We start from the raw sequence: 46,239 nt of genomic DNA, 5'->3' as shown, positions 1-46,239 counted from the left end.
GAATGGATGAAAAGTAATCCGGCATCGCTGCCAATCCCGACACCAGCCAGAGGGCTGGCTGCCACGACCGGTGCTGGGCTGAACGCGCTGGGTTGGGGCTGCAYGCCTTTGACCATCTCGCCGCTTCGCTTGCCGGACGACGAACCTTTCYAGAAGTCCGTTGCATTCAATTTCGGTGCCCTTTGCATATTCTTTAGCGCTGCTTGAAATTCGCTTCCTGGACAAGACGCCTCCACGCTGCGCCTCGTGGGTGGGTGAGGGCGGTGCAGCGGTGGGGCACACAGGCGCTTCGGCACCCGCACCGGCAGCCCCGTTTTGAGAACCAAAGATGTAGGCATCTGGATGACAAGCAGGTGTTGCGCTCCTGACACCCGTTACAGCCGTTTACCGATTCAAGATTTTTTACCGCTCGACACAATTACACACATCGGGTCAGGAGTTGTAAGCAAGTCGCCAACAACCCAGGCCCCCCACACCGAAGGAACACATCATGGACAGCGAACAACTCCTGGCTGAAATCCGCGAAGCCAATCTGACCTACCTGATGCTGGCGCAGAACCTGATCCGCAAGGACCGCGCCGAAGCCCTGTTCCGCCTCGGCCTGACCGAAGAAGCCGCCGACCTGCTGGGCATGCTGTCCACGGCGCAGTTGCTCAAGATCGCTTCCTCCAACATGTTGCTGTGCCGCTTCCGCGTGGACGACGACCTGGTGTGGAACCTGCTGACCAGCCACAACGTGAAGAAGGTGGACAACGCCACCACCACGCAGCTGCACGCCAGCATCCTCATGGCCGGCAAATTTGCGGAGTCAATGGCTGCGCATTGACACCCCCCGCGCCGCCTTCGGCGTCACCCCCCAGGGGGCGACACCTGGGACCGGCGGAGCCGGATCCGCAGTGTCCCTGGATGAAGTCACTTCTATCCTGAATCGTTTTGTTTTCTCTGGAGTTCCTCATGGCCGTCGGCAAAAGCATCCTCAACGAGTCCCGTGACATCGAACGCGCGGTGGCCCTGATTCAGCTCGGTGCGCGCCTGCAGGTGCTGGAGTACGAAACGAGCCTGTCCTATGAGCGCCTGCTGCGCCTGTACAAGGAAGTGGCGGGCAAGAGCCCCTCGAAAGGCCAGTTGCCTTTCTCCACCGACTGGTTCCTCACCTGGCAGCCCAACATCCACGCCTCGTTGTTCCTCAACATCCACGAGTACCTGAGCAAGACCAGCGAACTCGAAGAGATCGACACGGTGATCAAGGCCTTCCGCCTTTACAACGACCAGATGACGGCCAGCGCGATCGAGCCCATCCTCTCCGTCACCCGCGCCTGGCGCCTGGTGAAGTTCGTGGACAACGGCATGCTGACCCTGACCAAGTGCACCTGCTGCGGCGGCAACTTCGTCACCGAGCCCTATGAGAACCGCCACTTCGTGTGTGGTCTGTGCCAGCCACCGGCGCGTGCCGGCAAAGGTGCCGCCTCGGGTGGCTTGCGCTTGCACTGATCAGGCCTTCCTCAAAACTTGAAATGGACCCCGATGCGGGTCCATTTCGCGTTTATGGGTCCCTTCAATCGCACCTAGAGTTGGTCGATAGAAAAGGCATTCCCCAAAGTCACGCGCGCCACATCGGTGCCACGTCCTCTTTCAGGCCCAAGAACATGTTCGTCATCATCGGTTTTGTCGTTTCGATGCTTTGCATCTTCGGCGTGTACATCCTCCACGGCGGCAACATCGGCGTGGTGCTCAAGGCATTGCCGTTCGAGATGACAACCATCCTCGGTGCGGCCCTGGGTGCCTTCATCATCAACAACCAGATGAAGGTCGTCAAAGCGTCGTTCAAAGGTCTGGCCGGCTGCTTCAAGGGCAGCCGCTACACCAAGGCGCGCTACATGGAGCTCATGGCGCTGCAGTTCGACATCCTGCAGAAGGCGCGCAAGGAAGGCCTGATGGCGATCGAACAGGACGTGGAGAATCCGCACGAGTCGGCGGTGTTCAAGAAGTACCCCACCATTGCCGCCGACCACCACGTGGTCGAGTTCATCACCGACTACCTGCGCATGATGGTCTCGGGCAACCTGAATGCGCACGAGATCGAGTCGCTCATGGACAGCGAGATTGAAACGCACCACCAGGAAGCCCACGCACCGGTGGCCGCCATCGCCCGCCTGGCCGGCGGTCTGCCGGCCTTCGGCATCGTGGCCGCTGTGCTGGGTGTGGTGAACACCATGGGCTCGGTGGGCCAGCCGCCCGCCATCCTCGGCGGCATGATCGCTTCCGCCCTGGTGGGCACCTTCCTGGGCATCTTGCTGGCCTACGGCGTGTTCGAACCACTCGGTGGCCTGATGGACCAGAAGGTGGAAGAGGGCAGCAAGGAATTCCAGTGCATCAAGACCACGCTGCTCGCCAGCATGCAGGGCTATGCCCCGGCCACGGCCATCGAGTTCGGTCGCAAGGTGCTGCTCTCCGACGTGCGCCCCACATTCATCGAACTCGAAGCCCACGTGAAGAAAAAATGAAACACCCCCCGCGCCGCTTCGCGTCACCCCCCTGGGAGGGGGGCGGCACCTTGGGCCGGCAGAGCCGGACCCTCGTTGCCCTTGGACTGAACCGTTTCCCGCTCCGGAGGAATTGACATGGCTGGAGATGGAAAAAAACTTCAACCGATCATCATCAAGCGCATCAAGAAGACCGGCCATGCCGCTCATGGTGGTGCGTGGAAGATCGCCTACGCCGACTTTGTGACGGCCATGATGGCGTTCTTCCTGCTCATGTGGTTGCTGGGCTCCACCGCCAAGGGTGAGCTCGACGGCATTGCCAGCTACTTCCAGTCGCCGGTGAAGGTCTCGCTCATGGGCGGCCCGGGCACCGGCAACAGCAGCAGCATCCTGCCCGGTGGTGGCCGTGACCTGAGCAAGTCGTTTGGCCAGATGGACAGCGGCGAGGCCGAGCGCGCGGCCAAGATGATGGGCGCCCAGATGGCCCAGGAAGCCAAGGTCCGCCAGGAAGCCGCCCGGCTGGACGCGCTGGAGAAAAAGATAGCCGAACTGATCAAGAGCAGTCCCAAGCTCGCCGAGTTCGGCAACCAGATCCAGCTGGAGAAAACCACCGATGGTCTGCACATCCAGATCGTGGACCAGCAGAATCGCCCGATGTTCGACACCGGCAGCTCGCTGGTGAAGCCCTACATGCGCGACATCCTGCACGAGATCGGACGGGCCCTGGGCGATGTGGAGAACCGCATTGCGCTCGCTGGCCACACCGACGCCACGCCCTATGGCAGCGGCGAGCGTGGCTACAGCAACTGGGAGCTCTCGGCCGACCGGGCCAACGCCTCGCGCCGCGAGCTGGTTTCGGGCGGTTTGCCCGACGACAAGCTGCGCCGCGTGGAGGGCCTGGCCTCCAGCCGGTTGTTGAGACCCGAGACGCCCACCGATCCGATCAACCGGCGCATCAGCATCGTGGTGATGACGCAGGCGGCCGAAGACCGCATGACGCCAGGCTCGATCCCTGCGGCCGTGGCCCCGCCCGCTGCACCAGCAGCTGTTGAAACATCCATGGCGCCGGCACTTCAGATTCCCGGCGAAGTGACGAAATCAACTTCAGGGAGCGGCGGCTGAACAGCCTCCGTCTCCACCCCATCGACCCACCCGCCCTCGGAGGCATGCATGTCCACCCCGATGAAATTCCTGATCGTTGACGACTTCTCCACCATGCGCCGCATCGTGCGCAACCTGCTGAAAGAGATCGGTCACGCCGATGCGGACGAGGCCGAAGACGGCGCCATTGCGCTGGCCAAACTGCGCAACGGCGTGTTCAACTTCGTGGTCTCCGACATCAACATGCCCAACATGAACGGTTTCGAGCTGCTGGCCGAAATCAAGAAGGACGAGAAGCTCAAGCACCTGCCGGTGCTGATGGTGACGGCCGAGGCGCGCAAGGAAGACATCGTGCTGGCGGCCCAGAGCGGCGCGGCTGGCTACATCGTCAAGCCCTTCACCAAGGCGACGCTGGAAGACAAGCTGGCCAACATCTTCAAGAAGCTCGGCATATAAGGAACGCTGTCATGAACCACGATGACGCAGCAAACCCTGGCGCCCCGCAGATGTTTCAGAAACTGGGCTCCATCACACGCCAGTTGCACGACGCCCTGAAGGAGCTGGGCTACACCGACAAGCTCAAGGGCACGGTCGACCAGTTGCCCGATGCGCAGAGCCGCCTGTCCTATATCGCCCGCCTCACCGGCGAAGCGGCGGAGAAGGTGCTCAACCACGTGGAACTCGGCAAGACCGAGCAGGGCCTGATCGCCGAGCGGGGGCGCCAGCTGGCCGACACGATCTCGCGCGTGCCGGCGCTGGCCAAGGCCATGCCCGAACTGATGGAGTGGACGAACGACATCATCACCACCAGCGAGCAGACCGACGCGCGTTTGACCGACATCATGATGGCGCAGGACTTCCATGACCTGACCGGCCAGGTGATCGCACGCGTGGTGCAGCTCGCCGGCACCATCGAAGAGCAGTTGCTCAGCCTGCTGCTGCAGTCGGCACCCTCCGGCCAGCCTGGCCAGGACCACGCCTACGAACTCGCCGGCCCGGTGGTGGATGGCGATGGCCGCACCGATGTGGTCAACGACCAGAAACAGGTGGACGACCTGTTGGCATCACTCGGTTTCTAACCCCCGCGGCGCTTCGCGCCACCCCCTTTCAGGGGGCAACACCTGCGGCCCGGCAAAGCCGGTTCCGCGGTGTTTCTGGATTGACTCCCCCTCCAACCCCCTCCAACCCCCGCCAGCTCGGGGCGGCTGGGTGTGCTGCGCAGCGAAATCAAGGCGGAGGCGGCACCAGCCGCCGGGGGACATTCGCGGAGCAGCGTGCCCAGTCGCCCCGAGCTCGAAGTGGTGCATTGCAGAAAAGCACCCGTTCACAGCGTCTTATCCCCCTTTAGTTTTTCCAAGCGGATTCCAGAATCGGATTCACCGATCAAGTGAGCCCGCTCCATGGAATCTTCCAGTCAAGACAAGAACCTACCCGCCACCGCGCAGCGCCTGAAGAAGGCCCGCGACGATGGTCAGGTGCCGCGCTCCAAGGACTTGTCCAACCTGTCGGTGCTCGGCGGCGGCTCCGTGCTGCTGCTGGCGCTGGCCCCCACGGGTTTCGAGAAGCTGCGCACCTCCCTGCAAGGGCAACTGCGCTTCGACCACGCCTCCCTGCAGCAACCCGGCCAGATGCTGCAACGCCTGGCGGACGGCTTTTCACAGGGCCTCATGCTCTACCTGCCTCTGGGCCTGTTGGTGCTGGGTCTGGCCATCGCTGTCACGGTGGCTGCCGGCAGCTACGCGCTGAGCACCAAGCCCATCACGCCGGACCTCAGCCGCCTGAACCCGCTCAAGGGCATTGGCCGCTTGTTCTCCAAACAGCAGGTGATCGACACCTTGAGGCTCTCCGGCGTCACGGCCGTGGTGGGCTTCGTTGCCTGGCAATTCATTGCTTCGCATGTGGAGCTGTTCGGAACGTTGGTGACGCAACCGCTGGAATCCGGCCTCGGCCAGCTCGGCGCCTGGATGGTGAAGGGCGTGAGCCTGTTGCTGCTCGTGGTGGCGTTCTTCGCCATCGTTGATTTTCCGATCCAGAAGTTCCTGCACAGCAACCAGCTCAAGATGTCTCACCAGGAGGTGAAGCAGGAGCACAAGGAATCCGAGGGCGATCCGCACGTGAAGGCGCAGCGGCGTGCGCGCCAGCGCGAGATGGCCCAGCGCAACAGCGTGGGCGCCGTGCCCAAGGCCGATCTGGTGGTGATGAACCCCACCCACTACGCGGTGGCGATCCGCTACGACGACACCTCCATGAACGCGCCGCGCGTGGTGGCCAAGGGTGCCGACCTGATCGCCATGAAGATCCGCGACGTGGCCAAGGCGCACAACGTGCCGGTGCTGCAGTCGCCCATGCTGGCCCGTGCGCTCTACGCGCACGCCGAGCTCGACGGTGAGGTGCCTTCGGCCCTGTACACCGCCGTGGCCCAGGTGCTGGCCTACGTGTACCAGGTCAAGGCCGCCCTCAAGGGCCAGGGCGCCATGCCCGCCGAGATGCCCACCCCGCAGGTGCCGCCCGAACTGGATCCGCACTTCAAGAAATCCGCCACCAAGGACACTGAATGAACGCCCTCGCGCCCTTGCAGCAATGGCTCAACCGCAACGCGGCCTGGGCCGGTGGCCTGGCCGCTCCCATGCTGGTGATCACCATCCTCTCGATGATGGTGCTGCCCCTGCCGCCCTGGGTGCTCGACACCTTCTTCACGCTCAACATCGCGCTGGCCCTGGTGGTCATGATGGTGGCGGCCTACATGCGCCGTCCGCTGGACTTCTCGGTGTTCCCCACCGTGCTGCTGCTCACCACGCTGCTGCGCCTCTCGCTCAACGTGGCCTCCACCCGCGTGGTGCTGCTCGAAGGCCACACCGGCCCGGGCGCGGCCGGCGCGGTGATCGAGGCCTTTGGCCATTTCCTGATCGGCGGCAACTTCGCGGTTGGCTTCGTCGTGTTCGTGATCCTGGTGGTGATCAACTTCATCGTGATCACCAAGGGCTCGGAGCGCATTGCCGAGGTGTCGGCCCGTTTCACGCTGGACGCCATGCCCGGCAAGCAGATGGCGATCGACGCCGACCTGAACGCAGGCCTGATCGACGAGAAGCAGGCCAAGAAGCGGCGCCAGGAAGTGGGCGACGAGGCCGAGTTCTTCGGCTCCATGGACGGTGCCTCCAAGTTCGTGCGCGGCGACGCCATCGCCGGCATCCTGATCCTGATCATCAACATCATTGGCGGCTTCGCGGTCGGTGTGCTGCAGCACGGCCTGTCGGCCGGTGAGGCGGCCAGCACCTACATCCTGCTGGCGGTGGGCGACGCGCTGGTGGCGCAGATTCCTTCGCTGCTGATCTCGGTGGCCGCAGCCATGGTGGTTTCGCGCGTGGGCAAGGACGAAGACCTGGGCGCGCAGGTGATGCAGCAGATGTTCATCTCTTCGAAGGTCATGGGCATCGTGGCCGCGGTCATGTTCCTGCTGGGCGTGATCCCGGGCATGCCGCACGTGGTGTTCCTGACCTTCGCCGCGATTTTTGGTGGCCTGGCCTGGTGGCGCACCCGGGTGGACGCGCGCCCCGTGGCCGAGCCCGAAGCACCGGCCGTGCAAGGCGACGGCGAAGCCACTTGGGACGACCTGCAGCCGGTCGACCTGCTCGGCCTGGAGCTGGGCTACCGCCTGATCGCCATGGTCGACAAGACCCGCCAGGGCGACCTGCTCACCCGCATCAAGGGCGTGCGCAAGAAATTTGCACAGGAGGTGGGTTTCCTGCCGCCCGCGGTGCACGTGCGCGACAACCTGGAGCTGCGCCCCAGCGCCTACCGCATCACGCTGCGCGGCGTGGTGGTGGGCGAGGGCGAAGTGTTCCCCGGCATGTTCCTGGCCATCGACCCGGGTGGCCTGGGTACCCCCTTGATCGGCACCCCCACGACCGACCCGGCGTTCGGCCTGCCGGCGCACTGGATCGAAGACAAGCAACGTGAAAACGCGCAGATGGCCGGTTTTACCGTGGTTGATTCCGAGACTGTGCTGGCCACGCATCTTTCACACTTGATGCAAGTCCAGGCAGCCAAGTTGCTGAGCCGGACAGAGACCCAGGACCTGGTTGAACACGTCACCCGACTGGCCCCCAAACTGATCGAAGAAGTCGTGCCCAAGATGATCTCCGTTGCCACCTTCCAGAAAGTGCTGCAGCTGCTGCTGGAAGAGTCGGTGCACGTGCGCGACATCCGCACCATCATCGAATCGATCGCCGAACACGCCACCACCACCACCGACCCGCAGGAGCTGGCCCGCCGCGTGCGCACCGCGCTCTCGCCGGCCATCGTGCAGCAGATCTATGGCCCGGTGAAAGAGCTCGAAGTGATCGCCATCGAGCCCGGTCTCGAGCGTCTGCTGATGCAGGCCCTCAGTGGTGCGGCCAACGGCGCGCTGGACCCCGGTGTGGCCGAGATGCTGAGCAAATCGGCCACCGACATCGCCAACAAGCAGGAAGAAAAAGGCGTACCCGCCTGCCTGCTGGTGCCCGACGCGATCCGCAACGCCATGGCGCGCCTGCTGCGCCGTGCCGCGCCCCGCCTGCAAGTGCTGGCGCACAGCGAAATTCCTGAAACCCACCTGATCCGCATTGGCCCGATTCTTGGAGAACTTGCATCATGAACATCCAGCGCTTCACCGCACCGACCTCCCGCGAAGCCATGGCCAAGGCCCGCAACGCCTTCGGCGACAGCGCCGTCATCCTCTCCACCCGTTCCACCAGCGAAGGGTTTGAGGTGATGGCCGCTGCCGAGGAGAGCCTGGCCTCGCTGGCCGACAACGCCAGCCCCGCACCGATCATCACCCGCCCAGCCGCCGCACCCACCGCCTTTGCCGCCCGCGCCAAGGCCGCTGCCACGCAGGCACAGCCCGAATCGGTGGCAGGTGACACCGAAGCGCTGGCCATGAGCACGCTGTCGTTCCAGGAATATGTGCGCGAACGCATGCTGCGCAAGCGCCGCGAATCGATGCAGGAGTCCTCAGCCGCCGAGGTGCCCGCACCGCAGTACCGCGCGCCGGTGCAAGCCGCGCCGGTACAGCCCGCGCCCACCCCCATGCCCGCCGCCGAGCCGATCGTGGTGCCGGTGCAGCGCTTCAACGAGCCGGTGCAGGCCGCCTTTGGAAGCCGCCTGGGCCAGCAGCCGATCCGCACCCGCGATACGGCCGAACCCGCCTGGGAAGATTCGCAGCCCTCGGTGCGCTTCGCCAGCAACGAAGACACCCGCATGGCGGTGGAGCTCACCGCGTTGAAGGACATGATCGAAGAGCGCTTCAACACGCTGGCCTGGCTCGGTTCCTCCAAGCAGAACCCGATCCAGTCCAACCTCATGCTCAAGCTGATCCGCGCTGGCTACTCGCCCGCCATGGCCCGCGCCGTGCTGGACCGCGTGCCCGCCGATGCCGGTGCACCCGAAGCCTTCCGCTGGCTCATGGACGTGATCACCCGCAACCTCAAGGTGAGCGCGCCCGCCGCCGGCCTGTGCGACGAAGGCGGTGTGGTTTCGCTGATCGGCGCCACCGGCGTGGGCAAGACCACCACCGCCGCCAAGCTCGCGGCCCAATGCGTCAAGCAGTACGGAGCCGGCAGCGTGGGCATGATCACGCTGGACACCTACCGCGTCTCGGGTTACGAACAACTGCGCGCCTACGGCCGCATGCTCGGTGTGGTGGCCCATCTGGCCCACGACCGCGCAGCGCTCAAGGACCTGCTCAACCTGCTCTCGGGCAAACGCCTGGTGATCATCGACACCGCGGGCCTCGGTCAACGCGACCAGCGCATCCAGGACATGCTCGACGTGCTGGACATGCCCACGGTGAAGAAGACGCTGGTGCTCAACGCCGGATCGCAAGGCGACACGCTGGACGAGGTGCTGACCTCGTTCAAGGCCAGCTCGCTGCACGGCGTGGTGCTCTCCAAGGTGGACGAAGCCGTGAAGCTCGGCCCCGCACTGGACGCGCTGATCCGCCACCAGGTGACGCTGCGCGGCGTGGCCAACGGCCAGCGCGTGCCCGAAGACTGGCAGAACCCCGACGCCACGGCACTGGTGCGCATGTCCATGGGCACGTCCGGCAAGTCGGCTTACGACCCGGTGGCCACCGACATGGGCTTCTACTTCGCGCCCACCAACGCACGCGGCGTGAACCTGGGAGCCTCGCATGTTTGAACACGGCTTCGACCAGGCCGCCGGTCTGCGCGGCGAGAGCCGCAGCGGCGGGCCCAGCCTGTTGCCCGTGGCCAGCCCCGCGCAGCCATCGCGTGGCCACGAGTGGCTCTACATGCTTGCCGCCTGCCTCACGAACCAGGGCCGCTCGGTCGTCATCGTCGACGGCACGGCCACCGAATCCAGCGGCGTGCAGCGCGAGCCCGGCAGCCACCTTGGCCTGCTGCGCGCGTTGCAAGACCCCTCCATCGCTCACCTCGAGCAGTCCGCCGACAACGCCGAGTGGCTGGTGATGCCCGGTGCGCGCGGCCTGCAGGCTCTGCAGGAAACCGCGCACGCCGCAGGCGCACCGGCAGCGCTCTCGCGCCTGCTGGCGCCGTTTGCGCCGGGCGTGATCGTGCTGCTGTTCGCACCGGCTTTCGGCCTGGCCGGCGTGTTGCCCGGGCTCAATGCCCGTGCCATGGTGCCCGTGCTCGAACAGCCGCAGGCCGCCATCGACGCCTACGGCTCGGTCAAGGTGTTGCACTCGGCGGGTTTGTCGCCAGTGCTCGCGCCCCTGGCCTCGGGCGGCGCGCAGGTTCTGCAGCCGCTGGTGACCACGGTCACCGACTGCGCGGCACGCCACCTCGGGCTGAAGCTTGAAAGCTGGCCCGCCCACACCTGGGGCCACCGCGCCCAGGCCTGCGCCATCACCACGCAGGCCGAGACCGACACACACGGGTACCACGGCCTGGTCCGTGCTGCCCCGACACCTCTCTGGAGCTGAAGATGTACACCGCCAAAGGCACGCTCAACCGCGACGAGCAGCTGCGCAAATACAGCCCGCTGGTGCGGCGTCTGGCCCACCACATGATCGCCAAGTTGCCCCCGAGCGTGGAGCTTGATGACCTGATCCAGGTCGGCATGATCGGTCTGACCGAAGCCATTGCGCGCTTCGAGCCCACACAGGGTGTGCAGTTCGAAACCTTCGCCAGCCAGCGCATCCGCGGCGCGATGATCGACGAGCTGCGCGAAGGCGACTGGATGTCACGTGGCTCGCGCAAGAGCCAGAAAGACATCGAGCAGGCCGTGAGCCGTCTGCAGCAGAAACTGCAGCGCGTGCCCAAGGAATCCGAGATCGCCGCCGAACTGGGCATGGAACTGGCCGATTACCAGCACCTGCTGGCCAAGGTGCGCGGCACCCAGTTGGTGTATCTGGAAGACATCAGCGGTGGCAGCGACGATGAAGACGGTTTCCTGGATCGCCACATGGGCGACAGCGAAGCCGATCCGTCAGCCAAGCTGCAGGACCACCGCATGCGCACCGCCCTGGTGGCCGCCATCAACGTGCTGCCCGAGCGCGAGCAACAGATCATGAGCATGTACTACGAGCACGACATGAACCTCAAGGAAATCGCCGCCGTGCTCGGCGTGACCGAATCGCGCATCTGCCAACTGCACAGCCAGTCCATAGCGCGCCTGCGCTCGAAACTGCGCGAGCACTGAGATCGGCCGACCGAACACGGGTTTACCCGCGTCAAGTTCGGGCGCCGCAGACCGATCTCATAAGCACGCCGGGCCCACACGGTCCGCGCGGTCACCGCGCCCCAATGCGCGTCTTTCCCGATTCGCTCATCACCATTTTTTTCCACGGAGATACACCATGAAATCCCTGTACCGCCCCCTGCTCGCGCTGTTCGCGTCGCTGGCCTTTGTTTCCGGCGCATTCGCCCAGGACCACGGCACGCGCGATGAAGCCAAGGCCATGAACGAAGCCGCCATCGCCCACCTGAAGAAAGTCGGCAACGACAAGGCCTTCGATGACTTCACCAAGGACAAGACCAACTGGAACAAGAAAGACCTGTACGTCATCCTGATGGACACCGATGGTGCCGTCAAGTCACACGGCGCCAACGACAAGCTGGTGGGCAAGAACCTGCTCAACCTCAAGGACCAGAACGGCAAGGAATTCGTCAAGGAATTCATGACGGTCGCCAACAAGGGCGAGGGCTGGGTCGACTACGACTGGGCGCACCCGGTCAGCAAGAAGGTGGAAGGCAAGGCGACCTTCGTGAAGCGCGTCGCCGGCACCAACCTGGTGATGGCCGTCGGCGTCTACCGCTGATGCACGCCGCGGCGGTGGCGCAACCGTGCCACCGCTGCCGGCAAACGAATTCCGGAGCCGTCCGTCTTGCAGGTGTGGCGGCACCTCTCCTTCGAACACGAGACAAGAACGATGAAGCTGTTTGAAAACGCCCGCATCGGAGTCAAGGTCGCGCTGGCGCCGTTGCTCACCATGTTGTGCCTGGTGATCGTGGCCGGTCTGGGTCTGTGGGCCACGCGCGATCTCTCCAGTTCGCTGCGTGCCATGCAGTCCTCGACCCTGCCCACGCTCGCCACCACCACCGAGCTGCAGCGCCGCATTGGCGCGGCCTATGCCAGCACCAACCAGTCGCTGGCCTGGACCGGTGCCGAGTTCCCCGCCGCGCGCATCGATGCGCTGGACAAGGCGCTCGCTGCCGAACTGGGTGAGATCGAAGCCCTGATCAAGGCGCAGCATGCGCTGCCGATCTGGGACGACGCGGCCCGCGCCCAACTGGTGGTGCTTGAGAAAACGCATGCTGCGTTTCGCCAGACGGCGCTGGACGCGCTCGACATGAAGAGCACCGGTCTGAACACCGCGGGCAGCTTCATCGACATCATGCAGACGGCTTACATCAAGCTCGATGAACAGATTTCCGCGCTGGCGGCCAGCCAGCGAGATGCCGCCAACGCGCGGGTGGACGCGTCCGCGTCCGCCGCCGCTGGCAAGGGCATGGGCATTGCCGTGGGCGCGGCCCTGGCGCTGCTGCTCTCGGCCGTGGTGGGCTGGTGGTGCGTGCGCATGATCGTGGCGCCGCTGCGCGCGGCGCGCGCCCTGGCCGCTGCCGTGGCCGACGGCGACCTGCGCACGCAGAGCCACACCGCCTCGCGTGACGAAACCGGCCAGGTGCTGCAGGCACTCGATCAGGTCTCGGCCCAACTGGGCACGCTGGTCTCGGAAGTGCGCGGCACTGCCGAGCAGGTGGAAGTGGCATCGGGCGAAATTGCGCAGGGCAACGCCGATCTCTCCACCCGCACCGAGCAGCAGGCTTCCTCGCTGCAGGAAACCGCGGCTTCGATGGAACAGCTCGGCTCCACCGTGCGCCAGACCGCCGACAACGCCAGCAAGGCCAACGAGCTGGCGCTGAACGCCTCGAAGGTTGCTATCGAAGGCGGCAGCGTGGTGGGCAAGGTTGTTGAAACCATGAAGGGCATCAACGACAGCTCGCGGCGCATCGCCGACATCATCGGCGTGATCGACGGCATCGCCTTCCAGACCAACATCCTGGCGCTCAATGCCGCGGTGGAAGCCGCGCGCGCTGGCGAACAGGGTCGCGGTTTTGCGGTGGTGGCGGCCGAGGTGCGCAACCTCGCGCAGCGCAGTGCCGAAGCGGCCAAGCAGATCAAGGGTCTGATCGACACCAGCGTGGAGCGCGTCGCCAGCGGCACCGCCCTGGCCGACCAGGCGGGCACCACCATGCAGGGCGTGGTGAGCGCGATCCGGCGCGTGTCCGACCTGGTGGGCGAGATCAGCAGCGCCACCAGCGAACAGAGTTCGGGCGTGGGTCAGGTCGGCGAGGCGATCAGCCAGATGGACAAGGTCACGCAGCAGAACGCCGCGCTGGTGGAAGAAAGCGCCGCTGCCGCCGAATCGCTCAGGTCGCAGTCGCGCCGGCTGGTGCAGTTGCTCGATCGGTTCCAGACCGCATGAGGCGTCAGCCATCCTGGGAACAACCGGCTTCGGCCGGTTTTTTTGTGCCGGCCGAAGGGCATCGTGTGGTGACCTTAAACAAGATCACGCCCGGCGCAATACCGCGTGGGCAGTAGCCGTTGGCGCGTGGCAACGACCACTGGTGCCAGGGCATGGTCTGGCTAGCATTGGCTGCGGTTCCTGACAGCCGCTGCCATCGCGCACACGCGTCGGGCTTCTTTCCACCACGCACGCCCAGCACCATGCCCTCATCCAAACGCACACCTTCACGGGAAGTTCTCAACGAAGACATGGAGGTCTATGTCGGAGGCCTGTTCTGGTACGGATTCCACACGGTCGCCGAGATCCATGCCCTGATCGACAAGGAGGCCGCCACCGACGGCGGGTTCGACCTCGACCTGATCAAGGCATTTGCCGCCAACACGCTCGCGGAGAAACGCGCCGCGGAAGCGCAATGGCCGCAGACCACCGATTGCGACAAGCTCGACCGCGTCTTTGACCAACTCAATCAACAACGCATCTGTGCCCTGCAGTACGTCGGCGACACCCTGGACGATGGCTATGGATCCGTGAGCGACACGATCAATGCAGACGGCGTGCCGCAAGACCGGTACATGGGCTATTGCTTCTATCACCGCCAGGACATGGACCATGCCCTGCAGGGCGACGGCCTGTTGCTGGCCTTTGGCTACCTGGACAGCGACAACCCGAAGGACGCCGTGCCGGTGGGGCAGATGATCTGCGACGCCTTGCGGCAAGAAGGGCTGGAGGTGAAGTGGGACGGGACCCACAAACGCCGCATCGAGCTGCCGGGCCTGCGCTGGCAGCGGCGCACGCCGGGCCTGGCGTCAAGTGACGCCAGGCGGGCCTTTGGTTTGAGCGATCAGCGCGGGTTCAGGGCTTGAGCTGGGCGCGGATCTCGCCGCCCTTGTGCGTGTTGGAGTGCACGTTCACGTACAGCGAACCCATGTTGTAGGCCGCCAGTTGCGCGGGCGTGAGCCTGGCGCCGGCCGGCACCACGTAGGTGTTGTCGCCGGTCTTGGTCAGCGGCACGATGACCGGGCCGTTCTGGCCGGCTGGGCCGATGTGGATGTGGGCCATGGTGCTCACCACGCCAGCCGTGGTCACGCTGCCGCTCACCGAGCCGTCGGCGGTCACCTTGATGTTGGCGGTGCCGCTGGCGGTGGTGGTCACGGGGGGCACTTCTTGCGCGCCGGTGAGTTTTTCGTCGCCGCGCACGGCGCTGGTCACCGAGCCGGTCATCTTGTCAACGGTGGCGCAGCCCATCAGGGTGGTGAGCGCGGCGGCGGCCACGAGGCCGAGCAGGGTCTGGGTGCGAAACAGTGAAGACATGGGAACTCCTTGGATGCGACAACCGAACCGGGCCAGTATGGATTCGCCGCGCGGGCAGGTCATGGGGGTTGTCCCGAGGGTTGCCCGGACGCGTCACCAGCTGCCGCTGTTGGCCATGTCCGCCCAGGGCTGGCTGGGTGGCAGGGCGTCGCCTTTTTGCAGCAGCTCGATGGAGATGTTGTCGGGCGAGCGCACGAAGGCCATGTGGCCGTCGCGGGGCGGGCGCAGGATGGCCACGCCGTGTGCCTGCAGGCGCTCGCAGGTGGCGTAGATGTCGTCCACCTGGTAGGCCAGGTGGCCGAAGTTGCGACCCCCGGTGTAGGTTTCCGGGTCCCAGTTGTGGGTGAGTTCGATCTGCGCGCTGTGGTCGCCGGGGGCGGCGAGGAACGCCAGCGTGAAGCGGCCTTGCGGTACTTCGCGGATGCGCACCACTTCCAGACCGAGCGCATCCCGGTAGAACTTCAACGAGGCTTCGAGGTCGGTCACGCGGACCATGGTGTGCAGGTATTTCATGGGAGCTTTCAGGACGTCGGGGTCGGGAGGGTTGTCGATTGGACCGAAGTTGAAAAACCTTTTCAGGAGCCGGCTTTTCGGGAGCGCAGCAGGTCGTCCACGGTGGGCACCAGCGCGAGCACGGCCAGCATCAGCGCCAGTGGCACCGTGAATCCATAGCCTGCCTGCTTGAATCCATAGGCGCCTGCGATGCCTCCGGTGGTGAAGGCCAGCAGCAGACCGGCCAGCACCGCCATGCGTTTGCGGTCGGCGCGCACCTTCAGGGGGTGGTCGGGGTTGTGGTTCCAGTAAATGAGTTTGCCCAGCTCGATGCCCAGGTCGGTCACGATGCCGGTCATGTGGGTGGTGCGGATCACCGCGTTGGAGAGTTTGGTGGCAATGGCGTTCTGCAACCCCATGATGAAACACAGCAGCACCACAGTGAATGGAATCAGCAGCCCTTCGAAGGTGGAGAGCTGCGCGCCCAGCAGGCCGAAGCACAGGATGAGCGCGGCCTCCAGCAGCAGGGGCAGGGCGTATTCGCTGGAGAGTTGCCGCCGCCGCGCGAAATTGACCATGATGGCGCAGCACATGGCGCCCAGCAGGAAGGACAGCACGCCCACGGCGGTGTCCACCACCAGGCCCATCTGGCCCAGCGCCAGGTTGTCCGCCAGCGAGGACACCAAGCCCGTGACGTGCGAGGTGTATTGCTTCACCGCCAGGAACCCGCCAGCGTTGATGGCGCCGGCCACGAAGGCCAGCACGAAGCCGAGTTCCCGGTTGGACTCGGCGGTGCGCTGGGTGCCGATCAGGTAGCGGGCGTAGTTGGCGGGCATGGTGGGGCCACGTTACATCACAGCTGGCGACGGGCGCTCAGTGCCCCAGCAGGTTGTGTCGCACGTGCAGCAGGTGGTCGAGTGTGCCGGCCTTGGCCCGGGCGGCGTCGCGGTCGCGCAGTGCGTCCACCAGCTGGCGGTGCTCCTGCTGGTAGGCCAGGCGGCGCTCGGGCGTGACGCTCTTCTTCTTCAACTGTCCCCAGTCGCCCTGGGCGCGCACCTGTTTCATGAGCTTGAACACGCTGGAGACGAAGGTGTTGTGCGCCGCGTCGGCAATGGCTTCGTGCAATGCACCGTCCCAGTGCTCGAACTCTTCCAGGCTGGCCGCGCGTTCAGCGCTGGTGCAGCACGACAGCATGCGCGCGAAATCGGCTGCGGTGGCGTTGCGCACCACCAGGTCGATGATGGCCGGCTCCAGCGCCAGGCGCGCCTCCATCAGTTCGGCCGGGCTGGTGTGTTGCGCGGAGTCCTGCTGGATCAGGCGGTCCAGGCCGGAGGAGGCCTGCTGCGCCACGAAGGTGCCGCTGCCCACGGTCTGCTCGATCAGGCCTAGCAGCTTGAGATCGGCCAACGCCTTGCGCACCGTGGTGCGGCTCACGCTGTAGCCCTCGGCGAGTTCGCGCTCGGTGGGCAGGCGGTCGCCGGCCTTCCAGTGCCCGGCCTGCAACTGGGTCAGGATGGTTTCGCGCAGGGAGGTCGAGATGGTCATGGTGCGGCAAATATACCAAAGCAGACCAATGAACAGCGTCTCTCACTGGATCGTTTCTCGTACGTAAAAACCCGATGAAGTCATCGTGGCTTCTGGTCTAACATCGGTTCTTTCTGGTATCTATTGGTACTTATTGGTATTAATTCACAAGGAGCGTCTGTGCGCATTGCCACGTTTGTTCATGAAGGCCAACGCCGTGTTGGTCAGGTTTCCGCCGACGGTCAGAGCGTCACGGCCTTTGCGCTGGGTGCCGCCCAGGCAGCGCGGGGCGCCTTGCCCCTGATCGAAGCCTCGGCGCAGGGTGCGGCTTTGCCGGCGCTGACGGGCCCGGCCATCGCGCTGGCCTCGGTGCGCCTGGAGGCGCCTTTGCCGCTGCCCCGGCGCAACCTCTGGTGCGTGGGCCGCAACTACCACGAGCACGCCAAGGAGCTGCAGACCTCCGTGTTCAAGGACAACAACGCCAACCCGGCCACCTGGCCGATCGTGTTCACCAAGGTGCCCGAGTGCGTGATCGCCACCGGCGACGAGGTGCGGATGCCGGGTGCCGCCGTGTCGGAGCAGATCGACTACGAAGCCGAGCTGGCGGTGATCATCGGCGTGGGTGGCAAGAACATCACGCGCGATGACGCGATGAACCATGTGTACGGCTACACCATCGTCAACGACGTGACCGCGCGCGACGTGCAGATGCGCCACCAGCAGTGGGACATGGGCAAGTCGTTCGACACCTTCTGCCCCATGGGTCCCTGGATCGTCACGGCCGACGAACTGGACGGCCAGCACACCCGCGTGCGCTGCTGGGTCAACGGCGCGCTGCGCCAGGACGGCCGCACCGAAGACCTGATCTTCGACATCCCGACGCTGATCGAAACCATCTCGCGCGGGATCACGCTCCATCCCGGCGACGTGATCGCCACCGGCACGCCCGCTGGTGTGGGCATGGGCCTGAAGCCGCCCGTGTTCCTGCGCGCGGGCGACGTGGTTCGCATCGACATCGACGGCATCGGCACGCTGCAGAACGCCTTCGTCTGACACCTTTCAAACCAACAGGAGACCTCTTGATGAACCGACAACTTCGCAGCCTGTGCCTGGTCGCCGTGACGGTCGCTGCCGCCTGTGCGGCCGTGGCGCAAACCACTTTCCCGACCAAGCCGATCACCATGGTGGTGCCGTTCCCGCCCGGTGGCGTGGCCGACACCGTGGGCCGCCCCGTCGCCGAGGCCATGGGCAAGCACCTCAACCAGACGGTGGTGGTGGTCAACCGCGGTGGCGCGGGTGGCGGCATCGGCATGGCCCAGGTGGCCAAGGCCGCGCCCGACGGCTACACCCTGTTGATGGCGCTGTCGTCGGTGGTGGTGCTGCCCGAAGCCGACAAGATCTTGAAGCGCGCGCCGATGTACGAGCTGGACCAGCTGGTGCCGATCGCCCGCATCACGGCCGACCCGACCGTGCTGGTGGTGCGCGCCGACAGCCCGTGGAAGACCTATGCCGAGTTCATCGCCTACGTCAAGGCCAACCCGAGTCGCGTGACGTTCGGCTCATCGGGCAACTACGGCACCATGCACGTGCCGATGGAGCAGCTCAAGGCGGCCACGTCCAGTTTCATGCTGCACGTGCCCTACACCGGCGCCGGTCCAGCGCTGCTGGGCTTGCTCAGCGGCCAGATCGAAGCCGTGGCCAGTGGCCCGGCCAGCGTGGCGGGCCAGATCAAGGCGGGCAAGCTGCGCGCGCTGGCGCACTGGGGTGAGGGCCGCCTGGCCCTGCTGCCCGATGTGCCGAGCTTCAAGGAGCTGGGCGTTCCGATCAGCTATTCGCAGTGGTCGGGCATCTTCGTGCCGGCCGGCACGCCGCCCGACGTGGTGGCCAAGTTGCGCGAGGCCGCTCGCGCAGCCACCAGGGACGAGCGCACCATCCAGATCATGACCACGGCCGGCACGTCCTTCCAGCACCAGGACGCACCGGAGTTCGATCGCTTCGTCAAGGAAGACGCCAACACCATGCTCAAGGTCGTTCAGCAGATCGGACGCGTCAACTGAAGCCTTGTGTTCGTGCTTGTAAAGGCGGCGCAACAGGGTGAATTCCCTAGGTTGAGAAGTTCGTAAGTTCGCTAACAATCGTGCCATTGCAAAAGGCCGGTTGTCGGCGCGCGGCAGGCCGACAACACAAGACACAGGAGCACGGATTTCCAGCAGCCCCGCCGGCCGAAAGGCCTGCGGGTTTCTTGATGGGAATCGACATTCATGAGCAACGAATACATTCTCGAGACGCAGGACCTCACCCGCGATTTCAAGGGATTTGTCGCGGTTGACAAGGTCAACCTCAGGGTCAGGCGTGGCTCCATCCACGCGCTGATCGGCCCCAACGGTGCCGGCAAGACCACCATGTTCAACCTGCTCACCAAGTTCCTGCCCGTGACCTCGGGCAAGATCTTCTACAAGGGTGAGGACATCACCAGCCACAAGGCGGCCGAGGTGGCGCGCACCGGCATGGTGCGATCGTTCCAGATCTCGGCCGTGTTCCCCCACCTCACCGTGCTGGAGAACGTGCGCATCGGTCTGCAGCGCAAGCTGGGCACCAGCTTTCATTTCTGGAAACCCGAGTCCAGCCTGTACGCACTCAACGACGAAGCCATGGCGCTGCTGGAGCAGGTCGATCTGGGCAGCTTCGCGCAGACCCAGACGGCGGAGCTGCCCTATGGGCGCAAGCGGGCGCTTGAAATCGCCACCACGCTGGCGCTCGACCCCGAGCTGATGCTGCTGGACGAGCCCACGCAGGGCATGGGCCATGAAGACGTGGGCCGTGTGGTGGAGCTCATCCGCAAGGTGGCGGCCAACCGCACTGTGCTCATGGTGGAGCACAACATGAACGTGATTGCCAACCTCTCCGACACCATCACGGTGCTCGCGCGCGGCTCGGTGCTGGCCGAAGGCCCGTACGAGACGGTGTCCAAAGACCCGCGCGTGCTCGAAGCCTATGTCGGCACCGTCGAGGAAGTCGAATGAGCAAGGTACTTCTCAAGGTATCGGACCTCAACACCTGGTACGGCGAATCGCATGTGCTGCACGGCATCAACTTCGAGATCCGCGAAGGTGAACTGGTCACGCTGCTGGGGCGCAACGGCGCCGGGCGCACCACCACCGTCAAGTCCATCCTCGGCCTGGTGGGCAAGCGCACCGGCTCGATCCAGATCGACGGGGTGGAAACCATCCACATGCCGACCAACAAGATTGCCAGGTTGGGCCTGGGCTATTGCCCCGAAGAGCGCGGCATCTTCTCGTCGCTGAGCTGCGAGGAAAACCTCATGCTGCCGCCCAAGGTGGGTGAGGGCGGCATGAGCGTGGAAGACATCTACGCCATGTTCCCCAACCTCAAGGAACGCCGCAACAGCCAGGGCACGCGCCTCTCCGGCGGCGAACAGCAGATGCTGGCGATGGCGCGCATCCTGCGCTCAGGCGCGCGCATTTTGTTGCTCGACGAGATCACCGAAGGCCTCGCACCCGTGATCGTGCAGACGCTGGGTCGTGTGATCCGCGCGCTCAAGGCCAAGGGCCTGACCATCGTGATGGTCGAACAGAACTTCCGGTTTGCCGCGCCGCTGGCCGACCGCCACTACGTGATCGAACACGGCCAGATCGTGGCCACGGTCAACAAGAACGAACTCGAGAGCAAATCCGACATGCTCAATGAGTATCTGGGCGTCTGACGCCCTTCCACCAAGAGGAGACTTACCGATGAAACGCAAACTGATTTCGACCGCAGTGACCACCGCCATCGCAACCGTGCTGGCGGGTGGCGCTTCCTTTGCCGTGGCCCAGCAAGGCAAGCTGACCGGTGACGCCGTGAAGATCGGCGTGCTCACCGACATGTCGGGCGTGTACGCCGACTACGGCGGCCCCGGTGCCGTGGCAGCGGCCCGCATGGCCGTGGCCGACTTCGGCGGCACCATGTTCGGCAAGCCGATCGAGGTGATCAGCGCCGACCACCAGAACAAGCCCGACATCGCCAAGAACGTGGCCCAGGGCTGGTTCGACCGCGACGGCGTGGACATTTCGGTGGAAAACCTGAACTCCGCCGTGGCCCTGGCCGTGCAGGCCCTGGGCAAGGAAAAGAACAAGATCACCATCACCACCGGTGCCGCCTCGGCCCGCCTGACCAACGCCGATTGCGCACCCACCACCGGCATCCACTACCTGATGGACACCATTGCCCTGTCCAATGTGGTGGGCAAGGCCATCGTGAAAGACGGCGGCGACAGCTGGTACTTCCTGACGGCCGACTACGCCTTCGGTCACTCGCTGGAGAAAGACACCGGCGACGTGGTGAAGGCCGCCGGCGGCAAGGTGCTGGGCGCTGTGCGCCACCCGCTGTCCACCGGTGACTTCTCGTCCTTCCTGCTGCAGGCACAAACCTCCGGCGCCAAGGTGGTCGGTCTGGCCAACGCCGGTGGCGACACGGTGAGCAGCGTGAAGGCCGCGGCCGAGTTCGGTTTGACCAAAAAACAGAACCTGGCCGCGCTGCTGATGCTGCTGACCGACGTGCACGCCATCGGCCTGCCCACGGCACAAGGCCTGTACCTCACCGAAGCCTGGTACTGGGACTTGAATCCCGAGTCGCGCGCCTGGGCCGACAAGTACAGCAAGGTCATGAACGGCCGCAAGCCCAACTCCAATCACGCTTCGGTCTACTCGTCGACCATGCATTACCTCAACGCCGTGAAGGCCGCCGGCACCGACGACACCGCGGCTGTGATGGCGAAGATGAAGGCCACGCCGATCAACGACATGTTCGCCAAGGGCGGCAAGATCCGCGAAGACGGCCGCATGGTGCACGACATGTACCTGTTCCAGGTCAAGAAGCCTTCGGAGTCCAAGGGCGCGTGGGACTACTACAACCTCAAGGGCACCATCAAGGGCGATGACGCATTCCAATCGCTGGCACTGAGCCAGTGCCCTGGCATCAAGAAGTGATCCCGGGCTGAATTGAACTGAGCCGACCGGGCGGGCCGTGATTCACGGCCCGTCCCCTTTCACCGGACTGCAATGACTGAACTATTTGGTGTGCCGATCGCGGCCTTCATGGGGCAACTCATGCTGGGGCTGGTCAACGGCTCTTTCTACGCGATCCTGTCGCTGGGCCTGGCCGTGATCTTCGGCATGCTCAACATCGTCAACTTCGCGCACGGTGCCCTGTACATGGTGGGCGCCTTTTTTGCGTGGATGTTGCTCAATTACGCGGGCGTGAACTATTGGTTCGCGCTGCTGCTCGCGCCCATTGGCGTGGGCGCCATTGGTGCCCTGATCGAAATGACCATGCTGCGCCGCCTGCAGCAGCTCGACCACCTCTACGGGCTGCTGCTCACCTTCGGCCTGGCGCTGATCTTCGAGGGCGCGTTCCGCGAGTTCTACGGCTCATCGGGCCAGCCCTACGAGTTGCCCGACATCTTCCGCGGCGTCTTCGACCTGGGCTTCATGATGCTGCCCAAGTACCGCGCCTGGGTGGTGTTCGTCTCCATCTTCCTGTGCCTGTTCACCTGGTACGTGATCGAGAAGACCAAGCTGGGCGCCTACCTGCGCGCCGGCACCGAAAATCCCAGCATGGTCCGCGCCTTCGGCATCAACGTGCCGCTGATGGTGACGCTCACCTACGCCTTTGGCGTGGGACTGGCCGGTCTGGCCGGGGTGATGGCCGCGCCCATCTACCAGGTGAGCCCGCTCATGGGCTCCAACATCATCATCGTGGTGTTCGCCGTGGTCGTCATCGGTGGCATGGGCTCCATTCTGGGCTCCATCCTCACCGGCCTGGCGCTCGGTCTCATCGAAGGCCTGACCAAGGTGTTCTATGCGGAACTCTCGTCCACCGTGGTCTTCATCATCATGGTCATCGTCCTGATGATCCGTCCGGCAGGTCTGTTCGGCCGGGAGAAATAATGTCCAAAGCCACCCGCAACGTATTCGTGGTGCTGTTCCTGGCACTGCTGGCGGCCCCCTTCGTGGGCTACCCCATTTTTCTCATGAAGGTGCTGTGTTTCGCGCTGTTCGCCTCCGCCTTCAACCTGCTGATCGGCTTCACCGGCCTGCTCTCGTTCGGCCACGCCATGTTCTTCGGCTTCTCGGCCTACGTGGCCGGCCACGCCGCCAAGGTGTGGGGCCTCACGCCCGAGCTGGCCATCCTGGCTGGCACGCTGAGCGCGACCTTCATCGGGCTGGTCACCGGCTGGCTGGCGGTGCGCCGCCAGGGCATTTACTTCGCCATGGTGACGCTGGCACTGGCGCAGATGATCTACTTCATCTGCGTGCAGGCGCCCTTCACCTACGCCGAAGACGGCATCCAGAGCATCCCGCGCGGCCAGCTGTTCGGCCTGATCGACCTGACCAACGACACGGTGATGTACTACGTGGTGGCGGCCATCTTCGCGGCGGCCTTCGCGCTCATCTACCGCATCATCCATTCGCCGTTCGGGCAGGTGCTCAAGTCGGTGCGCGAGAACGAACCCCGCGCGCTCTCGCTGGGCTACAACGTCGACCGCTACAAGCTGGTGGCGTTCGTGCTCTCGGGCACCATCGCGGGCCTGGCCGGCGCGACCAAGTCGATCGCCTTCGGTATCGCCACCCTCACCGACGTGGGCTGGCAGATGTCGGGTGAAGTGGTGCTGATGACGCTGCTCGGCGGCATGGGCACCATCCTCGGCCCCACCGTGGGCGCGGCCGTGATCGTCACCATGCAGAACTACCTCTCGGGCCTGGGCTCCATGGTCTCGATCATCATGGGAGCGACCTTCGTGGTCTGCGTGCTCATGTTCCGCCGCGGCATCGTGGGTGAGATCGAGCACCGCTTTGGGGCAAAAAAGGGCTGACGCCTCGCCCCGGAGCCTGCGCCCGGACAACAAAAAACCGGCCTCGGCCGGTTTTTTGTTGTCTGGCGCCGTCTGTCTCAGGCGGTCGCTGTCTGGAGCGATGCAGCTTCGCGTGAAATGTGCGCCACGGTCTGTTGGGGTGAACATTCCGTCCACAGCGCGCGGGCGCAACCTTCACACTGGCCGCACTGCGTGGCCACGCCCAGCTCGAGCTGGATGTCGTCAAACCCCATGCCCGAGCGGGCGCAGTGGGCAATGGTCTTGTCGCTGATGCGGCGGCAGATGCAGACAATCATGGTGCTGGATGGGTCTCGTGAATCTGAGCGAATGATAATGAATCGCATTCAGATCCGCAAGACCGCTCAGCGGACAAACCCGGCCGGCAAAAAGGTCAGCTGACGGAGCCCATCTGGCTTTGCAGGTAGTTCTGCAGACCCACCTTGTCAATCAGTTCGATCTGGGTTTCCAGGAAGTCGATGTGCTCTTCGGTGTCGTCCAGGATGCCCTGCAGCAGATCGCGCGAGACGTAGTCGCGCACCGTTTCGCAGTGAGCGATGCCAGCCTTGATGGTGTGCTGTGCGCCGGTTTCCAGCGCCAGATCGCTCTTGAGGATCTCGGGCACGTCCTCGCCAATGCCCAGTTTGCCCAGGTCCTGCAGGTTGGGCAGGCCGTCGAGGGTGAAGATGCGGTCCATGAGCTTGTCGGCATGCTTCATTTCACCAATGGACTCTTCGTATTCCTTGGCCGCCAGCTTGTCCAGGCCCCAGTGCTTGAGCATGCGGTAGTGGACGAAATACTGGTTGATCGCGGTCAGCTCGTTCTTGAGCTGCGCCTGCAGATGCGCGATGGCCTGGGGATCGCCTTTCATGGGAATACTCCTTGTGCTTGGTGTCGTCGAAGGCGTTGATTGTCACCCGCGTGGTGCGATGCGGGAAGTGCGGCCCGGGCACTGCGCAGGCCATCCAGGGATGGCAGGAGTTTCAGGCACAAAAAAACCGGCCGAAGCCGGTTTTTCCCATGTCCGGGCGGTCGGCTTCAGGCCGAGAGGAAGCCCCGTCCGGCGCCGCCCACGGAGGCTGCGCCGACCTGGCGGCCATAGGTGGGTTGCTGGGCGTGCTGGGGCAGCAAGCTGGTCACGGCGCGCTGGCTCTGGGCGTTGGCGCGCAGCACGGCCTGGCGCAGGCGGGCAAAACGTTCGGCTGCCGTCAGCAGGGCTTGTTGCTGTTCGCTGCCCGGCTCACCCAGGGCGATGGTGGGCGGCGCCTGTTGCAGCACCTTCTGCATGGCCGCACTGGCCAGCGCCACCGCAGGCGCATCGCCACGCAGCAAAGCGGCTTCCAGGGCATCGAGTTCCACCTGCAACGCGCCGATCCAGGGGTGGTAGTTGGTCGAGGAGGTGCTCATGACTGGCCCGGATGGTGGTTGGGGAGAAATCAGGTGCGCGGGCCGAGCATTTCGGCTGCATTGGCCAGCATCTTGTCGGCAATGGCTTCGGCGTTGACCTGGAAGCTGCCGTTGGCGATGGCCGCCTTCATGGAGGCCACCTTGTCGGCGTTGAACACGTCGCCACCCGAGACCGAACGGGCCTCGGTGGTGGACGACGAGAGGGTCACGGTCACGCCGGTCTGGGACTTGGCCGCGCTGGCGGTCGATGCCGCGGCGCTGGCTTCGGCCGCCGCGGGCGCGGTGGCCTTCTGGGGACCGCCGGCCACAGAACCAATGTACGAATCCGGTGATGAATCGACTTTCATGTCACGCTCCAAACCCCGAAGTCAGGGCCTTGTCCTGACTGTATCGACCCTGATTTCCAGAACTTTAATCAAACGCTCGTGCTGTTCGTCACGATTTTTTGGCCATCCGAACGGGTCTGAACAAAAATGACCTCAATCACAGGGCCAGTTCGACCGTCTGGGCGTCACGCACCACCCCGGTCACCACCCGTCCGCCCGGCAGTTTGACGCGGGCGGATTCGCCCACCATGCCCGCCGTGAGTGCCCGCCCGGTGGCTGAAACGCTGAAACCGCCGCCTTCACCGCTCACGCGCACCTGAGCGCCCGGGGCAAAGGCCTGGGGGGCGCGCACCATGTTCTCGCGCAGCGCCAGGCCGGCGGTCAATGGAAAGGCCGCCAGCTGACCCACCCAGCGCTCGGGCACGGCCAGCACGCCGGAACGCTGCTCCGCCCAATCGATTTCGGCGATTTCAGCGTCTTCTTGAGTGAGGGTGTCGCCCGCGGCCACCGGGCGCTTGAGCACCCAGGCCGGTCCCCAGGCTTTCACGGTGACCGGTACAAACACGTTCCAGCGCGTGGGACCGTCCACGCAGCGCAGGCCGATACGGCTGCGGCCCCACAGCCGGGAGCCCTTGGGCAGGTGGGGCTCGACCCGGTTGCAGGGCGCCAGCTTCAGGCGCGCGTCGAGCGAGCCCATCACCACCTCGGCGCGCAGCGGCATGGCGGCGTCCTTGGGCAAGGCGGTGGCCAGGGCGGGTGTGAGGAAGTCGTGGGCCATTTTCTCCAGCACGGCCGGCTCGTTCGCCAGGGCGTTCCCGCCGCTCAGCGTCAGTGCGGCCAACGCCATGAGACGGGCTGTCAGGGACGAGAAGAGGGCGGGCAACGGCTTGGGCATGGCCTGCACTGTAGGCCGCCGCTGGTTGTGGGAAAGCCGGGAAAAGGCCGTCTTAGGTGTCTTTGTTCCGGCCATTGAAGACCCTCAAGATTTCCATAATTCGTCCAACGCCCCGGTGTCCGTGCCCTCTGAGGAAGGCCAGTCGCCCGCCCCGCAACCCGTGCCATGAGGTGAACATGCTTGAACAGATGACCGCCCGGCTGGACTTCCATGCCAACGCCCTGCTGCTGCGCTCACAGCGCCAGCAGGTCATAGCGAGCAACATCGCCAACGCCGACACCCCCGGCTACGTGGCGCGCGACTTCGACTTTGCCGCCGCGCTCAAGAACGTCTCGGGCATGCAGGGTGGCGCTGGCGTGAGCCTCACCAGCGCGGGCCACATGCAGCTGGGCACCAGCAGCGCTCAAGACCCCAGGCTGGCCTACACCGTGCAGACCCAGGCCAGCCAGGACGGCAACTCGGTCGACCTGGACCGCGAGCGCGCCAGCTTCGTGGACAACAGCGTGCGCTACGAATCGACGCTGCGTTTCATCAACTCCCACGTCAAGACCATGCTCAGCGCCATCCAGGGCCAATGAGCTGAAAGGAATCGATCATGTCGATGTTTTCCATCTTCGGTGTTTCGGGCAGTGCGGTCAGCGCGCAGTCCCAGCGCCTCAACGTGGTGGCCAGCAACCTGGCCAATGCCGATGCCGTGGCCGGGCCCGATGGCAAGGCCTACAAGGCACGGCACATCCAGTTCCAGACCATGCCCATGGGCGGTGCGGGCAACGCCGGCGTGAAGGTGAAAGACATCACCGAGAGCCAGGAGCCGGGCCGTCGCGTGCACAACCCCACGCATCCCAGCGCCGACGCCGAAGGCTATGTGAACCACTCCAACGTGAACCCGGTGGAAGAGATGGTCAACATGATTTCGGCCTCGCGTTCGTACCAGAACAACGTCGAGGTCATGAACACGGCGAAGTCGCTGTTGCTCAAGACCCTCCAGATGGGCCAGTGAGCCCCTTGATTCACAGGAACTGACCCATGTTCATCCAGCCCATCGACACCACGAGCCTCGGCAACACCGTGGGCAGCACCACCGGCACCGCGGCCAAGAACAACATGGACCCGGCGGCCTCGCAGGACCGGTTCCTCAAGCTCCTGGTCGCGCAGCTCAACAACCAGGATCCGCTGAATCCGATGGACAACGCGCAGATGACGACCCAGATGGCGCAGATCAACACGGTCAGCGGCATCCAGGAACTCAACGCCACGCTCAAGGGCATGGCGGCGCAGTTCTCGTCCACCTCCGCGCTGCAAGCCACTTCGCTGATCGGTCGCGAGGCCTTGTTGCCTGGCGAAACGCTGGCGTTCAAGAACGGCCAGGGCAAGGCGGCGTTCTCGCTCGAAGGCGCGGCCACCGACGTCAAGGTCGACATCATGGGCACCAACGGCGAGGTCATCAAGACGATCGAGATGGGCGCGCTCAACGGCGGCCTGCACGGTTTCAACTGGGACGCCGAGGGCGTTGATCCCGCCACGGTCAAGGGCTTCAAGGTGCGCGCGATGAGCGGCAACGAACGCGTCGACTCCGTGTCGCTGCAGCGCCTCTCGGTCGATTCGGTGAGCTTCTCCGGCGGCTCCATCTACATGCTGCTGCAGGACGGCAGCACCCGCGCCTACAACGACGTGCTCGCGTTCATGTGAACCGCTGACGCGCCACTCACTTTTCACACCACTTCCCCCACCCCAAGGACATCACCATGGCATTCCAGCAAGGACTCTCCGGCCTGAACAGCGCCAGCCGCAACCTCGACGTGATCGGCCACAACATCGCCAACGCCAACACGGTGGGCATGAAGAGCTCGCGCGCCGAATTCGCCGAGTTGTACGCGAGCTCGGTCAACGCGGCGGGTGGCGCCAACAAGGGCATCGGCGTGACCGTGGCCACGGTGTCGCAGCTCTTCACGCAGGGCAACATCACGGTGACCGGCAATGATCTGGACCTGGCCATCAACGGCAACGGCTTCTTTGAAGTCAGCCAGCCCAACGGCACCATGGCCTACACCCGCGCCGGCATGTTCAAGCTCGACCGCGAAGGCAACATCGTCAACCAGCAGGGCGGCCAGCTCATGGGCTACCCCACCGACACCGAGGGCAACCGCCTGAGCTTCGACAGCCAGCCCTTGTCGTTGCCCACCAGCGCCCCGATCCCCGCGCGCCAGACCAGCGGCATCGTGGCCCAGTTCAACCTGGATGCCCGCGCGCCCGTGGCCGCCAGCGTCACGCCGCCCACGCCGCTGACGACCTACGGCACCTCGGTGGTGGCCTACGACCCGCAAGGCATGGAAGTGCCGGTGGCCCTGGCCTTCACCAAGACCGGCAACAACACCTGGGAGGTGTACAGCAGCGTCAACGGCAGTGCACCCGCCGCGTTCGCGCCGCCGCTGTTGCTCAACTTCAACGCCGACGGCTCGCTCGATCCGGCCTCGATCACGCCCGCACCCACGCTCACGCTGGCCTCGCCCAACGACCCCACCGTCACCTTCCCGGTCACGCTGGACATGACCGCAGCCAGCCAGTTCGGCACCGACTTCGCGGTGTTCGACCTCGACCAGGACGGTTACTTCCCGGGCGAATTCGTGGGCCTGAGCATCGACGAAGCCGGTGTGGTCACCGGCCGCTACTCCAACGGCGAGACGCGCGCCGCCGGCCAGGTAGCGCTGGTGAACTTCCGCAACTCGCAAGGTCTGTCGCCGTCGAGCGGCGGCAACTGGGGCGCCACCTTCGCTTCGGGCGAGCCGGTGCGCGGCGAGCCCGGCTCGGGCAACTTCGGCGGCATTCGCTCAGGTGCGCTGGAAGACTCCAACGTCGACCTCACCGCCGAGCTGGTCAACATGATGACCGCGCAGCGCGCCTACCAGGCCAACGCCCAGACCATCAAGACGCAAGACCAGGTCCTCAGCACCTTGCTGAACATGCGCTGATCAAGCGCTGAACCGAACCAAGGAGCCCGCCCATGGACCGCATGATCTACACCGCGATGACCGGCGCCAACGCCGCGCAGCATCGTCAGCAGGTGCTGGCCAACAACCTGGCCAACGTGTCCACGCCGGGCTTTCGCGCCGAGCTCTCCACCTTTCGCGCCGTGCCCGTGCGCGGCGACGGTGCGAGCACGCGCGTGTTCGCACTCGAGGCCACCGCCGGCCACTCCAACACGCCGGGTGCGATCACGTCCACCGGGCGCAACCTGGACGTGGCCGCGCGCGACAACGCCTATTTCGCGGTGCAGGGGCTGGACGGCACCGAGGCCTACACCCGTGCCGGCGCGCTCGAGGTCAACCAGGACGGCTCGCTCGTCAACGCGCAGGGCCTGCCCATGCTGGGTGATGGCGGCCCGATCGTGATCCCCGAAGGCGCCCGTGTGGACATCGCCTCCGACGGCACCGTCAGCACGCGCGTGGGCAACCAGCCTTCACAGCAGGTCGGCAAGCTCAAGATGGTCGTGCCCGACGAGGACAACCGCTTGAAGCGCGGCGAAGACGGCCTGTTTCGTGGCGTGCAGGGCGACCCGCTACCCGCCAGTGACGTGGCCCGCCTGCAGGACGGCGCGCTCGAAGGCTCCAACGTGAACCCGATGGAAGCCATGGTCGGAATGATCGCCGTGGCCCGCCAGTTCGAGGTGCAGATGCGCATGCTGCAGAACGGCGAAACCAACGACAAGACCGCCAGCCAGTTGCTGAGCATGAATGGCTAAACCCAGGAAGAAACACCATGATCAATTCGCTGATGATTTCCAAGACCGGCATGCAGGCACAGCAGATGCAGCTGGACGTGATTTCGAACAACCTGGCCAACGTGTCCACCAACGGCTTCAAGCGCGCCAACGCGGTGTTCGAAGACCTGATGTACCAGAACCTGCGCCAGGTCGGCGCCAACACGGCCGAGCAGGCCGAACTGCCCACCGGCCTGCAGGTCGGCCTGGGTGTGCGCACCGTCGCCACCTCGCGCAACTTCTCGCAGGGCAGCATGCAGCAGTCGGACAACCCGCTGGACCTGGCGGTCAACGGCAACGGCTTCTTCCAGGTGGAACTGCCCGACGGCACCACCGGCTACACGCGCGACGGCAGCTTCAAGCCCGACGCGCAGGGCCGCATCGTCACCTCCAGCGGTTACCCGCTCACCGCCGGCATCACCGTGCCGGCCGAGGCGCAGAGCATCACCGTGTCCGCCGATGGCGTGGTTACCGTGAAGCTGCCGGGCAACCCCGCGCCGCAGCAGGTGGGCAACATCGAACTGGCCACCTTCATCAACCCGGCCGGCCTGGAGCCCATGGGTCAGAACCTCTACACCGAGAGCCTGGCCTCGGGCGCCCCGATCAACGCCGCGCCCGGCACCGCCGGCACCGGCACCGTGATGCAGGGCTTCGTGGAAACCTCCAACGTCAACGTGGTGCAGGAGCTGGTCACCATGATCCAGACCCAGCGCGCCTACGAGATGAACTCCAAGGCGATCCAGACGTCCGACCAGATGCTGCAGCGCCTGAGCCAGCTGTGATCGTGAACGGAGAAACCACCATGTTCCGTCTTGCCGTCGCGCTGACCCTGGCCGTGCTCGCCACCGGTTGCGAAACCATGAGCTCCAAGGTCGATCTGGAGCCGGTGAAGCCCGTGACCTACGCCCAGATGGCGCCCACCGCCAACCCGGTGAACACCATGAGCACCGTGCCCAGCGGCAGCCTGTTCCGGGCCGCCAACTACCGGCCCGCGTTTGAAGATCCACGCGCGCGCATGCCCGGCGACACACTCACGGTGCAGATCACCGAACGGCTCAACGCCAGCCAGACCTCGTCGGCCTCGATCGACCGCAGTGGCGAGATCTCGGGCGGCGTCTCGGCCTTCCCGTTCCTCAAGACCCCGCTGCTGGACAAGCTCAACCTGGGCGCCCAGTCGGACAACAGCTTCTCCGGCGACGGCAAGAACCAGAACAACAACAACTTCTCGGGCTCGATCACCACCACCGTGCAGGAAGTTCTGCCCAACGGCCACTTGGTGGTGGTGGGCGAGAAGCAGATCGGCGTGAACCAGAACGTGGACGTGTTGCGCTTCTCCGGCACGGTGGACCCCAAGCAGATCCGCGCCGGCAACACCGTGGCGTCGACCCAGATGGCCAACGTGCGCGTGGAGTCGCGTGGGCGAGGCGCGCAGGGCGAAGCGATGGCAATTGGCTGGTTGGCACGGTTCTTTTTGAGCGTTATCCCCTTCTGACCCACGCCCACAATGGGTCTCGTTCTGCCCACTGAGGAATTTGCGGTGAAGTCATCCCTTTCTCCCCTGCGTCTGCTGGCCCTGGTCCTGGTTTCACTGACCATGGCTCTGCCCGCCACCGCCCAGTCGATCCGCATCAAGGAAATCGCGGCGGTGCAGGGCGTGCGCAGCAACCAGCTCACCGGCTACGGCCTGGTGGTGGGCCTGGACGGCACGGGCGACCAGACCACGCAGATGCCCTACACCGCGCAGAGCATGAACAACTACCTGCAGCAGCTCGGTCTCTCGCTGCCGCCCGGTGCCAACATGCAGCTGAAAAACGTGGCGGCCGTGCTGGTCACCGCGCAGCTGCCCGCCTTTGCCCAGCCCGGCCAGACCATCGACGTGACCGTGTCCTCCATCGGCAACTCCAAGTCGCTGCGCGGCGGCACGCTGATCACTACGCCGCTCAAGGGCGCCGACGGTGAAATTTACGCACTCGCCCAGGGCAACCTGCTGGTGGGTGGCGCTGGCGCGTCGGCCGGTGGCAGCAAGGTGCAGATCAACCACCTGAGCGCGGGCCGCGTGCCCGGTGGCGCGCAGGTGGAGCGTGCGGTGGCCACGCCTTTTGCCCTGGGCGAAACCATCGACCTCGGCTTGAATTCGAGCGACTTTCAGACCGCCAGCCGCGTGACCGACGCGATCAACCGCGTCATGGGCGCCGGTGTGGCCAGCGCGGTCGACGGCCGCGTGGTGCGCTTGCGCGCACCGGCTAACCCAGGCGAGCGCGTGGGCTTCCTGGCCAAGGTGGAAGAGATCCGCCTGGATGCCGCGATCCCGATGGCACGCGTGATCATCAACTCGCGCACCGGCTCCATCGTGATGAACCAGGCCGTGAGCCTGGGGGCTTGCGCCGTCTCGCACGGCAACCTCTCGGTGAGCATCAGCTCCACACCCGTCATCAGCCAGCCCAACCCGCTGTCTGTGGGCGGCCAGACCGTGGTGGCCGAGCAGGCCAACATCCAGATCAGCCAGGACAAGGGTTCGCTCATCAAGCTGGACACCGCGCCGCAACTTGCCGACGTGGTGCGCGCCCTCAATTCGCTGGGCGCCACGCCGCAGGACCTGCTGGCCATTCTTCAAGCCATCAAGGCTTCGGGCGCGATGAACGCGGAACTGGAGGTGATCTGATGTTGTACGGAGCACTCGTTCAGACGCGCCACCGCACGGGCGGGGGCTTCGACAGGCTCAGCCCGAACGGGATGGGTGTCGGGGCGGGTCTCATCCGCGTGCTCACATTTCGGTTCGGCCTGAGCTCCCCTCCGTTCGGGCTGAGCCTGTCGAAGCCCTCGCGCGGTGCTGCCCAGCCATGAACCCGACCAGCGCCCTCTCCAACGGCGGCCTTGCAGCCGACCCCACAGCGCTCAACGCGCTGCGGTACGGCGCGGGCAAGGGCGGCAACGACAAGGCCGCGCTCAAGGAAGCGGCCAAGCAGTTTGAATCGCTCTTCATGCGCGAGCTCATCAAGAGCATGCGCGAGGCCACGCAGAAGTCGGGTCTCATGGAAGGCGAGGGCGCCGACCTGGGCACCGACCTGCTCGACCAGCAGTTCGCCGTGCAGCTCTCGGGCCTGCCCGGCGGATTGTCCGAAGCCATCGAGCGCCAGCTCGGCAAACAGATGCAGAACAACGCTGCAGAGAAGGCTGGTGCTGCGGATGCGCTGCCGGCAGGCAGCGACGCGAGCACCGTGGGCCGCGCCAGCGCAGGCCCGCGCCAGGCCGGTTTTGTGGACCAGCACAGCGAGGCCGCGGCCACTGTTGCGCGCGAGTCCGGCATACCGGCGAGCTACATGATCGGCCAGGCTGGCCACGAGACCGGCTGGGGCAAGAGCGAGATCCGCCACGCCGACGGCACGCCGTCGCACAACCTCTTCGGCATCAAGGCCACCGGCGCCTGGAAGGGCAAGGTCGCCGAGATCACCACCACCGAATACATCAACGGCGAGCCGCGCAAGGTCACGGCGAAGTTCCGTGCCTACGACTCCTACGCCGACTCGTTTCGCGACTACGCCAAGCTCATCGGCAACAGCCCGCGCTACGACAACGTGATGGACCAGATCGGCTCGGTGCAGGGCTTTGCCGCGGGCCTGCAGAAGGCCGGCTACGCCACCGATCCGCAGTACGCCGCCAAGCTCAGCCGCGCCATCAACACCACACTGAGCCTGCAACGCGCTCAGGGCTGAGGACCACACCACCATGTCATCGCTGAACATCGGCGCCCGCGCCCTCAACGCCAACCTCGCTGCCCTGCAAGTCATCGGCAACAACATTGCCAACGTCAACACGCCCGGCTATTCGCGCCAGAACGTGCTGCAGCAGACGTCGGGTTACCAGCAGATGGGCAACGGCTTCTTCGGCAAGGGCATGGAGATCGCCACGGTGGAGCGCTCGCACAGCGCCTACCTCACGCGCGAAGCCCAGATGGCCGGCTCCGTGGCCGCGGCCGACGCACTGCGCTACTCGCGCCTGCAGGCACTCGAGAGCGCCTTTCCCCTGGGCACCGGTGGCCTGGGCGCGGCGCTCAACGACACCCTCAACGCCTGGGCCGACGTCTCTTCGTCGCCCAGCAACCTCACCGCCCGCGTGGTCGTGATCGCCAAGGGCGAGGAGTTCGCCAGCCGCCTGCGCAACACCGCCAGCCAGCTGGATGCGCTGTCCAAGAGCACACAGCAGCAGGTGAAGGGCTCGGTCGACGTGGTCAACGGCCTGGCGCAGGACCTGGCCAAGGTGAACCAGAAGATCATCGAGACGGCGGGTGATTCGCACACCCCCAACGACCTGTACGACCAGCGCGACCAGTTGCTCGGCGAACTCAGCAAGCACATCCAGACCAGCTCGGTCGCCAACAAGGACGGCTCGGTGAGCGTGTTCGTGGCCGGCAGCCAACCGCTGGTGCTGGGCCAGAGCGCCAACCAGCTGGCCGTCACACCCGACCCCACCGACAACTCGCGCATTGCCCTGGCCTTCGTGCAGGGCGGCGTGTCGACGCCGCTGCCCGACGCCACGCTGGGCGGCGGTGAACTCTCGGGCTTGATGAACTTCCTGAACAAGGACCTGGCAGCGGTGCAGAACCAGCTGGGCCGCATGGCGCTGGCCTCGGCCACCACGGTGAACAACCAGCACACGCTGGGCATCGACATGCAGGGCAATCCGGGTCAGAACTTCTTCATCCCCCCTGCTGCCGCCATCGGCAAAGCCAACCCGGCCAACACGGGTGACGCCGTGGTGAGCTCCAACGTGAGCGACCCGGCCGCCTTGATGGCGTCGGACTACGAATTGCGCTTCACGGGCACCGATGTGACCGTCGTGCGTTTGTCCGATGGCGACAGCACCACCATGCCCATCGCCTCCGCCCCGTTCGTCAAGGACGGCCTCACCTTCAACATCGACTCCGGCACGGCCGCCGCCGGCGACCGCATTCTGGTGCGCCCGTTCGAGGCCGCCGCGCGCAACCTGCAAGTGGCCATCGGCTCGCCCGACCGGCTGGCCGCCGCCAGCCCGGTGATGGTGACACCCGGCGTGACCAACGCGGGAGGCCTCAGCGTGGAGACCCTCTACGCCGTCTCCAACTCGGCCAACCTCACCGACCCGGTGAGCCTGACCTTCCAGGCCGATGGCACCTTTGTCGCCACCGGACTGGGTCCCGGCAACCCGCCACCCGACAACGTGGGCCCGCCCGCCACCTACAACTTCAAGCCTGGTGAGCCCATCGTGCTCAACGGCTGGAGCCTGACCTTGCGCGGCAGCCCGTCCCCCGGAGATCAGTTCAACATCGACCCGGCGCCAGCCGGCTCCACCGCGCAGAACGCCGGCAACGCCAGCGCCGTGCTCGCCCTGCGCGACCGCCCGACCTTTGAAGGCGTGGCCCTGGCCGACGGTTATGTGAGCCTGTTCTCCGACGTCGGCACCCGCGTGCAGGGCGCGAAATTCGCCACCGAGTTCTCGGCCCAGATCGCCACCACCGCCGAGACCGCGCGCAGCAATGTGTCGGGTGTGAACCTGGACGAAGAAGCCGCGCGCCTGCTGCAGTACCAGCAGGCCTACCAGGCCTCGGCGAAATTTCTGCAGATCGCCCAAAGCACCTTCGACAGCCTGCTGGCGACCGTGGGCCGCTGAAGCCCCCGCACACCGGCCTGACAGGAACACCCCATGCGAATTTCCACCGCGAACAGCTACGACAACACCGTGAGCCTGCTGGCTCGCCGCCAGGCCGAACTGGCTCGGATGCAGGAAAACCTTGCCACCGGCAAGCGGGTGCAAAAACCCAGCGACGACCCGGTGGCCGCCACGCTGGCCGAAACCGCGCAGAACCGCCTCTCGCGCACGCAGGCCGATCTGCGCTCGCTGGACACGGCGCGCACCGGTTTGCAACAGGCCGAAAGCGGTCTGGCGGAATCGGGCGAGATCATCCAGAAGGTGCGCGACCTGCTGGTCAGCGCGGGCAACGCCACCCATGGCCCGAGCGAGCGCGAAGACATTGCGCGCCAGCTCGAAGGTCTGCGCGAACAACTCATTGGCGTGGCCAACCTCAAGGACAACGCCGGGCGCACGCTCTTTGGCGGCCTCGGCGGCGCGGCCACCCCGTTTGTGGACACCTACGCGCCGCCCGGCGGAGGGGTGATTTTTGGTGGTCAGCGCGGCCAGGCCGCCGCCGGCAACACCTCGGTGCCGCAGGCGCTTGACGGCAACGCCATCTGGATGAGCGTGCCCGAAGGCAACGGCCGTTTCACCCTGAGCCTGCCCAACACCAACACCGGCAACGTGAGCACCAGCATGGGTGAAGTCGACAACGGCGTGACGGCGATCGACGACTACCGGATCGACTTCAACGAAGTGGCCGGCGTGATGCAGTTCACCGTGACCAACGTGACCAACCCCGCCGCCAACCCCATGCCCGGTGTCACCGGCGTGCCGTATGAAGCGGGCAAGACCGTGTCGTTTGGTGGCGTGTCGCTCCAGATGAACGGCGTGCCCGCCACCGGTGACCAGATCGTGCTGGAGCAGGCCCAGCAGACCGATATTTTCAGCGTCGTGAGAAACGCCGTGGACGCACTGCGCTACACCGGCGCCAACGACAGCGCCCACCGCACTCAGGAACTCGCGCGCACCATGACCGAGCTCGACGCTGGCCACGACCGCGTGTTGCTGGCCCGTGGGCGTGCCGGCGAATGGCTCAACCGCGCCGACTCGCTCGACGCCCTGATGGAAGACCGCAGCGTCGATCTCAAGGCGGAAAAATCCCGCCTGGAAGACCTCGACCTCGTCCAGGGGATTTCGGACTTCAAGTCCATGGAACTGGGCCTGGAGGCCGCCCTCAAGTCCTACGCCCAGGTGCAGCGCCTGTCGCTGTTCCAAGTGATCAATTGACACGCTTGCCAACATGTTGAGTCACACCGTCCTGGACAGCCTGGCACTCGGCTACGAGCCGGTATGGAACCGCGAGCGCCAGCTGGCCGCGGTGCGCCTGAGCGTGCACCCCATCCACGCCGCCGCGGTGGATGCCGCTCACCTCATGCAGGCGCTGGGCGACGACTGGCCCGAGAGCGCGCCGGTGCTCATCATCGCTATCGCCTCGCCCCAGCTGCTGCAACAGGCCCTGGCCTGCGCACCGGTGCACAACACCTGGCTGGAAGTGCCCGCTGCCCCGTTTGAGGCGCCCGAAACCCTGGCCGCCCTGTCGGTGGCCAACCGGCGCGGGCACTGCCTGATCCGCCGCACCAGCCTGGAGGCGTTTCGGCAGGGCAAGTCACCCGGGTTCGATGTGCGCAACTTGCTGCAGCTGAGCCCGCAAGAAGCCGCCGACATCCTGCAGACCCAGTCCACACCCGGCTTGCACCAGCGCAGCCAGAGCCTGCCGCCCGCGCAGCTCTACCACGGCGTGCAGACCCGCACCTTCGCCCGCTACCTGCTCGACGATGCCGACGCATGGGGCCTGCTCGGTTGGCCCGATGCCGACGTGCTGCTGGCCCACCGCCACCAGCCCATCTCGTGCGACCCGCGCGTGATCCGCCAGATCTTGCAGGCCATCAACGACGACTGCTCGCTCGAACGCCTGGAGCGCCTGGTGCGCCAGGACCCGGTGCTGGTCTACCGCATCCTGCTGCTGGTGAACTCGGCCGCGTATGGCGGCCGCCACGAAATCGGGTCGCTGCGCCACGCACTCATGATGCTGGGCTTTCGTGAACTCAGCCGCTGGCTGTTCGAGCAAGCGCCCGGCAGCGAAACCGACAACGACCTGCAGCCCGTGCGCGCGGCCATGGTCATGCGCGCGCGCCTGGCGCAGCACCTGCTGGCCACCGGATCCGAAGACAACCTGCGGCTGGAGGTCTACACCACCGCGCTGTTTGCCCACCTCGACAAACTGCTGCACGCGCCGCTGGGCGAGCTGCTGCACAAACTGCCGCTCTCCGGCCGCCTGTACGATGCCGTGCTGCGCCACGATGGCCCCTACCACCCGCTGCTCGATGTGGCGCGCGCCCAGGGCGAGCCGGGGCAGTTGCACCGCCTGAGCGCGGTGTGTGATCGCAATGAGGTGAGCCTGGAGCAAGCCAACCGCGCGCTCATCCGCATGCTGGCGACGAGTCGCGATCACGCGGGTGTGAGATCCGAACGCATGGTCTGAGGGAGCGGCTTTAGCTCCCTCTCCCTCTGGGAGAGGGCAGGGGTGAGGGCCCGCGCGCTACCATCCCGCCCATGACCGCAGCCCCTCTCCACAACACCCCGCACCACACCAGCGCACTCGTGCTGTTCTCCGGCGGGCAAGATTCCACCACCTGCCTGGCCCACGCGCTGGAGCGTTTTCCGCGCGTGGAAACCCTGGGCTTTGACTACGGCCAGCGCCACAGCGTGGAACTGCAGGCCAGGCCCGTGGTGCTGCGCGAACTGCGCGAGCGTTTTCCCGCCTGGGCCGATCGATTGGGCGAAGACCACGTGCTCGATCTCGCGGTGCTCGGCAAGGTCAGCGAAACCTCACTCACGCGCGACATGGCCTTTCGCATGGAAGAAAACGGCCTGCCCAACACCTTCGTGCCCGGCCGCAACCTGCTGTTCCTCACGCTCGCCGCCGCGCTGGCCTACCGCCGCGGCATCCAGGTCATCGTCACCGGCGTCTGCGAAACCGACTTTTCAGGCTACCCCGATTGCCGCGACGACACCATGAAAGCGCTGCAAGTGGCGCTCTCACTCGGCATGGACCACCGCTTCCTGATCGACACCCCGCTGATGTGGATCGACAAGGCCGCCACCTGGCGCCTGGCCGAAACCCTGGGCGGCAAAACCCTGGTGGATCTGATCGTGGAACACACCCACACCTGCTACCTGGGCGACCGCGAGCACCGGCATGCGTGGGGATATGGGTGTGGGAGCTGCCCGGCTTGTGAGTTGCGGGCGAGGGGGTGGAGCAACTACGTCGGCCCGCTTGGCTGATATTTCACTTCCCCCTTCTTCTCCGGGAGAAGCTTGGAGCAAGGGCAATTCACAGGATTGGTGCCCCTTTCGATCTGCCCGAGTCTGGCAAAGCCTTGCGCGGCCGAAGAATTCATTGAATCGCCCGTGCCCGCCTCAGGGCACTACTGCATTCGAGGTATGGCCTTGAGTGGGCTTCATCGGTAAAACGCCTCCACACAAAAAACACGCAAGACCTGAAACGACGGGTCGCGTACAGGGAGGAAATGATGGAGTGTCAAAACTTCGCCGGGCATTGCACTGGCACACCTCATCGCGCGGCGGATCGCGAGGAGAGACGCCAACTCGGCGAAGACGTTTCTGCTGAGGCTGACCGTTCCGTTAAATCCATACCGCATGGGGGTCGGCACCACCTGTCAGCCGCGGTTGCGCCCTTTGAGGCGAATGCCTCCAACCCTCCCACCATCTCGGCGGGCGCTGGCAGAACGGTCAAAGCTTTGAGTTGGAGTTTTGCCGCATGAAAAAAGCCCTATCTCCCTACGGATCCAAACCCTTCCCTTGGCTGGTCGTGGTACTGGGCCTGCTGGTTCTGAGTGCCGCTGCCGCTGTGGGTTGGAACTGGTACCAGACCCGCTACCCCAGCTGGTACGAAGAGGTGCGCCTGTCCGACGGGCGCGTGATCACCATCCACCAGAAGCGCGAGTACTACGAGAACTATGGAACTGCCCAGAGCTGGGTGACCATTGACCTGCCGGAACTGGGCGGCAAGCAGGTCTGGCATTCGTATTTGATGCCCCAGCGGGTGGATGTGGTGGATGGGAAGGTTCATGTGTTTGGTGCACCAAGAGGTATTAAGGAAAACAAGATATACAACTACCCTAAACAATACATGGTTGCGTTTACATGGAATGGAGATGGATTTGAACGAGTTGCCTTCCTAAATCTCCCCGCCCTCATCAGATCTTCGAAAAACGTCTACTCATGTATTCCGCAACCATTGGAAGAAAGGCTGCGTATTGAAACGAAAGAGCAGCGCTGGTGTCCAGTAAGCGGAGGGCGCTGGAAATTTGGAAAAGATATCGTGCTATCCGATTACGAGGCATTGGCCAATTTTTATGCCAAGGCGGGTGGCGGCAAACCAATATCTGACTAATCAACCAAGGAGGACATCATGGCAAACACAAATGAATATGCAGCACTTGCATCACATGTCTACAACAATCAAAGAGGTGGAGGTGGGGAAGGCGCTACGGAGAACATTCTTGACGTGCCTCTTGGTTGGGTCAATACCACACAGCTAGGTTTCGCCGTAGGCGACACGCTGAACGCAATCAACCCATTCAGTTTCACAGGGGGTATCTACCTGAACCAAGCCACGGCCGAGATCGTGGTGGCGTACAAGGGCACGGATTTTCTGGTGGAGTTTGAAGGGCGCGTCTGGAACACGATGGCCGACTTGCTGACCGATGTGGGTCTGGCCAGCACCAGGGCCTTGGTGCTGGGTCTGGGCCAGCAGCTCAATGCCATGGCGTACTACCTGGCCGTCAAAGACTGGGCGGTGGACAACGGGCACGACCCGGCCAAGATCACCTTCACCGGCCACAGCCTGGGCGACGGGCTGGCTGCGAACGATGTGAACTGGAGGCTCGCCGCATGAAAAAAGCCCCATCGCCTTCGGGCTCCAAACCCTTCCCCTGGCTGCTCGTGGCGCTGGGCCTGCTGGTTCTGAGTGCCGCTGTCGCTGTGGGCTGGAATTGGTACCAGAAGCGCTATCCCAGCTGGTACGAAGAGGTGCGCCTGTCAGACGGACGCGTGATCACCATCCACCAGAAACGCGAGCACTACGACAACTACGGCACCGCCCAGAGCTGGGTGACCATTGACTTGCCGGAATTAGGCGGCAAACAGGTCTGGCATTCGTATCTGATGCCACAGCGGGTGGATATGGTGGATGGGAAAGTTTATGTGTTTGGGATTCCGAGAGGGGATCGACAATTGACATACTACAAGTATCCCAAGTACTTCATGGTTGGTTTTGTTTGGCGGGGATCGATGTTTGAGCGAGTTCCTTTTATGTCATTACCTGTCAATATTCGGGAGGCAGAAAACGTTCTCCCATGTTTGCCAAAGGAGGTAGGCATTAACTCTAGTAGAGTGGCTATTCAAAAGAAGGATCAGGCTTGGTGTTTACGAAGAAATAATTCGGGAAAATCCAGCCAGAAAATAGATATTGATGAATATAAAGCGCTGGCCGATAAGTGGGCTGCGATCCCTCGTTGGGAAGAAAAATTTCGTTCTGAATAATTTTCAAGGAGGTTTCAATGACTACGGTAAATGACTACGCAGCTTTGGCAGCATTTGTGTACAACGATCAGCGGGGCGGTGGTTCGGAGAATCCAACCAATAAACTTGAACTACCTGACAACTGGCAGGACACGTCCAAGTTGGGCTTCACCGTAGGCGAAGCCCTGAACGCGATCAACCCATTCAGTTTCACAGGCGGTGCCTACCTGAACCAGGCCACGGGCGAGATCGTGGTGGCCTACAAGGGCACGGATTTTCTGGTGGAGTTTGAAGGGCGCGCCTGGAACACGGTGGCCGACTTGCTGACCGATGTGGGTCTGGCCAGCACCAAGGCCTTGGTGCTGGGTCTGGGCCAGCAGCTCAATGCCATGGCGTACTACCTGGCCGTCAAAGACTGGGCGGTGGACAACGGGCACGACCCAGCCAAGATCAGCTTCACCGGGCACAGCCTGGGTGGCGGATTGGCGGCGAATATGGCGGTTTGGTTTGATCGTCCAGCTACGACGTTCGCTTCAGCCCCTTTCGAGATCAATACGCTTAATCCAATAGCCATTGGTGCCGCATTTGTGGCAATCACGAGTCAATTTGCAGGGACCGCACTTGCTGGCCTTTTTGATGGCACGGGGTTTGAAGGCTCGGTTGCGGTTGTTGATTCGGCCAATGATTTGGGGCGTCTGCTATTCAATGAAATTGTTGCAGAAAATCTATATGAAAATGAGATAGACCAAACTGAATTCGATCGCAGAGAACTTGCGGTAACCAATTTGTACAACGAGGGTGAATTTCTGTGGTACGGGCGGGAACTGATTTCCACAGTGATTGGAACCGATATCAACATCGATCTGGGCGATGGCTCGCAGCCGCTGGAATACGCCCTGGGCTTGCATTCCATGAATCTGCACGCGGCCTTTCTGTTTGAAGACCGGTTGCGGCAACTGATCAAGCAAATTCCGGAGTTGCTGGGCACGCTGCTGAACAAGAATTTGTACGCGGCGGACCCAAATACTGCCACGCAGGATTTCATCACCCGGCTGGTCAATGACCAGTTGCGCCAGGGATTTGGCCAGCCCAGCGCCTTGAGCCGCTTTACCGAAGATGTCGACAAGCTCAAGAGCACTGAAGGCACCGTGGCGCAGGAAGACATGCGAAAGGCATTGATTGCCCTTGCGATGGACTTTCACTTCCACGCACCGGAAGGCAATACAGGCACGCTTTTCCAATTGGAATCCGGTGCGATCCACTTCAATCTGAGCGACATCAACAGCGATTTTCTGAAGGGGCTGCCGCTGCTGCGAGATGCTGCATCCAGCACCGCCATTGGCAGCGATCCGTTTGAAACCGACGGCCTGCGCGAAGCCGACAGCTGGCACATACAGACTGGCGGTGGCGTCATGAATTGGCAGGCCAACGCGCTCGCCAATGATGCCGCCATTGGCGGGAGCGGCGCAGACGTGTTCCGCGCGGGTGGTGGGCGGGATGTGCTTGTGGGTGGGAATGGCGACGATCTGCTGGAAGGCGGGGGTGACAGTGATGTGCTGCTCGGCGGCTCAGGCAACGACACCTACACCTTCGCCAGTGGCCACGGTCATGACGTGATCCTCGACGCCGATGGGCAGGGCCGCTTGGTCTTCGCCGGCCAGACCATCGCAGTCGGCAAGCGCATGAGCGAAGACAGCGAAGCGTGGGAAGACACCACTGGGCACTACCGCATAACCCGCATCGACGAACACACGCTGCGCCTTGGTACCAAATCGGGTCAAGACAGCATCACCCTCAAAAGCTGGAACGATGGCGAGCTGGGCCTCGTGTTGGGCGAGGAAGTGCAAGAGCACGAACCGCCGGTTCCGGCAACGCTGTACCTGGGTGATCAGCGTGCGTTAGAGATGGGTATCGAGGTGAGGCAGGACGAGATCGATGCCGCGCACCCCTTCTACGGATACTACGCTTGGTCTCTGACCAGTTGGCTGCCCGATGGCACGCTGCAAGGCGGTGTGCAAGAGGAGGACTTTGCCGATGTGATCTCGGCGTCCATGCAAAACGAGGGCGTGCGGATGCTGGGCTTCGGGGGCAACGATGCGCTCACGGGTGGCAGGGGGGACGACTACATCGATGGCGGCGATGGAGGCGACTTGCTCTCGGGTGGTGAGGGATCGGACCACATCGTGGGCGGGGCGGGCAATGACATGATCTTCAGCGGAGCCAGTCTGTATGTTCTTCAGCGCCGCGAGTCGGACGATGAATATGTGGTGCCGGTAGGCACATTGGTCTTGGCAAGTGGCCCCACGTGGGCACGGTATACCGATGCGCAGGGAAATTGGCTCACTCCGGACGGCTGGATGAGCAACACCGGCGTTGGCCTTGCCGTGGGTGACTACGTGGACGCTGGTGATGGTGATGACACGGTGGTGGGCAGCCATGCCGCGGACGTTTTGCTGGGTGGGTCTGGCGATGATTTGATGAGGGGAGCAGGAGGAGATGACCACCTGATGGGTGGGGCCGGCGGCGATTGGCTGGAAGGCGATGGCCCGATCCATGAAGTTCTTGTGGACGGAGGGGGCTTCATTGGGTGGACGGCGGAGGCTCTTCACGGCAACGACCTGCTTGAAGGTGGTGATGGAGATGATGAGATTCGTGGCGGTGGCGGCAGTGATCAACTCTTCGGTGGCTTGGGTGATGATTGGATGTATGGCGATGCCAGCGGCAACTGGGCATACGTGGTCCAAGGCCAATGGCACGGGCAGGACTTGCTCGTAGGGGGATTGGGGAACGACAAGCTGGCCGGAGGTGGCGACGACGACCTGCTCATCGGTGGCGAAGGAGACGATGAACTCTGGGGTGACGAGGGCCCCCATGGGCCCGACGATCTCTTGTTCGATCCGATCTATCACGGCAACGACACTTTGTATGGGGGCGTAGGCGACGATTTCCTGCATGGTGGTGGCGGAAATGACTGGCTGGACGGAGGCGATGGCAACGACTATCTGCAGGGCGGCGATGGAAATGATTCGCTCGATGGTGGCGCCGGTGCCGATGTTCTGTTTGGCGAAGCGGGAGATGATTTCCTAGACGGAGGGGAGGGCGATGACATTCTGGTCGGCGGTGAGGGAGCCGATGTGCTGGTGGGTGGTCGTAGTGGGTATGACTACTTGATTGGGGGGCTCGGAGATGACGAGTACCTGATCCTCAGCCCCAGCGCCGGAGGGACCACTGCAGTGCAGGATGGCAAGGGCAACGATGTTCTGCGCCTGAGTATCGATCTGCAAGAAACTGAAATCTTGGGTCGTGATGCCGACATGATCCTAAAGTTCGCCGGCCATGAGGTCATCCTGATGGGCGCACTGCGCGGGGGCAGCATTGATGCGGTGGAATTCCGGTCAGGCGAACGCATCAGTTTGCCGGTCTTGGCCGCCTCCATTGCCTCGCCGTTGGTGGTGCAGGGTATAGAAGGCGCTCGCATGGCCACACTGCTGGGTGGTGGTGCGGACGACACGATGGTCGTGGCCGCTACTCAAACGTCGGTGCGCGCAGGCCGTGGTGACGATCGCATCGAGATGCCGCATGACGAAACGCTGCTGTTCATGCAGCGTGGGGATGGACAGGATGAGCTGGTGCTGGATGATTCCCGCAACCATCTGCTCTTTCTCGGCGCTGGGATATCTCCAGAGGATGTGCGTCTGCATGTGAGTTCGCTGGGTTCGGTGCGCTTGCTGCTGGGAGGAGGCGTCGATGGCGGTGACTCATTGCTATTGCCCTTGGGTGTCGATGACCTGGCCGGGAGTCGCTGGCTTCAGGAGATCATTTTTGCGGATGGAGGGTCCTTGACCTGGACCGACGTTCTGGCGAAAGGCCTTTCGATGGACGGCGGCGGCAGTGGCAGCGATGTCTTGCGCGGCAGCCCAGGCGATGACACGGTTTGGCTGCGCAGCGGACAGGGCATGGACAGGCTGGAGGATGAACAGGGCGCCTTGCGACTTGTGATGAGCCCCGAGTTCTCCTTGTCGGAAATGCGTGTAAGCAGCCCGCTGGGAAGCACCGATTTACAGCTTGCGTGGATGGATGAGCAGGGCGAGGCCGATGGAGTCTTGATCGTTAACGGGTTGCGGGGCGCCGCCGCTATCACCCTTGAGACGCGGGATGGCCAGACGCTCGACCTGCCTGCGTTGTTGCAGCGGCTTGAGGGCGGTGGCGTCACGCGTGAGGCGATTGTGGCAGGAGGCGAGTTGCATGGAAGCCGCTATGCCGACCAACTGTACGGCGGTGTTGGCGACGATGTGTTGATCGGAAGCGGTGGCGACGACCGGTTGAAAGGTGGCGGCGGCTATGACACCTACCACTTTGACCTTGGAGATGGCTTCGATCGCATCGAAGATCCCGACCCATTGCTCGACTTGACCTTCGGTCCGGGTGTTGCGCTGGATGATCTGCGTATCCGCCGCGTTGAGCACGAAGGAGCCGAGGGGTTGGAGGTCGCGTATTCAGATACTGATTTGGTGTGGATCAATACCGAAAACGGCATGCCCACGGGTGATGTGAAGTTGGAGGGTCATCCCTGGATGACCTTCGATCAGTTGTTGGGCATTGCGTTGAGCGAAGACCGAGTCAACATTGGGTCTGGTAGTGACGATGTGCTGCGTGGTTGGGCTGGCGACGATGTGCTGGATGGACAAGGGGGACTGGACGAATTGCGCGGAGGACGCGGGCACGACGTGTATGTGCTGCCCGTGGAGGGACGCGCGCTGGTCGTTGACACCGATGGCGGCGCCAACACGGTGCTCGTTGGGACACGATTCGCAAATCGAGTGGAGATGCATCGACGTGGTGCCGACCTTGTGCTGCGCGACCTGGATAC

48 protein-coding genes (1 of these 48 cut by a window edge) are annotated in these 46,239 nt (G+C 64.3%); 39 read left to right on the top strand and 9 right to left on the bottom strand.

Annotation, left to right across the window (positions count from 1 at the left end; all coding sequences use genetic code 11):
* The 15 genes from ASE11_RS26495 to ASE11_RS06950 form a co-directional block, all read left to right on the top strand.
* Positions 1 to 207: hypothetical protein (locus ASE11_RS26495; protein ID WP_235501217.1), on the top strand; the 207-nt coding region annotated here is incomplete at its 5' end.
* Positions 208 to 490: 283 nt separating this feature from the next.
* Positions 491 to 826, top strand: coding sequence for a flagellar transcriptional regulator FlhD (flhD, locus tag ASE11_RS07015; protein WP_056268595.1), 336 nt, complete (start codon positions 491 to 493; stop codon positions 824 to 826).
* A 128-nt stretch (positions 827 to 954) separates the two neighbouring features.
* Entirely contained in the window at positions 955 to 1,491 is a 537-nt protein-coding gene (gene flhC / locus ASE11_RS07010; protein WP_056268592.1) for a flagellar transcriptional regulator FlhC, read from the top strand.
* 155 nt (positions 1,492 to 1,646) lie between these two features.
* Positions 1,647 to 2,504 carry a flagellar motor stator protein MotA gene (gene motA, locus ASE11_RS07005; protein ID WP_056268588.1) on the top strand — a complete coding sequence of 286 codons (858 nt, stop codon included), beginning with the start codon at positions 1,647 to 1,649 and terminating at the stop codon, positions 2,502 to 2,504.
* 117 nt (positions 2,505 to 2,621) lie between these two features.
* The gene (motB, locus tag ASE11_RS07000) at positions 2,622 to 3,605 is read left to right on the top strand and encodes a flagellar motor protein MotB (protein ID WP_056268583.1); all 984 of its coding nucleotides are present in this window, start codon (positions 2,622 to 2,624) and stop codon (positions 3,603 to 3,605) included.
* Positions 3,606 to 3,653: 48 nt separating this feature from the next.
* Positions 3,654 to 4,040, top strand: a complete 387-nt coding sequence (cheY, locus tag ASE11_RS06995; RefSeq protein WP_056268580.1) for a chemotaxis response regulator CheY — start codon at positions 3,654 to 3,656, stop codon at positions 4,038 to 4,040.
* Positions 4,041 to 4,051: 11 nt separating this feature from the next.
* On the top strand, positions 4,052 to 4,663 hold the full coding sequence (locus tag ASE11_RS06990) for a protein phosphatase CheZ (RefSeq protein WP_056268575.1): 612 nt from the start codon (positions 4,052 to 4,054) through the stop codon (positions 4,661 to 4,663).
* Positions 4,664 to 4,984: 321 nt separating this feature from the next.
* Positions 4,985 to 6,142, top strand: coding sequence for a flagellar biosynthesis protein FlhB (locus ASE11_RS06985; RefSeq protein ID WP_056268572.1), 1,158 nt, complete (start codon positions 4,985 to 4,987; stop codon positions 6,140 to 6,142).
* On the top strand, positions 6,139 to 8,217 hold the full coding sequence (flhA, locus tag ASE11_RS06980) for a flagellar biosynthesis protein FlhA (RefSeq protein WP_056268567.1): 2,079 nt from the start codon (positions 6,139 to 6,141) through the stop codon (positions 8,215 to 8,217). The genes ASE11_RS06985 and flhA overlap by 4 nt, the downstream gene beginning before the upstream one ends.
* Positions 8,214 to 9,758 (top strand): flagellar biosynthesis protein FlhF, encoded by a 1,545-nt coding sequence (gene flhF / locus ASE11_RS06975; RefSeq protein WP_056268562.1) that lies wholly within the window; start codon positions 8,214 to 8,216, stop codon positions 9,756 to 9,758. Before flhA ends, flhF begins: the two co-directional genes overlap by 4 nt.
* Positions 9,751 to 10,521 (top strand): ParA family protein, encoded by a 771-nt coding sequence (locus tag ASE11_RS06970; RefSeq protein WP_056268559.1) that lies wholly within the window; start codon positions 9,751 to 9,753, stop codon positions 10,519 to 10,521. Before flhF ends, ASE11_RS06970 begins: the two co-directional genes overlap by 8 nt.
* 2 nt (positions 10,522 to 10,523) lie before the next feature.
* Positions 10,524 to 11,240 (top strand): RNA polymerase sigma factor FliA, encoded by a 717-nt coding sequence (locus ASE11_RS06965; RefSeq protein ID WP_056268555.1) that lies wholly within the window; start codon positions 10,524 to 10,526, stop codon positions 11,238 to 11,240.
* 157 nt (positions 11,241 to 11,397) lie between these two features.
* On the top strand, positions 11,398 to 11,859 hold the full coding sequence (locus tag ASE11_RS06960) for a cache domain-containing protein (RefSeq protein ID WP_056268550.1): 462 nt from the start codon (positions 11,398 to 11,400) through the stop codon (positions 11,857 to 11,859).
* A gap of 111 nt (positions 11,860 to 11,970) precedes the next feature.
* Positions 11,971 to 13,527, top strand: a complete 1,557-nt coding sequence (locus ASE11_RS26985) for a methyl-accepting chemotaxis protein (protein ID WP_056268546.1) — start codon at positions 11,971 to 11,973, stop codon at positions 13,525 to 13,527.
* Between the two features lie 242 nt (positions 13,528 to 13,769).
* The gene (locus ASE11_RS06950; protein ID WP_156406256.1) at positions 13,770 to 14,432 is read left to right on the top strand and encodes a DUF6891 domain-containing protein; all 663 of its coding nucleotides are present in this window, start codon (positions 13,770 to 13,772) and stop codon (positions 14,430 to 14,432) included.
* Here ASE11_RS06950 and ASE11_RS06945 read toward each other — a convergent pair.
* The 4 genes from ASE11_RS06945 to ASE11_RS06930 all read right to left on the bottom strand — a co-directional run bounded on the left by ASE11_RS06945 (position 14,422) and on the right by ASE11_RS06930 (position 16,917).
* The gene (locus tag ASE11_RS06945; protein ID WP_235501216.1) at positions 14,422 to 14,880 is read right to left on the bottom strand and encodes a CHRD domain-containing protein; all 459 of its coding nucleotides are present in this window, start codon (positions 14,878 to 14,880) and stop codon (positions 14,422 to 14,424) included. The two genes, ASE11_RS06950 and ASE11_RS06945, sit on opposite strands and share 11 nt — an antisense overlap.
* Before the next feature lie 93 nt (positions 14,881 to 14,973).
* Positions 14,974 to 15,393: a VOC family protein gene (locus tag ASE11_RS06940; RefSeq protein WP_056268539.1), complete on the bottom strand. Its 420-nt coding sequence runs from the start codon at positions 15,391 to 15,393 to the stop codon at positions 14,974 to 14,976.
* Between the two features lie 62 nt (positions 15,394 to 15,455).
* Complete coding sequence (locus tag ASE11_RS06935) at positions 15,456 to 16,208, bottom strand: YoaK family protein (protein WP_056268535.1); 753 nt, start codon at positions 16,206 to 16,208, stop codon at positions 15,456 to 15,458.
* 37 nt (positions 16,209 to 16,245) lie between these two features.
* Entirely contained in the window at positions 16,246 to 16,917 is a 672-nt protein-coding gene (locus ASE11_RS06930) for a FadR/GntR family transcriptional regulator (RefSeq protein WP_056268532.1), read from the bottom strand.
* A gap of 159 nt (positions 16,918 to 17,076) precedes the next feature.
* Here ASE11_RS06930 and ASE11_RS06925 point away from each other — a divergent pair, with 159 nt between their 5' ends.
* From ASE11_RS06925 to ASE11_RS06895, 7 genes are all read left to right on the top strand, one after another.
* Complete coding sequence (locus tag ASE11_RS06925) at positions 17,077 to 17,949, top strand: fumarylacetoacetate hydrolase family protein (protein ID WP_056268527.1); 873 nt, start codon at positions 17,077 to 17,079, stop codon at positions 17,947 to 17,949.
* Between the two features lie 29 nt (positions 17,950 to 17,978).
* Positions 17,979 to 18,953 carry a tripartite tricarboxylate transporter substrate binding protein gene (locus ASE11_RS06920; RefSeq protein ID WP_056268523.1) on the top strand — a complete coding sequence of 325 codons (975 nt, stop codon included), beginning with the start codon at positions 17,979 to 17,981 and terminating at the stop codon, positions 18,951 to 18,953.
* A 204-nt stretch (positions 18,954 to 19,157) separates the two neighbouring features.
* Positions 19,158 to 19,919 (top strand): ABC transporter ATP-binding protein, encoded by a 762-nt coding sequence (locus ASE11_RS06915; RefSeq protein ID WP_056268518.1) that lies wholly within the window; start codon positions 19,158 to 19,160, stop codon positions 19,917 to 19,919.
* Complete coding sequence (locus ASE11_RS06910; RefSeq protein ID WP_056268513.1) at positions 19,916 to 20,620, top strand: ABC transporter ATP-binding protein; 705 nt, start codon at positions 19,916 to 19,918, stop codon at positions 20,618 to 20,620. The genes ASE11_RS06915 and ASE11_RS06910 overlap by 4 nt, the downstream gene beginning before the upstream one ends.
* A gap of 28 nt (positions 20,621 to 20,648) precedes the next feature.
* A complete protein-coding gene (locus ASE11_RS06905) occupies positions 20,649 to 21,884 on the top strand; it encodes an ABC transporter substrate-binding protein (protein WP_056268511.1) in 1,236 nt (411 codons plus the stop codon).
* A gap of 72 nt (positions 21,885 to 21,956) precedes the next feature.
* Positions 21,957 to 22,844: a branched-chain amino acid ABC transporter permease gene (locus ASE11_RS06900; protein ID WP_056268506.1), complete on the top strand. Its 888-nt coding sequence runs from the start codon at positions 21,957 to 21,959 to the stop codon at positions 22,842 to 22,844.
* Complete coding sequence (locus ASE11_RS06895; protein WP_056268502.1) at positions 22,844 to 23,770, top strand: branched-chain amino acid ABC transporter permease; 927 nt, start codon at positions 22,844 to 22,846, stop codon at positions 23,768 to 23,770. Before ASE11_RS06900 ends, ASE11_RS06895 begins: the two co-directional genes overlap by 1 nt.
* 77 nt (positions 23,771 to 23,847) lie before the next feature.
* Here ASE11_RS06895 and ASE11_RS06890 read toward each other — a convergent pair whose 3' ends face one another.
* From ASE11_RS06890 to flgA, 5 genes are all read right to left on the bottom strand, one after another.
* A complete protein-coding gene (locus ASE11_RS06890) occupies positions 23,848 to 24,066 on the bottom strand; it encodes a bacterioferritin-associated ferredoxin (protein ID WP_056268497.1) in 219 nt (72 codons plus the stop codon).
* Between the two features lie 95 nt (positions 24,067 to 24,161).
* Positions 24,162 to 24,638: a bacterioferritin gene (gene bfr, locus ASE11_RS06885; RefSeq protein WP_056268493.1), complete on the bottom strand. Its 477-nt coding sequence runs from the start codon at positions 24,636 to 24,638 to the stop codon at positions 24,162 to 24,164.
* Between the two features lie 167 nt (positions 24,639 to 24,805).
* Positions 24,806 to 25,174 carry a hypothetical protein gene (locus ASE11_RS06880; protein WP_056268489.1) on the bottom strand — a complete coding sequence of 123 codons (369 nt, stop codon included), beginning with the start codon at positions 25,172 to 25,174 and terminating at the stop codon, positions 24,806 to 24,808.
* A 29-nt stretch (positions 25,175 to 25,203) separates the two neighbouring features.
* Positions 25,204 to 25,521: a flagellar biosynthesis anti-sigma factor FlgM gene (flgM, locus tag ASE11_RS06875; protein ID WP_056268485.1), complete on the bottom strand. Its 318-nt coding sequence runs from the start codon at positions 25,519 to 25,521 to the stop codon at positions 25,204 to 25,206.
* A 136-nt stretch (positions 25,522 to 25,657) separates the two neighbouring features.
* Complete coding sequence (gene flgA / locus ASE11_RS06870) at positions 25,658 to 26,395, bottom strand: flagellar basal body P-ring formation chaperone FlgA (protein WP_056268482.1); 738 nt, start codon at positions 26,393 to 26,395, stop codon at positions 25,658 to 25,660.
* Positions 26,396 to 26,571: 176 nt separating this feature from the next.
* Here flgA and flgB point away from each other — a divergent pair, with 176 nt between their 5' ends.
* The 17 genes from flgB to ASE11_RS26980 all read left to right on the top strand — a co-directional run.
* A complete protein-coding gene (gene flgB, locus ASE11_RS06865) occupies positions 26,572 to 26,973 on the top strand; it encodes a flagellar basal body rod protein FlgB (protein WP_056268479.1) in 402 nt (133 codons plus the stop codon).
* Positions 26,974 to 26,990: 17 nt separating this feature from the next.
* Entirely contained in the window at positions 26,991 to 27,395 is a 405-nt protein-coding gene (flgC, locus tag ASE11_RS06860) for a flagellar basal body rod protein FlgC (RefSeq protein ID WP_056268474.1), read from the top strand.
* A 26-nt stretch (positions 27,396 to 27,421) separates the two neighbouring features.
* Positions 27,422 to 28,084: a flagellar hook assembly protein FlgD gene (locus ASE11_RS06855; protein WP_056268471.1), complete on the top strand. Its 663-nt coding sequence runs from the start codon at positions 27,422 to 27,424 to the stop codon at positions 28,082 to 28,084.
* A gap of 56 nt (positions 28,085 to 28,140) precedes the next feature.
* Positions 28,141 to 29,364, top strand: a complete 1,224-nt coding sequence (flgE, locus tag ASE11_RS06850; RefSeq protein ID WP_056268468.1) for a flagellar hook protein FlgE — start codon at positions 28,141 to 28,143, stop codon at positions 29,362 to 29,364.
* A 32-nt stretch (positions 29,365 to 29,396) separates the two neighbouring features.
* Positions 29,397 to 30,134 carry a flagellar basal-body rod protein FlgF gene (gene flgF, locus ASE11_RS06845; protein WP_056268465.1) on the top strand — a complete coding sequence of 246 codons (738 nt, stop codon included), beginning with the start codon at positions 29,397 to 29,399 and terminating at the stop codon, positions 30,132 to 30,134.
* A gap of 17 nt (positions 30,135 to 30,151) precedes the next feature.
* Positions 30,152 to 30,934, top strand: coding sequence for a flagellar basal-body rod protein FlgG (gene flgG, locus ASE11_RS06840; protein ID WP_056268461.1), 783 nt, complete (start codon positions 30,152 to 30,154; stop codon positions 30,932 to 30,934).
* A 20-nt stretch (positions 30,935 to 30,954) separates the two neighbouring features.
* Positions 30,955 to 31,644 carry a flagellar basal body L-ring protein FlgH gene (locus tag ASE11_RS06835; protein ID WP_056268785.1) on the top strand — a complete coding sequence of 230 codons (690 nt, stop codon included), beginning with the start codon at positions 30,955 to 30,957 and terminating at the stop codon, positions 31,642 to 31,644.
* Positions 31,645 to 31,656: 12 nt separating this feature from the next.
* Entirely contained in the window at positions 31,657 to 32,814 is a 1,158-nt protein-coding gene (locus ASE11_RS06830; RefSeq protein ID WP_056268456.1) for a flagellar basal body P-ring protein FlgI, read from the top strand.
* A gap of 178 nt (positions 32,815 to 32,992) precedes the next feature.
* Entirely contained in the window at positions 32,993 to 33,865 is an 873-nt protein-coding gene (gene flgJ / locus ASE11_RS06820; RefSeq protein ID WP_056268451.1) for a flagellar assembly peptidoglycan hydrolase FlgJ, read from the top strand.
* 13 nt (positions 33,866 to 33,878) lie between these two features.
* Positions 33,879 to 35,798: a flagellar hook-associated protein FlgK gene (gene flgK, locus ASE11_RS06815; RefSeq protein ID WP_056268447.1), complete on the top strand. Its 1,920-nt coding sequence runs from the start codon at positions 33,879 to 33,881 to the stop codon at positions 35,796 to 35,798.
* A 33-nt stretch (positions 35,799 to 35,831) separates the two neighbouring features.
* A complete protein-coding gene (gene flgL, locus ASE11_RS06810) occupies positions 35,832 to 37,049 on the top strand; it encodes a flagellar hook-associated protein FlgL (RefSeq protein ID WP_056268444.1) in 1,218 nt (405 codons plus the stop codon).
* Between the two features lie 13 nt (positions 37,050 to 37,062).
* Positions 37,063 to 38,304 (top strand): HDOD domain-containing protein, encoded by a 1,242-nt coding sequence (locus ASE11_RS06805; protein WP_056268439.1) that lies wholly within the window; start codon positions 37,063 to 37,065, stop codon positions 38,302 to 38,304.
* 71 nt (positions 38,305 to 38,375) lie between these two features.
* Positions 38,376 to 39,107, top strand: a complete 732-nt coding sequence (gene queC, locus ASE11_RS06800; RefSeq protein WP_056268436.1) for a 7-cyano-7-deazaguanine synthase QueC — start codon at positions 38,376 to 38,378, stop codon at positions 39,105 to 39,107.
* 496 nt (positions 39,108 to 39,603) lie between these two features.
* On the top strand, positions 39,604 to 40,239 hold the full coding sequence (locus ASE11_RS06795; protein WP_056268431.1) for a hypothetical protein: 636 nt from the start codon (positions 39,604 to 39,606) through the stop codon (positions 40,237 to 40,239).
* A gap of 18 nt (positions 40,240 to 40,257) precedes the next feature.
* Complete coding sequence (locus ASE11_RS06790; protein ID WP_156406255.1) at positions 40,258 to 40,743, top strand: hypothetical protein; 486 nt, start codon at positions 40,258 to 40,260, stop codon at positions 40,741 to 40,743.
* Positions 40,740 to 41,390 carry a hypothetical protein gene (locus ASE11_RS06785; protein ID WP_056268424.1) on the top strand — a complete coding sequence of 217 codons (651 nt, stop codon included), beginning with the start codon at positions 40,740 to 40,742 and terminating at the stop codon, positions 41,388 to 41,390. Before ASE11_RS06790 ends, ASE11_RS06785 begins: the two co-directional genes overlap by 4 nt.
* Before the next feature lie 17 nt (positions 41,391 to 41,407).
* A protein-coding gene (locus ASE11_RS26980) for a calcium-binding protein (protein WP_156406254.1) crosses the window boundary here: on the top strand, positions 41,408 to 46,239 show its 5' portion. It continues 3,001 nt past the right edge of the window; 4,832 of the gene's 7,833 nt are visible here — the first part of the coding sequence; its start codon is at positions 41,408 to 41,410; its stop codon lies beyond the right edge, outside the window.

It is taken from the genome of Hydrogenophaga sp. Root209 (assembly GCF_001428625.1).
In the GTDB taxonomy this organism is placed as follows: domain Bacteria; phylum Pseudomonadota; class Gammaproteobacteria; order Burkholderiales; family Burkholderiaceae_C; genus Hydrogenophaga.
Note: the sequence above shows the minus strand (reverse complement) of the source record. Positions and strands in the feature narration are given on the sequence as shown.

Bases quoted from the DNA above. Each gene is read 5' to 3' on its own strand.
- ASE11_RS06945 (WP_235501216.1), bottom strand. From the start codon at position 14,880: ATGTCTTCACTGTTTCGCACCCAGACCCTGCTCGGCCTCGTGGCCGCC.
- ASE11_RS06940 (WP_056268539.1), bottom strand. From the start codon at position 15,393: ATGAAATACCTGCACACCATGGTCCGCGTGACCGACCTCGAAGCCTCG.
- flgM (WP_056268485.1), bottom strand. From the start codon at position 25,521: ATGAAAGTCGATTCATCACCGGATTCGTACATTGGTTCTGTGGCCGGC.
- flgL (WP_056268444.1), top strand. From the start codon at position 35,832: ATGCGAATTTCCACCGCGAACAGCTACGACAACACCGTGAGCCTGCTG.
- ASE11_RS06960 (WP_056268550.1), top strand. From the start codon at position 11,398: ATGAAATCCCTGTACCGCCCCCTGCTCGCGCTGTTCGCGTCGCTGGCC.
- ASE11_RS06930 (WP_056268532.1), bottom strand. From the start codon at position 16,917: ATGACCATCTCGACCTCCCTGCGCGAAACCATCCTGACCCAGTTGCAG.
- ASE11_RS06920 (WP_056268523.1), top strand. From the start codon at position 17,979: ATGAACCGACAACTTCGCAGCCTGTGCCTGGTCGCCGTGACGGTCGCT.
- motA (WP_056268588.1), top strand. From the start codon at position 1,647: ATGTTCGTCATCATCGGTTTTGTCGTTTCGATGCTTTGCATCTTCGGC.
- flgG (WP_056268461.1), top strand. From the start codon at position 30,152: ATGATCAATTCGCTGATGATTTCCAAGACCGGCATGCAGGCACAGCAG.
- ASE11_RS06970 (WP_056268559.1), top strand. From the start codon at position 9,751: ATGTTTGAACACGGCTTCGACCAGGCCGCCGGTCTGCGCGGCGAGAGC.
- ASE11_RS06890 (WP_056268497.1), bottom strand. From the start codon at position 24,066: ATGATTGTCTGCATCTGCCGCCGCATCAGCGACAAGACCATTGCCCAC.
- ASE11_RS06935 (WP_056268535.1), bottom strand. From the start codon at position 16,208: ATGCCCGCCAACTACGCCCGCTACCTGATCGGCACCCAGCGCACCGCC.
- flhF (WP_056268562.1), top strand. From the start codon at position 8,214: ATGAACATCCAGCGCTTCACCGCACCGACCTCCCGCGAAGCCATGGCC.
- ASE11_RS06805 (WP_056268439.1), top strand. From the start codon at position 37,063: ATGTTGAGTCACACCGTCCTGGACAGCCTGGCACTCGGCTACGAGCCG.
- ASE11_RS06965 (WP_056268555.1), top strand. From the start codon at position 10,524: ATGTACACCGCCAAAGGCACGCTCAACCGCGACGAGCAGCTGCGCAAA.
- flgK (WP_056268447.1), top strand. From the start codon at position 33,879: ATGTCATCGCTGAACATCGGCGCCCGCGCCCTCAACGCCAACCTCGCT.
- ASE11_RS06910 (WP_056268513.1), top strand. From the start codon at position 19,916: ATGAGCAAGGTACTTCTCAAGGTATCGGACCTCAACACCTGGTACGGC.
- ASE11_RS26985 (WP_056268546.1), top strand. From the start codon at position 11,971: ATGAAGCTGTTTGAAAACGCCCGCATCGGAGTCAAGGTCGCGCTGGCG.
- flgC (WP_056268474.1), top strand. From the start codon at position 26,991: ATGTCGATGTTTTCCATCTTCGGTGTTTCGGGCAGTGCGGTCAGCGCG.
- flhC (WP_056268592.1), top strand. From the start codon at position 955: ATGGCCGTCGGCAAAAGCATCCTCAACGAGTCCCGTGACATCGAACGC.
- ASE11_RS06990 (WP_056268575.1), top strand. From the start codon at position 4,052: ATGAACCACGATGACGCAGCAAACCCTGGCGCCCCGCAGATGTTTCAG.
- ASE11_RS06880 (WP_056268489.1), bottom strand. From the start codon at position 25,174: ATGAGCACCTCCTCGACCAACTACCACCCCTGGATCGGCGCGTTGCAG.
- flgJ (WP_056268451.1), top strand. From the start codon at position 32,993: ATGAACCCGACCAGCGCCCTCTCCAACGGCGGCCTTGCAGCCGACCCC.
- ASE11_RS06915 (WP_056268518.1), top strand. From the start codon at position 19,158: ATGAGCAACGAATACATTCTCGAGACGCAGGACCTCACCCGCGATTTC.
- flhA (WP_056268567.1), top strand. From the start codon at position 6,139: ATGAACGCCCTCGCGCCCTTGCAGCAATGGCTCAACCGCAACGCGGCC.
- queC (WP_056268436.1), top strand. From the start codon at position 38,376: ATGACCGCAGCCCCTCTCCACAACACCCCGCACCACACCAGCGCACTC.
- flgB (WP_056268479.1), top strand. From the start codon at position 26,572: ATGCTTGAACAGATGACCGCCCGGCTGGACTTCCATGCCAACGCCCTG.
- flhD (WP_056268595.1), top strand. From the start codon at position 491: ATGGACAGCGAACAACTCCTGGCTGAAATCCGCGAAGCCAATCTGACC.
- bfr (WP_056268493.1), bottom strand. From the start codon at position 24,638: ATGAAAGGCGATCCCCAGGCCATCGCGCATCTGCAGGCGCAGCTCAAG.
- ASE11_RS06895 (WP_056268502.1), top strand. From the start codon at position 22,844: ATGTCCAAAGCCACCCGCAACGTATTCGTGGTGCTGTTCCTGGCACTG.
- ASE11_RS06835 (WP_056268785.1), top strand. From the start codon at position 30,955: ATGTTCCGTCTTGCCGTCGCGCTGACCCTGGCCGTGCTCGCCACCGGT.
- ASE11_RS06855 (WP_056268471.1), top strand. From the start codon at position 27,422: ATGTTCATCCAGCCCATCGACACCACGAGCCTCGGCAACACCGTGGGC.
- cheY (WP_056268580.1), top strand. From the start codon at position 3,654: ATGTCCACCCCGATGAAATTCCTGATCGTTGACGACTTCTCCACCATG.
- ASE11_RS06795 (WP_056268431.1), top strand. From the start codon at position 39,604: ATGAAAAAAGCCCTATCTCCCTACGGATCCAAACCCTTCCCTTGGCTG.
- motB (WP_056268583.1), top strand. From the start codon at position 2,622: ATGGCTGGAGATGGAAAAAAACTTCAACCGATCATCATCAAGCGCATC.
- ASE11_RS06830 (WP_056268456.1), top strand. From the start codon at position 31,657: ATGGGTCTCGTTCTGCCCACTGAGGAATTTGCGGTGAAGTCATCCCTT.
- flgE (WP_056268468.1), top strand. From the start codon at position 28,141: ATGGCATTCCAGCAAGGACTCTCCGGCCTGAACAGCGCCAGCCGCAAC.
- flgA (WP_056268482.1), bottom strand. From the start codon at position 26,395: ATGCCCAAGCCGTTGCCCGCCCTCTTCTCGTCCCTGACAGCCCGTCTC.
- ASE11_RS06790 (WP_156406255.1), top strand. From the start codon at position 40,258: ATGGCAAACACAAATGAATATGCAGCACTTGCATCACATGTCTACAAC.
- ASE11_RS06985 (WP_056268572.1), top strand. From the start codon at position 4,985: ATGGAATCTTCCAGTCAAGACAAGAACCTACCCGCCACCGCGCAGCGC.
- ASE11_RS06950 (WP_156406256.1), top strand. From the start codon at position 13,770: ATGCCCTCATCCAAACGCACACCTTCACGGGAAGTTCTCAACGAAGAC.
- flgF (WP_056268465.1), top strand. From the start codon at position 29,397: ATGGACCGCATGATCTACACCGCGATGACCGGCGCCAACGCCGCGCAG.
- ASE11_RS06900 (WP_056268506.1), top strand. From the start codon at position 21,957: ATGACTGAACTATTTGGTGTGCCGATCGCGGCCTTCATGGGGCAACTC.
- ASE11_RS06905 (WP_056268511.1), top strand. From the start codon at position 20,649: ATGAAACGCAAACTGATTTCGACCGCAGTGACCACCGCCATCGCAACC.
- ASE11_RS06785 (WP_056268424.1), top strand. From the start codon at position 40,740: ATGAAAAAAGCCCCATCGCCTTCGGGCTCCAAACCCTTCCCCTGGCTG.